44 protein-coding genes (2 of these 44 cut by a window edge) are annotated in these 57671 nt (G+C 32.0%); 13 read left to right on the plus strand and 31 right to left on the minus strand.

The genetic code is table 11. The annotated features are described in order from the left end of the window. The 14 genes from L3X39_RS05105 to L3X39_RS05170 all read right to left on the minus strand — a co-directional run. On the minus strand, positions 1 to 64 hold the 5' portion of the coding sequence (locus tag L3X39_RS05105; RefSeq protein WP_237230692.1) for a protein-disulfide reductase DsbD family protein. The gene continues 1940 nt to the left of window position 1, outside the view; only the first 64 of its 2004 coding nucleotides appear in the window; it begins with the start codon at positions 62 to 64; the stop codon falls past the left edge of the window. A 165-nt stretch (positions 65 to 229) separates the two neighbouring features. Beyond that, on the minus strand, positions 230 to 1204 hold the full coding sequence (locus L3X39_RS05110) for a PorP/SprF family type IX secretion system membrane protein (protein ID WP_237230693.1): 975 nt from the start codon (positions 1202 to 1204) through the stop codon (positions 230 to 232). Positions 1205 to 1242: 38 nt separating this feature from the next. Next, the gene (locus L3X39_RS05115) at positions 1243 to 9471 is read right to left on the minus strand and encodes a T9SS type B sorting domain-containing protein (protein ID WP_237230694.1); all 8229 of its coding nucleotides are present in this window, start codon (positions 9469 to 9471) and stop codon (positions 1243 to 1245) included. A 314-nt stretch (positions 9472 to 9785) separates the two neighbouring features. Further along, entirely contained in the window at positions 9786 to 12083 is a 2298-nt protein-coding gene (locus tag L3X39_RS05120; protein WP_237230695.1) for a PorP/SprF family type IX secretion system membrane protein, read from the minus strand. A gap of 1 nt (position 12084) precedes the next feature. Then, the gene (locus L3X39_RS05125; RefSeq protein WP_237230696.1) at positions 12085 to 13524 is read right to left on the minus strand and encodes a T9SS type B sorting domain-containing protein; all 1440 of its coding nucleotides are present in this window, start codon (positions 13522 to 13524) and stop codon (positions 12085 to 12087) included. A 176-nt stretch (positions 13525 to 13700) separates the two neighbouring features. Next, entirely contained in the window at positions 13701 to 15026 is a 1326-nt protein-coding gene (locus tag L3X39_RS05130; protein WP_237230697.1) for a beta-helix domain-containing protein, read from the minus strand. 257 nt (positions 15027 to 15283) lie between these two features. Beyond that, positions 15284 to 15730, minus strand: a complete 447-nt coding sequence (locus L3X39_RS05135) for a hypothetical protein (RefSeq protein ID WP_237230698.1) — start codon at positions 15728 to 15730, stop codon at positions 15284 to 15286. A 179-nt stretch (positions 15731 to 15909) separates the two neighbouring features. Continuing rightward, on the minus strand, positions 15910 to 16842 hold the full coding sequence (locus L3X39_RS05140) for a dienelactone hydrolase family protein (RefSeq protein ID WP_237230699.1): 933 nt from the start codon (positions 16840 to 16842) through the stop codon (positions 15910 to 15912). A 229-nt stretch (positions 16843 to 17071) separates the two neighbouring features. Then, positions 17072 to 18460: a tRNA uridine-5-carboxymethylaminomethyl(34) synthesis GTPase MnmE gene (mnmE, locus tag L3X39_RS05145; protein ID WP_237230700.1), complete on the minus strand. Its 1389-nt coding sequence runs from the start codon at positions 18458 to 18460 to the stop codon at positions 17072 to 17074. 12 nt (positions 18461 to 18472) lie between these two features. Next, complete coding sequence (locus L3X39_RS05150) at positions 18473 to 19303, minus strand: CvfB family protein (RefSeq protein WP_237230701.1); 831 nt, start codon at positions 19301 to 19303, stop codon at positions 18473 to 18475. A gap of 86 nt (positions 19304 to 19389) precedes the next feature. After that, a complete protein-coding gene (locus tag L3X39_RS05155) occupies positions 19390 to 19728 on the minus strand; it encodes a DUF2853 family protein (protein WP_237230702.1) in 339 nt (112 codons plus the stop codon). 99 nt (positions 19729 to 19827) lie between these two features. Beyond that, on the minus strand, positions 19828 to 21588 hold the full coding sequence (gene menD / locus L3X39_RS05160) for a 2-succinyl-5-enolpyruvyl-6-hydroxy-3-cyclohexene-1-carboxylic-acid synthase (protein ID WP_237230703.1): 1761 nt from the start codon (positions 21586 to 21588) through the stop codon (positions 19828 to 19830). A gap of 51 nt (positions 21589 to 21639) precedes the next feature. Next, a complete protein-coding gene (locus tag L3X39_RS05165; protein ID WP_237230704.1) occupies positions 21640 to 22755 on the minus strand; it encodes a chorismate-binding protein in 1116 nt (371 codons plus the stop codon). Between the two features lie 3 nt (positions 22756 to 22758). Continuing rightward, positions 22759 to 23184, minus strand: a complete 426-nt coding sequence (locus L3X39_RS05170; protein WP_237230705.1) for a PaaI family thioesterase — start codon at positions 23182 to 23184, stop codon at positions 22759 to 22761. Positions 23185 to 23406: 222 nt separating this feature from the next. Here L3X39_RS05170 and L3X39_RS05175 point away from each other — a divergent pair, with 222 nt between their 5' ends. Continuing rightward, positions 23407 to 23979, plus strand: coding sequence for a GNAT family N-acetyltransferase (locus tag L3X39_RS05175; RefSeq protein WP_237230706.1), 573 nt, complete (start codon positions 23407 to 23409; stop codon positions 23977 to 23979). A gap of 64 nt (positions 23980 to 24043) precedes the next feature. On the opposite strand, the gene L3X39_RS05180 is transcribed toward L3X39_RS05175, so the two are convergent. After that, positions 24044 to 24718 (minus strand): hypothetical protein, encoded by a 675-nt coding sequence (locus tag L3X39_RS05180; protein ID WP_237230707.1) that lies wholly within the window; start codon positions 24716 to 24718, stop codon positions 24044 to 24046. A gap of 227 nt (positions 24719 to 24945) precedes the next feature. Between L3X39_RS05180 and L3X39_RS05185 the strand changes: the two genes are divergently transcribed. Then, positions 24946 to 26295 (plus strand): hypothetical protein, encoded by a 1350-nt coding sequence (locus L3X39_RS05185; protein ID WP_237230708.1) that lies wholly within the window; start codon positions 24946 to 24948, stop codon positions 26293 to 26295. A 139-nt stretch (positions 26296 to 26434) separates the two neighbouring features. Here L3X39_RS05185 and L3X39_RS05190 read toward each other — a convergent pair whose 3' ends face one another. From L3X39_RS05190 to L3X39_RS05205, 4 genes are read right to left on the minus strand one after another with little or no spacing between them, the layout of a single operon-like run. Further along, complete coding sequence (locus tag L3X39_RS05190; protein ID WP_237230709.1) at positions 26435 to 27892, minus strand: lipopolysaccharide biosynthesis protein; 1458 nt, start codon at positions 27890 to 27892, stop codon at positions 26435 to 26437. After that, entirely contained in the window at positions 27892 to 29172 is a 1281-nt protein-coding gene (locus L3X39_RS05195) for a glycosyltransferase family 4 protein (protein ID WP_237230710.1), read from the minus strand. Before L3X39_RS05195 ends, L3X39_RS05190 begins: the two co-directional genes overlap by 1 nt. A 24-nt stretch (positions 29173 to 29196) precedes the next feature. After that, the gene (locus L3X39_RS05200; RefSeq protein ID WP_237230711.1) at positions 29197 to 31611 is read right to left on the minus strand and encodes a YfhO family protein; all 2415 of its coding nucleotides are present in this window, start codon (positions 31609 to 31611) and stop codon (positions 29197 to 29199) included. A gap of 30 nt (positions 31612 to 31641) precedes the next feature. After that, a complete protein-coding gene (locus L3X39_RS05205; RefSeq protein ID WP_237230712.1) occupies positions 31642 to 31923 on the minus strand; it encodes a DUF4834 family protein in 282 nt (93 codons plus the stop codon). A 134-nt stretch (positions 31924 to 32057) separates the two neighbouring features. Here L3X39_RS05205 and L3X39_RS05210 point away from each other — a divergent pair, with 134 nt between their 5' ends. Together L3X39_RS05210 and L3X39_RS05215 are read left to right on the plus strand one after the other, a co-directional pair. Next, positions 32058 to 33074: a transporter gene (locus L3X39_RS05210; RefSeq protein WP_237230713.1), complete on the plus strand. Its 1017-nt coding sequence runs from the start codon at positions 32058 to 32060 to the stop codon at positions 33072 to 33074. Positions 33075 to 33098: 24 nt separating this feature from the next. Further along, positions 33099 to 34220 carry a GNAT family N-acetyltransferase gene (locus L3X39_RS05215; protein WP_237230714.1) on the plus strand — a complete coding sequence of 374 codons (1122 nt, stop codon included), beginning with the start codon at positions 33099 to 33101 and terminating at the stop codon, positions 34218 to 34220. A 53-nt stretch (positions 34221 to 34273) separates the two neighbouring features. On the opposite strand, the gene capB is transcribed toward L3X39_RS05215, so the two are convergent. From capB to L3X39_RS05230, 3 genes are all read right to left on the minus strand, one after another. Continuing rightward, positions 34274 to 35533: a cysteate-C-fatty acyltransferase gene (capB, locus tag L3X39_RS05220; RefSeq protein WP_237230715.1), complete on the minus strand. Its 1260-nt coding sequence runs from the start codon at positions 35531 to 35533 to the stop codon at positions 34274 to 34276. Positions 35534 to 35781: 248 nt separating this feature from the next. After that, complete coding sequence (capA, locus tag L3X39_RS05225) at positions 35782 to 36822, minus strand: cysteate synthase (protein WP_237230716.1); 1041 nt, start codon at positions 36820 to 36822, stop codon at positions 35782 to 35784. 78 nt (positions 36823 to 36900) lie between these two features. Further along, on the minus strand, positions 36901 to 38961 hold the full coding sequence (locus L3X39_RS05230; protein ID WP_237230717.1) for a S9 family peptidase: 2061 nt from the start codon (positions 38959 to 38961) through the stop codon (positions 36901 to 36903). 86 nt (positions 38962 to 39047) lie between these two features. Here L3X39_RS05230 and L3X39_RS05235 point away from each other — a divergent pair, with 86 nt between their 5' ends. Further along, the gene (locus tag L3X39_RS05235; protein WP_237230718.1) at positions 39048 to 39371 is read left to right on the plus strand and encodes a YbaB/EbfC family nucleoid-associated protein; all 324 of its coding nucleotides are present in this window, start codon (positions 39048 to 39050) and stop codon (positions 39369 to 39371) included. A gap of 3 nt (positions 39372 to 39374) precedes the next feature. Here the strand turns inward: L3X39_RS05235 and L3X39_RS05240 are convergent, their stop codons facing one another. Further along, the gene (locus L3X39_RS05240; RefSeq protein WP_237230719.1) at positions 39375 to 40391 is read right to left on the minus strand and encodes a threonine aldolase family protein; all 1017 of its coding nucleotides are present in this window, start codon (positions 40389 to 40391) and stop codon (positions 39375 to 39377) included. Positions 40392 to 40569: 178 nt separating this feature from the next. Here L3X39_RS05240 and L3X39_RS05245 point away from each other — a divergent pair, with 178 nt between their 5' ends. Next, positions 40570 to 41250, plus strand: a complete 681-nt coding sequence (locus L3X39_RS05245) for a DUF8692 domain-containing protein (protein WP_237230720.1) — start codon at positions 40570 to 40572, stop codon at positions 41248 to 41250. On the opposite strand, the gene L3X39_RS05250 is transcribed toward L3X39_RS05245, so the two are convergent. Next, the gene (locus L3X39_RS05250) at positions 41247 to 41957 is read right to left on the minus strand and encodes a hypothetical protein (RefSeq protein WP_237230721.1); all 711 of its coding nucleotides are present in this window, start codon (positions 41955 to 41957) and stop codon (positions 41247 to 41249) included. The genes L3X39_RS05245 and L3X39_RS05250 overlap by 4 nt on opposite strands. 198 nt (positions 41958 to 42155) lie before the next feature. Between L3X39_RS05250 and L3X39_RS05255 the strand changes: the two genes are divergently transcribed. Beyond that, positions 42156 to 43085: a beta-1,6-N-acetylglucosaminyltransferase gene (locus tag L3X39_RS05255; RefSeq protein WP_237230722.1), complete on the plus strand. Its 930-nt coding sequence runs from the start codon at positions 42156 to 42158 to the stop codon at positions 43083 to 43085. 88 nt (positions 43086 to 43173) lie between these two features. Beyond that, positions 43174 to 44211, plus strand: a complete 1038-nt coding sequence (locus L3X39_RS05260) for a glycosyltransferase family 2 protein (RefSeq protein WP_237230723.1) — start codon at positions 43174 to 43176, stop codon at positions 44209 to 44211. A 4-nt stretch (positions 44212 to 44215) separates the two neighbouring features. On the opposite strand, the gene L3X39_RS05265 is transcribed toward L3X39_RS05260, so the two are convergent. Genes L3X39_RS05265 through L3X39_RS05285 form a run of 5 tightly spaced genes read right to left on the minus strand, consistent with a single transcriptional unit; the run spans position 44216 to position 49089 of the window. Continuing rightward, complete coding sequence (locus L3X39_RS05265; RefSeq protein WP_237230724.1) at positions 44216 to 45379, minus strand: acyltransferase family protein; 1164 nt, start codon at positions 45377 to 45379, stop codon at positions 44216 to 44218. Further along, positions 45380 to 46396 carry a glycosyltransferase family 2 protein gene (locus L3X39_RS05270; RefSeq protein ID WP_237230725.1) on the minus strand — a complete coding sequence of 339 codons (1017 nt, stop codon included), beginning with the start codon at positions 46394 to 46396 and terminating at the stop codon, positions 45380 to 45382. It lies immediately after the preceding gene. A 28-nt stretch (positions 46397 to 46424) separates the two neighbouring features. After that, positions 46425 to 47090 (minus strand): HAD family hydrolase, encoded by a 666-nt coding sequence (locus tag L3X39_RS05275; RefSeq protein WP_237230726.1) that lies wholly within the window; start codon positions 47088 to 47090, stop codon positions 46425 to 46427. Further along, positions 47080 to 48048 (minus strand): ATP-grasp domain-containing protein, encoded by a 969-nt coding sequence (locus L3X39_RS05280; RefSeq protein ID WP_237230727.1) that lies wholly within the window; start codon positions 48046 to 48048, stop codon positions 47080 to 47082. The genes L3X39_RS05275 and L3X39_RS05280 overlap by 11 nt, the downstream gene beginning before the upstream one ends. Before the next feature lie 24 nt (positions 48049 to 48072). Then, a complete protein-coding gene (locus L3X39_RS05285; protein ID WP_237230728.1) occupies positions 48073 to 49089 on the minus strand; it encodes a glycosyltransferase family 2 protein in 1017 nt (338 codons plus the stop codon). A 239-nt stretch (positions 49090 to 49328) separates the two neighbouring features. Between L3X39_RS05285 and prfB the strand changes: the two genes are divergently transcribed. The 4 genes from prfB to L3X39_RS05305 all read left to right on the plus strand — a co-directional run bounded on the left by prfB (position 49329) and on the right by L3X39_RS05305 (position 55995). Further along, a protein-coding gene (gene prfB, locus L3X39_RS05290) for a peptide chain release factor 2 (protein ID WP_237230729.1) occupies positions 49329 to 50439 on the plus strand; the annotation gives its coding sequence in 2 pieces (ribosomal slippage) (positions 49329 to 49391 and positions 49393 to 50439; 1110 coding nt in all). Beyond that, positions 50436 to 50777: an arsenate reductase (glutaredoxin) gene (arsC, locus tag L3X39_RS05295; RefSeq protein WP_237230730.1), complete on the plus strand. Its 342-nt coding sequence runs from the start codon at positions 50436 to 50438 to the stop codon at positions 50775 to 50777. Before prfB ends, arsC begins: the two co-directional genes overlap by 4 nt. Positions 50778 to 50885: 108 nt before the next feature. Beyond that, entirely contained in the window at positions 50886 to 53426 is a 2541-nt protein-coding gene (locus L3X39_RS05300) for a TonB-dependent receptor (RefSeq protein ID WP_237230731.1), read from the plus strand. A gap of 136 nt (positions 53427 to 53562) precedes the next feature. After that, entirely contained in the window at positions 53563 to 55995 is a 2433-nt protein-coding gene (locus tag L3X39_RS05305) for a TonB-dependent receptor (protein WP_237230732.1), read from the plus strand. A gap of 89 nt (positions 55996 to 56084) precedes the next feature. On the opposite strand, the gene L3X39_RS05310 is transcribed toward L3X39_RS05305, so the two are convergent. Together L3X39_RS05310 and L3X39_RS05315 are read right to left on the minus strand one after the other, a co-directional pair. Then, the gene (locus tag L3X39_RS05310) at positions 56085 to 56258 is read right to left on the minus strand and encodes a hypothetical protein (RefSeq protein WP_237230733.1); all 174 of its coding nucleotides are present in this window, start codon (positions 56256 to 56258) and stop codon (positions 56085 to 56087) included. Between the two features lie 92 nt (positions 56259 to 56350). Continuing rightward, the gene (locus L3X39_RS05315; protein ID WP_237230734.1) at positions 56351 to 56992 is read right to left on the minus strand and encodes a peroxiredoxin; all 642 of its coding nucleotides are present in this window, start codon (positions 56990 to 56992) and stop codon (positions 56351 to 56353) included. 175 nt (positions 56993 to 57167) lie between these two features. Here L3X39_RS05315 and fumC point away from each other — a divergent pair, with 175 nt between their 5' ends. Beyond that, a protein-coding gene (gene fumC / locus L3X39_RS05320; RefSeq protein WP_237230735.1) for a class II fumarate hydratase crosses the window boundary here: on the plus strand, positions 57168 to 57671 show its 5' portion. The gene runs 894 nt beyond the window's last position; only the first 504 of its 1398 coding nucleotides appear in the window; its start codon is at positions 57168 to 57170; the stop codon falls past the right edge of the window.

Here is a 57671-nt window from a genome sequence, read left to right on the forward strand (position 1 = left end):
CATATATTTGTGAATTTCCTATAGTTACAATGAACAGGGATAAAAGTAAGATTAGTTTTTTCATTCAATTTTATATTAACTATTTTGACGAAATAGTCGTTAACTAGTTGCTTGTTTTACTAAATACCTCAACCAATTTAAGGCATTGCAAAAATATACAAAAGAAGTGCTATTTACGAAAAGCTAAAAGTTATAATTTACTTAAAATAATAGTGAAGTAAATAATCAATTAATGAACCGGATCTTGTGTACAAGGACAGTTACTAATTCCCTGCAAGAAATCTAATCCAATAGTAACTACATGAGTACCAGAATTAAACCCAGATAAATCGTTCATTGTTACTTGATAGGCATATCCAAAATAGAAAATAGATTTTTTAAACCCTACCATTGGGCCAATATTAAGAGGTTTTAATATTTGATCATTTAGAAAACGGTATGAGATACCACCCCAATAATAATCGTCATTTCTATTATACTTTCTGAATTTAAAATTTAAATCTGTACTAGATCGCTTATCACTTGTAAACATTTGATAAAAAATAGAGGGTTCAAATTCCAGCCCGCTCTTCTTAGGTCCTCTAAACGTATAACCTGAGTATACTTGGTAATTTAGCAGTAAGTTAGGTTCTAGTTTTCTTAAAGAACTATCAAAATCTTTATCCAACATATTATTGAGGTTAAGACTTAAAAAGAAGCCTTTCAATCTATAAAGTGCACCAATATCAAAATTATGATTTGTAGTACGTCTATCATCTGTAACAAAAGGGTCTATCGTCGGATTTTCGTATGTAGTATTAAAATTATTAATGTCTATCCTAAAATTGTTTATGTTATATGAAATACCAAACGATAAATACATTTTCGTATAATAATCTAAAATAAGATGATGAGCAAAAGAGAATTTTGCTCCCGTTTGAATGGTATTACCATTTCTGTCATTATAAAATGAAAGTCCTATTCCTGAACGATCGGCAATTCTAAAATCCCCATAAATAGATTGGTTATCTGGCGCTCCTTTAATACCTACCCATTGTGTAAGTCCGTTTGCTCTAATTTTTAAATTATCACCAATACCTGCATATGTAGGAGAGATAACGAAGTTGTTATCTGCCAAATATTGGGTGAAAACTGGCAAATTCAACTCTTGTCCGTAGCTTTTAGCTAGAACAATAAAAAGAAGATATATAATTAATTTTCGCATTTGCTTAATTCTTTTTTAGAGGTTATCTCCGATTTTCATTATCTATATAGTGTAAAGTGACCAACAAACTCTCGATTATCCATTCTATCATTTAATCTTACAACATACCAATAATCACCCGTTGGAAGTTCTTTACCTTTATACATCCCATCCCATTTTTCATTAACTCTTAGAGTTGCTATTTTACGACCATATCTATCAAAAATATCGAAGGTCATCTCTCTATACTGTGATGTACAACCAGGTCCCCATTCATCCAAATTACCATCACCGTTTGGTGTGAAATAATTTGGTATACAAACATCTATATACTCAAAATATCTAGTTGCAGAAGCTATACATCCATTACTATCAGTTACCGTTACAGTATAATCACCAGATTCATAAATTAAGAATGTATTAGTGCTTCCTTTGGAGACACCATTTAATTCGTATTCATAATCACCAGAACCACCATCAGCAACCGCAACGATTTCATTTAAATTACCATCTTCGAGCACTAATGTTAATGGATCAAACTGCTCGATTTCAAAATCAATAATTTCTTCACACGTATTAGTATGTCTAATCGTTATATAGTGATTACCTGCTGCAAGGTTTGTAAATACATTACTTGTTTGGAAAGCACCACCATCTAAAGCATAGTCTAAATCAGATAAGTCAACCGAGCTATCATCAACATTTACAGTCACCATATTACTCGTAGCATCGACTGTATTAGTACAATACTCAATATCAAGCTCAGCTTGAATAAGTACAGATGGCGGGAATGTAATATTCCACTCTGTAGGACATCCTAAATTATCTAAAACATAAACAATATGATCTCCACCAGCTAAACCAGTGAAATCGAATTGAGTTTGTGTAGGACTTCCCGTGATGTAGGTTCCATTAATATCATCTAAAGCTACGCTATAGGGCATTTCACCTCCGCTAATATCAATACTAAACTCACCATCTAAATCACCACTACAAGCCTCAGGTATTATAGAGTTTGGAACAATAGTTAATGATACCGGTATTGGGTCTTCAATAATAAAATCGAAAAGTACAAAGCAACCCAATTCATCTTGAGCAATAGCTTGATAATTGCCCGCTGGAAGGTCTTGAAAAGTTGATGTCTCAAAAAACTGATCTAACCTAGGAGAGATTGCATATTTTATAACGCCAGTTCCTCCAGAGGCAGTAATTTCTAACATACCATTACTTGTTCCAGGACATGTAACGTTGCTAGCTACAAAACTAGCTGTTAAAGGTTGTGCTGGTTCAGTAATGGTTATTTGTGAACTTGTAGTTAAACAATCTCCACTATCAACCCTTACTTGATACGTGCCAACAGGAAGATTCGTAAATACTCCTGGACTATCTTGAGTTACTGGAGTTATTGGATTTCCTAACGTGTCTTCTAAGGTATAAATATAACTTCCTAAACCACCTTCGGCAGTTGCTACAATAACACCAGTAGTATCACCATTACAATTAATAGTTGCGTTACTTACATCTAAAATAATATTCAATGTTGGTAGTGGATCAATCGTAATTTCATTAGAAGCGTTTGATATACAACCATTAGCATCTCTTACATAGTAATCGTAAGTTCCAACTGGTACAGAAAACGTAGTAGATGTTATAAAGGAGCCCAAAACGGTCGAAAACGAAGCGGTATCGCTATACTCGTAGTTTCCTGTACCTCCTACTGCACTTAAAGTTAATGTTGAATTAGTTAAACACGTTTGTGATGTTTCTTTAACTAAACTCGCTTGTACTTGAGTTGGTTCTGCTATAACTATATCTGGTGAATTGAATGAACAATTATAACCATCGGTTACCACAATATTATAAGTTCCTGCTCCTAGGTTATTAAAAATAGGAGATGTTTGAGGTCCAGAAGAACTCACAGTTGGTGAGGTCATGTTCAGCGTGTATGTATAATTACTTCCTTGTCCTCCACTTACGGTACTTACTGTAATCGATGCATTAGCATCTCCAAAACAAGATAGCAACGAAGTACTTGCTGATACGGTTGCACTAATTGGTGGCGGAATAACAAGTGTAATATTATCCGAAGCAATACATCCACCTGCATCTCTAACATTTACTGTATAGGCTCCTGCCGATAGATTAGTAAACGTTCCGTTTGATGAATAAGCCACTGTAGCAGCTCCTGTTAACTCATATTCATAAGTTCCCCAACCACCACTTGCTGTTGCAGTAATGGTGCCTTTATCATCATCACAAGTAACATTAGATGTTTCGGTTGCAACAACGGTTAAGGCATCTACTGGAGATCCAACGAATATTGTATTTGATGTTGTTGAACAGAACGGACTTGCTGTCTCTGTAACGACAATGGTATAATTACCAGATAATAAGCCAGTAACTACCTCTGGATTTGTTGATGTATTAGCTGATATAACTCCGAAAACTGACGTAGACGTGCTATCAAATACTTCGTAATCATACGGTCCTGAATAATTTGTTATGTTAATCGAAATTGAGCCATCATTATCTCCTAAACATGTTACTGGTGAAGATGTTGTTGTAAATGTAACAGGTGTAGCTGCTGGCACAAAAATATCTATATTTTCTGAACAGGTTGTTATTACGTCTGTAATTGTAACTGTATACGTTCCTGATGGTACACCAGTAAATACATTTCCAACTATACTTATGGAAGCTGGATTTGGACTTATTGAATACGAATAAGTACCTGAACCACCAGAACCTGTTATCGTTATTTCACCATCATCATCATTACACGTTGGAATAGCAGTTACATCTGGTATTAAGTTAATAGGAGCTAATATATCTACTGTTACTAAATTACCACAACCATTAGCATCTTGTATCTCAACAGTATGTGTTCCTGATGATAAATTTGATATGGTAAAAGGTGCTGTTCTTGTTTGGAAAGCACCACCGTCAATACTAAAACTATATGGTGCAATTCCTGGGGTTACCAAAGTAACATCTATTTCAAAATTACCCTCAGTTACTGTACATTGATTACTCACAATAGCATCAATAACTGGTTCGGGATCAGAAGGTAATACTAGAACTGGAGTCGTTTTTATACAACCATAAGCATCAATAACATGTACATAATAACTACCTGCGTCCATATTAAATACGTTTGCAGAATTCCACGATGGATCCGTTGCTAACGGAGCAGCAGGTGTTGTCGTTATTTGATATAAATAAGGAGCTGTACCATTACTTGCGATAGCACTAATTACTCCAGAATTAGGGTTACAATTTGCGTTTTTATCAACCGTAGCCGAAATATCTAAATCTACAGCAGATTCGTTAATTTCAAAAATCACTGAAGCAGATTCACAACCGTTATACGATCCTGTTCCATTTTCAGTAAAACGAATATAATATTGTCCAGGAGCTAAAGTCCCCGGAGTTGGCGTTGTTACTGTTTCAGGCACTCCAAAAGTAACTGGTAAATTTGTTGGTCCATCAACAAGTACATGCGTAAATGCTGTAAATATTTCATAATCTACCGAAGTGGTAGTACTATCAAAATTATCAATAGTAAATGTAACACTACCATTATTTTCTCCTTGACAAATAACATTGTTTGGAACAACAGAAGATGTTAAAGGTGAAGCAGGTGCTATTGCTGAATCTGCTTGTTTAACATAATAACAGTCGGTAACTAAGTCGTGTACAACAAAAGTATAAACAACACCAGGTGTTAAATTTGTAAACGTTCTTGTGTCACCACCGGGTAAATCAGGTGGTAAAAAAGTAGATGTATATGGTGCAAAATTAAATTCTAAAATACCAAACTCGTAACTACCACTACCAACCGCTGATATAGCTTGTACAGTAGCAGTTCCTCCTGTGGTACAATCTGGTACTACAGTAGTAACATCAATCAATAAATCTGATGGTGGCGAAGCAATTACAATTTGTTGAGCTAAGCTACAACCATTTGCATCAACAACATTTACAGTATAAGTTCCGTAATTAATAATATTAAACGTATGGTCTTCATTGGTTGCTGCGGCATATGGGTTTCCAGGAATAACATCACCAAAATTATTTGTAATATAATATGTAAAAGGAATTGTGCCTCCTGTTACATTTTCAACCGTAATAGAACCTAAACTAGAACCTCCAGGATTACTACAAGTAATATCAACTTTTGATAAATCGAAAGCTATAGGGCTTGGTTCATTAATGGTTATTGTTTCTACATCCGTACAAGATTTTGAATCCGTTAAGGTAATAGTATAATTACCAGCAGGCAATCCTGATGTTTGAGTACCGTAATCTGTTGCTGTCGTATTGTTGAATACATTCAACACAAATGCAGGCGTTCCTACACTATTATTAATTGTAATTTGAATTGCCGCATTACTATCACCATTACATAAAATAGGTTGCGTTTGTACAACAGAAATTATTTCGGGTAATGTAATAGCGTTTATAGTTTGAACTCCGGATTCAACAGTACAACCATTGGCATCTGTTATTAAAAATTGATAGGTTCCATCTGCTGTCGCCGTATGAGTAAATGATGACCCTGTTACTGAAGTTGAACTTCCGTAGCCTCCGCCATTAAACGATACTTGATAATTAAAAGGAGCAGTTCCTCCAGTAATTATTGCTGAAATAGTCCCATCTGGTGATGCAGTACAATCTAAATCCTTTGTTATTACCATACTCACTCTTATAGGTGGTAATGGCGGAATAGTATAAGACTCAACATATGTACAATTGTTTGCATCTCGTACTTCAAACGTATAAGTGTTAGGTGATAAACCTGCAAAAATATTTGAGGTTTGATATGCTGTAGTTGACGGTGAAATAATTCGGTATTCTAAAGGTAATGTTCCTCCCGTTGTTGTAATAGTAACATCAGAAGTCAGTGCGGGACAAGTTACAGGTGTACTACTAAAATCTAAATCTGTTGGTGGATTTAACGGATCAATCGTTATTGGAGCTGTTAAAAATGTACAGATATTAGCATCTCTAATAGTTACCGTATATGTACCATCTGTTAATCCCGTAAAAGTTGTTCCTGTTTGAAAATTAACCCCATCAATACTATATTCATATGGAGGCGTTCCTCCTGAAACAGCAGAAACAGTTATAACACCATTTGTAGTACATGTATATGGTGTCGTTAAAGTTGCTGTACCATCAATTGCTGTTGCTGCTGTAATGGTAACAGGTTGAGGTGCTGTAGTACAAACATCTGTTCCGGCTGTATATCTTACTATAACATCATAGTTTCCAGCCGATAAGCCTGAAAATACAGGTGAACTTAAATACGTAACACCATTATCTATACTGTATTCTAAAGAATTTCCGTTTGGATTCGTTACGTTAATATTTATACTACCAGAATTCGTTTCATCAGAACATAATATGTTAGTTTGAGACACGTTAAAATCTGGTGGTAATGTTGCATCAACGTTAATAGAAACATCTACTGAACAGTTATTTGAATCAACAACTGTAATATTATAAACTCCAGCTGTTGGTACATTTACTATTGGTGTACCTTGGAAAACCGTTGTACTATTAACAAAATAATAATATGGTGGTGTTCCTCCTGAAGGATAAACCGTGATTTCCCCATCAGTACATGTTAATGGTTTTGTTAGTGCTGCTGTTGCTTCTAATAAAGGAGGATTGATAATCTCGATATCTCCTGAGTATACACAACCATCTTCTGTGGAAACATTAATAGTATAAGTCCCTGCATTTAAATTACTAAATGTATAGTTATTTGGTGTAATGGGACCTACACTATTTACAAGTGTTGCACCGTCATAAATTGAAAAGAAATACTGCGGACGAACATCATTTGCTGCAATTGAGACACTGCCCAATTCATCATGACATAGCGGTTGAGTAACAATCGTTGAAACCGTGAAATCCCTATCCCTTATTTGTACATCAGGAACACTGAAAATACATGGATTTGGTGAAACACCTATTTGTCTAATATAAACGTTATAGAGTCCTGCAGTTGTTACTGAAAACACATTACTAGTTTGATAGTTTGTACCATCAATACTATACTCATAGCCACTAGGTACACCACCAACAGTAATCTCACCTGGTGTAGTACAATAAATATCTCTTGAGGTTACCGTAGGAATTAATAAGTTAGTATAAACATTAAAATAAAACTGATTAAAACACCCACCAGTATAATTTAAAGTTAATCTATATTGTCCAGAAGTATCAATAGTAAAATCTGGACCTGTAGCAACTTGATTCCATGTACATGCTGAGTCTTCATTAGCACAATCTTGATTAGCGACTGCGGCACAACTCGATTCATCTAGTTTTTCCCATATTATTGATGTCGTGTCAGTTATTCCAGTTTGTATAAACCTTGAATCGTTAGCTCCACATAAATAAAAATTTGGCAACTCTTTTCCATCATTAGGGCAAATAACTACTTCATCTGCAAATGGAATTAATGGGTTCGTTACGCCTGCTCCAAAAGTAACAACATCGAATTGTTGATCTATGGATTGACACGGAGCTGTTGCTGTGTTATGCACATAATATGTTCCAGTACTCGAAACGGTAATAGATTGCGTTGTTCCTATTACAGGTGTTCCTGAAGGACTTGTAGACCATGAGTATGAATCATAACCATCACCAGCTGTTAATGTAACACTTGACCCACATAGTATAACTTCTTCAGTAAAATCACAATTTAGGTCTGCCAAAAAGTTAGTAGCGCCAGGGGTAAGTAAACATCCTGTATTAGTTGCAAAACTTGGGTCGTCTGATATCGTAAATGTAGGGTTTATTGTTCCTTGATAGGTTGCATATGCTTGATTATTTATAACATTTGAACAAGCGTCATTTAGCAAGCTACAAGACGATACTACAGTTACCATAAAACGAATTTCTGTAACGGGATCGTTTTCTTCAACAATTGACCTGTCGATACTAAAAATAATTTCTTTAGTAGTAGGATTATAACTCTGAACGGTTACTCCTGGTGGTAAAACACCTAAATCTGTAGGGTAGTTAAAAACAATGTTTTCCGGAAGAATATCTCTAATAGTTAAATTTGTAGCATCATCGTTACCTGTATTTTGAAAACCAATGGTGTAATAAAGTTCATCACCAAGATTTACTAATTGTCCTCCAATATCATTACCAAATTCATCTTCAACAATTTTGGTTAACACAATATTTGGTGCAATTATTTCAATAGCGAAGGCACTAAAATAATAGTAATAAATATCTAATGTACTTCCTAAACTAATGGTTGCCGAAGTAGCACCATTGGCTATTAGTGTATTGCCAGGATTAGGAATAGGTATAATACCTGCATCAAATCCAAGGGTATTAGATCCGTCAGGATTTCTTGTTGTAAACAACTCTGGTGTATTTGTTGCTGGGTCTATATAAGAAACCGTACTATTGAAGAAATTATTACCTGGTCTGATTACCGTTCCCGCATTATTAGTTGCATCAATGGTAGTACCATTCAAACGTAAATAATCACCTGTATATCTCCTATCACCTTCGATTGTACTAAACGCAAAATTAGCTCTTACGGGACCTGTTGGAATCGTAGTAAAGCCAGAAACTGGAAATGTTTCACTTATAGTACTTGTTATTTTTGTAAACCCATCAAAAGAGGTTATATATTTACTTGGTAAAAGAGGATCTTCATAAACTATAAAAAGCGACCAACCTGCTGAAAGTCCTTCAGAATTTGGTTTAGGTCCAACTAATGATGAGATATTAGCCACTGCATAAGTACCTTCAGGGTCTGCTAAAGCTGTAACCATACTGGTTACATCATGGTAATAAACATAAGTGTTGGAATTATTGTTATTTGCCGCATTTTGAAAATATACCTCAGTACCAGTTATATCAACATAATTCCCTCCAGGAACTTTAAATTTAATTTCCGAAATAGGGTCTGATCCGTTTACTACGGCGCTCCAGTATAATCCTGCATAAACTATTTGGTAACAGTTTACATCGTTTGGTACATCTAAATCTGCTGTACTAGAGTTAAACGTTGTAGCATCACTATCAACATCTACATATACGGCCGCATCAATTCTATCATTTGTATCCGTGCCATTATAAGGATCTGTGACGTGAAGTCCTACGTTACTGTTCCCTATCAAAAGGATATCTCCTTTAATTGCCTCGTCGTATCTAGGAGAAAATGGAACAAGGTTTTGCCCCATCATGCTGCCAAAGCATAATAAAAAAACTAAAACAACAAGCAATTTGTTAGCAAAAGTAGTTTTTTCCATAAGCAGGTTATTTTTTGTTTCTTCATAATTGGGGGATTAAGAAGAAAATATTTAGTTAGTTTAGTTACATTTAATTTGTAGTCATATCACTACAACGAATTTCCTTCGTCTAAATTTAATGTTTTTAAACGGGTTAAATATCGTGAAAATTTTTGTATAAATAATAAAGTGAAGGTATAAATTAAGCTGTTTATCGACGAAATGATACTTTAATCTTAATTTAAAAATATATTTGTAGTCATTTACATACGTTATTTGTAATAAATGCTTAAAATCTATCAAAAAATTAATTTATTTATAGCAGATAGCCAATATTAATTCTCTATTTTCACCATCGACATTTGACTATCTAATGGGTTATTGCTTTTAGATTGCAATGCTCTTGACGCACTTTCTACGTCATCAAATTTCTGATAATAGATATAATATTTGCTAGTTTTAACATCAAAGAAGAAATCAATGTTTGCTTTTCCTGATGCCACAGCTTTTGTTAAAAAGTCATCTCTTTTTGCAACGTCGCTATGAACTGCCAACACTAAATAGTAACCGCTATCTGCATTAGATACGTCGTTAACAATTTGAATATTATTAGTGTTTCGTTCTTCACCAAAATCAAAATCTTCAATTTCATAAGGCACTGATTGAACTGTTGTGTTTTGCTTTATAACGTTTAATGCCGCTCTATCTTTAGCATATCTTACTTCTTCATTATCGTAAGCCGCACGTTTTATTCTACGTTTTCTTTCAAATTCTGTTGCAACTTTAATGGTTTCCAACGTTGATAGTAAATTCTCTTTAGTTTGTAAAGCTTGTAGCTGTTCTGATTTTAAAGATTGTATTGCATTTAAGTAATACGCATTAACGTCATCTTCTTTATCTGAAACGTTTTTAAGTCTTTCATTATATAATCTTTCCAATTCTGTAATCTTGTCATTCTGTGATTTTATAACATCATCTATCTCGACTTTTAACGATTCTAAAATAGCATTTTCAGCAGTAACACTCTTAAAAGGTTTAGGCGCTTTGTAAATACCTTGTTCACTTAAATCATTTTCTTCTTTTAAGTCATTAAGATCTTGTTGTCTAATATCTACAGCATCTCTTAATCGGTTCAACAAGTTTTGTTGTTCAATTTTAGAATTATTCGTAAGCTTTGTTAGACTCTCCATTACCAATGCTTCACGATCTCTCGCTATTGGTACTAAAACGCCATCCAGTTGAACGGTATCAATACGCTTCTCAGCTTCTTCCCTAACCCTAGTTTCTTCTGCTAATCGTATAGCCTCAGCTTCTGCCTCTGCCTTCGCTTTATTTTCGGCTTCTAATTGTGCTTGAGCCGCTTCTTGTTGTTGCCTTGCTTGTTCTTCGGCTGCAGCTTTAGCTTGGGCTTCTTCTGCTAAACGCTGTGCTTCCGCCTCAGCCTTTTCTAAGTTTTCTCTTTCAATTCTAGCCTGTTCTTCAGCCGCTGCTTTTGCCTGCGTCTCTTCTTCTGCTAACAGTTTAGCAGCAGCTTCTTCTTTGGCTTTATTTTCTGCTTCAATTTTTGCTTGTTCATCTGCGCTCACTTCATTTAAAACAACATCGGCTTCTTTCTTATCTACAGTTGTTTTCGGTTTATTAATTGGTCTACGAGCTGAAACGGTAGGCCTTTTATCTTGAATAAGTAATGCTTGCTCGTCATCATCACCACTATAGTTATATCGATATCTATTTTTAAATTTATAAGCTAATGCAATTTCGTGCGAATTTCCAAAACTTGATAAATTACCTATTGCCTTTTCGTAATTATATTCTAAAGCTATTTGACTAGTAATATTTAACCCTAAACCTCCTGAGGCACCGTATAAAGTATTATAACCAACTTGTGCCCAAATACCTTTAGGTACTGTAACCATAATTAGTCCTGAAATAATGGTTTTATCTTTTTTAAATTCTGATTGTATTAATGTTGAAAACTTACTTTCATCAAAAAAACCTCGACTATTCATATAACCTGTATACATAACATGCCCTTGAATACCTTGCTCTGGATTTTCTTCAATCATTTTCGAATTGGTGAAGTTATAAGACACTACATTGTTTATTGAAATACCAAAATCGAAAAATTCTGTACCATAGTTAATTCCAGGATTTAAAGTAATTATGGTATTTGATGGTATATTTTGTAAAGATGGGTCTGGAAAATTTGTAATGACTTTGCCCTCGTTAATTCCGCTTTTATAAACACCTAAATTTGTTCCAAAGGTTAAATTTTGGTCGTTATCCAAAACTACATTGTATGCAAAATTAACTACACCTCCAAAGGTTGTTAATACGCCATAATTTTGCTGAAATAAGCCTAAGCCTATACCCATGTTTTCTTTAAACCTTCCTGAGTAACCAAACAAATATGTTTGAGGAGCATCATCAAACTGTACCCATTCTCTTTTATTAGTAAAACTAATGTATCTATTTTGCTCTCTAACAAAACTAAACGTTGGGTTTATAGCATATCTATTAAATTTTAAAGAATTCCTAACTGGTAAATCCAACGCAACTACCCCATTTTCTTGAGTATGGAATTGCTGTATTGTAATGAAAAATAAAACTATATATAGTAGATATTTCTTCATATTATTTAACCACAGTTATAGAACCTTTTCTAGTTTTATTATCCGCTGTTTTTATTATATAGTAGTAAACCGGGTTTACATCTTTAAAGTCTAATTGATTTTCTGGCCAATTATTAAGGTAATCGTTTGTTTTATGTACAATCTCTCCTTGGGATGAAATAATGCTAACCTCTGCATTAGCTCCATTAACATACTCTTGTGGAATAACCCAAGTATCATTTAATCCATCTCCATTAGGACTAATTAAATTGGGAATATTTGATACATTTGGAAAAGCTTCACGTACTATAAACATAAATTCGGTAGAGGCTATACAACCACTTGTTTGGGATATAACAACTTTGTAGTTTCCTGTTTGTGTTGCTTCATAACTGTTATTTATTTCACCAGAGATTAGTGTGCCATTTAAATACCATTCAAATTCAGGATTTATAGCATCGGTTGTTACTGTAGCGACAAGTGTTTCGCCTTCATCAATAGTGTTATTCTCTGGTACATCTATACTACTGGAAAAACCACTGTTTTCTAAATCTATAGAAGCACTTATTGAGCAACCTCCTAAATCTATAGTTACCGAGTATTTACCAGGTTCGTTTGTTTCATACATTTGACTAGTTGCTCCCGAAATAGCCACACCTTCTTTATACCATTGATAAGAATTACCATTAATTGCACTTAAGGTAGTCGCCCCTTCACTGGAACAATATGGATTCCCTAGACTAGAACTTATTTCTGATGAAGTACTAGATGTGGATTCACTAATCGTTACACGATTTGAGTACGAATTTGATGTACATGTACCATAATTAGTTTCTACAAAATAAGTTCCTGGTTGGTTTACTGATAAGCTCTCACCCGAGGCAATAAATACTGATGTTGTTTGACTTGTTTCTTTATACCAATTAAATGTTAAAGATGGATATTGTAAAGGCGAATCATTGTCTCCCGTTCCAGGATTATCAATAGTTAGCAAATAACTTCCGCCGGAACAATAAGCTGCTGTAGAAATTAAATTATTTATTGAAAATGGCGTGTCTTGAATTTTATAGTAAGCTGCGAAAGCATCAGATGGTGTGCTGGTTGCCACAGGCGAGGTGCTTTTTATTCTAATTTTATAAGCTTCTCCTGAGGTTGATATCGGTATTGAAAAACTTAATGTTGCTGGTGATGTTGTTACTGAACCTTGAGCTGAAGTATATAAAACTGTAGGTGTTGCAAAGCTTCCCGCATCGTCTGATAACTCAACTATAAATTGATTTGTTCCTGTAATTCCTGACTCTGGTGAAAACGAAAATGTTACGTTATACGTATTAAATGAAGGACTAGCACAAGCTTGTGTAAATCCTAAACTAGGTTTACTAATTACTATTTGCGCATTTGTATTTACAGTTACACAAAAAATAAAAAAAACAACAACTTTAGTAATAGTAAAGTTTCTCATACGGTATTATTTTTTAATAAATAAAACGACTAGAAACAATTATATTTTCACCTTATAAGTTGCTATTTTTCACCTATATAATAATTGTAGATTAAACACTAAAATTTCCACATTGACTTTACAATAAGGAAATTTTAGAGATTTGGGGCGCTTTATTTAACTAATAAAATTTTTATTTAATCAATTCTTATTTCTTCATCAACATCATTTGATGCAATTATTTTATTGATTCGTAATCTATAATCTGGTATTCTATCATTTTTAACATCAATAAATGTTTCAGCATTTTCGCTTTTAGAATACACATTAAAAAATGCACTGTTACCATACCAGTTCTCTAGGTCTTCATTATTTGAGTTGTTCTCAATAAAAATATTCCCATTACAATTATTAAAATACATCTCAGTAAGAACAATTTTTTCCAAATTGTCTTGGTTAATTTTAATACCATCGTCTAAAATAACCGCAGGGTTAAAGCCTGATACGACTGTTTTATCCATTTCTAATTTAGCATTTTCTCCAACATAAATAGCAGCTTTTACCAAGTTCATTTTAATATCAGATACTAAATTATCGCTATCATTTAACAATGTTAAATTCTTTGCTGTAACGTGCGTACTGTTCTTAGAAAAATCAAATTCTTGTTTTTTATCATATGATTTAACCTCCATACATCTAGAGCCTGAGCCGTTAGATAAATAAGGTGACCGAACCGCTAGTGAATTTGAAATGTCTGAACGTGTTCCGTAACTAAATTTATAGTCAGTACCACTAGATTTATAAGAAACTGCTTGTGACAATGACACTAATCCACCCCAAATTGCAAAAGAATCTCCACCAGAATGGCTAACCATTACATTTTCAATTTTCGTTTCTTTTCCCACACTTGCAAGCAATAATCCATTAAAATAAGTTTCTCTTGTAATTCTCTTTCCTGCATATTCTATTCTTACAAATTTTAAGATACCTGAACTGCAAACTTCATCATCGCCACCATAATTGGTGTTAGCATAGTCTGCTCCAGTAAGGTTTGGGTAGAATTGTGATACAGAGCCTGAACCAAATCTATTTATTGGGGCATTACCTAGTACAACGATTCCTCCCCAATCACCTGGTCTTTTTACACTTCTTTTAGAGGTGAAAATTATAGGGTCGGTAACAGTTCCCTCTGCTATTATTTTAGAACCTTTTGCTATTGTCAATGAAGCTTTAGTAGCAAAATCACCATATATAACCGTACCTGGTTCTATAGTAAGGGTTGCACCATTTGTTACAAATACACTTCCTAACAATAAGTAAACATCCCTTTTTAATAATCTCGTATCTTTTGTAATACTTCCACTTAATATTTGAGTAGGTTCTCCGTATTCGGTTTGATTAGGCTTAAATTCTGTCCAATTACGCAGCCAATTATTAGAGCCTATAATTCCTTTTTCTTGTTGTGAATATATATTTCCTATTATGAATAGAAATACCAACACAGTATGGATTAAGCGTTTCATAGTTATCTTTTTATAATTAAATGTCATACAAGATTTTCTTGAAATTATTATTCAAAAATAGAAAAAAATCTATGAAATACCAATTATTTCGACAAAATGCATAAAACAAACATTTTTTAAAGGAAATTTTATCGATGAACTACACTTTTTTAGACTAAAACTCTAGGGAAAGATTCTAATCAAATAAATAATTTCAATAAAAAAGAGCATGGAATTAATCATGCTCTTTTTTATTGTTTGTTATTTACAAAAACTAATTAATGAAATTCACTATACTCATGCAACGATTTCATTATTTCTTCATAAAATAAAATAGCCGCTATTAAATTACGAGTATCTGAATATGGTAAAATGGTATTTTGAAACTCCGTCGTGGCTTTAACATAATCTTCAGTCGCTTCAAATTGATTGTCCAATATTTTTCTATTATCGTTGGTGTTTGGTATACCTAAAGTAGTCATCGTTACTCCTGGTTTAGTAGCAAAAGCTATATATGGAAGTGTGTTGACTAAACTTTTAATACGCTCCATATAAAGGACTAATAACTGTCCTTTTTGCATATTCTCAAGCTCTTCCTTATTATGATACTTTTTAATAGACACTTTTTCGTTAATGATGCTTTTTGCCTCATTCTTTTTTTGTGCAAAACCAATACCTGCCATTAAAAAAAAGCTAAAACTGATTAAGATAATCTTCATTTTCATGTTTAAGATTTAAGGGATTAAAGCACAAATCTATGCAATTTATCGTAAAAAACAAGCGTTTTGTCGAATTTTTTATATTAATTATTAAAAAATAATCCATACAAACAGGAACTTGCTAGTCAAAAAAGAGACATTATTTCTTTTAATTTCTTATCTAAGTTTCAGTCAGGACTAAGGGGTTACTCGAAAATTGATTTCCATCCTTCAGCCGTTTCTTCGTTGTACAACCAACTTGCTGAACCTAAATCACCTTGGAATTCATTATACGTCATAATGTTAAATGTATCATGGTCTCCCAACCAGCCCGATTCCTTCATAATCTCTTTCAATACAGGAGTACTGTTTGACGTTATTGAATTCGGAATACGAGAAATAGCGGAAGCTTTCATCCAATCGGTTATAAATTCAAATGGTGGGTTAAATTCATGTGCAACACCCTTCTCTATTCCTGCTCCCCATAATGCACCTTCTTCACGATTTAATCCAAATTGATAAGGAATTGTACTGCCTACATTGGTATCAAGTTCGCCCATATGAAGAAAAGTAGGTATATTACGTATTATTTCCCAACTTTGGTCTGAAATGTTGGATATGTCTCCCTTGTATACATAAACTCCAACAGTACGCTCAGGATAATTAAAAGCAAAATTTAATGCAGCGCGTCCTCCAGTAGAATATCCGAAGGGTAGTAATGGAGCGAATGCCAACTCAGGATGGTCGCTAGCATTTGCAAAAGCTTGTAAAGCAGATAGCATGCTCTGATAAGGAGAGGCTTCTGAATAATGAGAACTTTCATTTCCAATTAAAACAAGGTTATAACTTTCCATAATTTGTACAATCTGCTGTCTTCCTAGTACTGCCTCAGGAGGGCTAGTAACATCTCCACGTACCCACGGTCTACTATCTCCGCTACCTCCAGTTAGAAAAAAGATTACACCTTTAACTTCATTAACGTTTTTAGGCAGATACATGGTAAAGAGATTGCTCTCGTAAATGGTTTGTTTTTCGGTTGGTTCCATTGGTTGGTCACCATTATCATTCCCACTACTACAAGCAAAGAGAATTAGGGCAAAGAAATAAAAGATTGTTAAAAACTTAAGAGCCGTTTTCATAATATTATTATTTAAGAATTAAAAAAACCGATTTAACATTAGAACCAGATTGGTTTAATGTTTAATATGCTATTATGAGGAGAAAATAATGGGTAAACCAATATACGACTTATGTTGACTTAACCTTCGAAACATATAAAGTTAAGAAATTATATTGACACAAAACACTAATTATTAATAAGTTACATTAAAAACAAAGAAAGAATACTGTTAAAGTTGAAAAAGATTGTTACTTTCCAATACAGAAGTTGGCAAATATATTTCCAAGCAAATCGTCATTGGTAATTTCGCCAGTAATTTCTCCGAAGTAATATAGAGCTTGACGAATATCTATGGCTAACAAATCTCCAGATAAACCACTTTCCAAGCCAGATTTCACCTTCTGAACTTCTTCAAAAGCCTTTAGTAAGGAATCGTAATGTCGTGTATTGGTAACTATAGTTTCGTTATTTCTGAGGGCTCCAGTATTTACAAATCCTATAAGTTTCTTTTTTAGGGTATCAACGCCTACCCCAGTTTTAGCAGATAGTAAATGGATATTTTCAAACTCCGAGTGCAATGCTTCTCGTTCTGAATCATTTAAAACATCTACTTTATTGGCAATAATTAATAATGGTTTAAGCGGAAACTTATTTTTAATTTTTTCTATTTCAACTTTAAGACGCTTGCTTTCGGTTTTAAATTCCTCTGCTGAAAATAATAACACAACAACTTGTGCTTTTTCCATCTTTTCAAAGGTCTTTTTAATGCCTATACTTTCAACAACATCTTTGGTTTCTCTAATGCCAGCTGTATCAATAAACCTAAATCCTATACCTTCAATTACTAATTCGTCTTCAATAGTATCTCGTGTTGTTCCAGCTATATCACTAACTATAGCGCGTTCTTCATTTAAAAGTGCATTAAGTAGTGTAGATTTCCCCACATTAGGTTCGCCAACAATAGCCACAGGAATACCATTTTTAATCACATTCCCCACAGCAAAAGAGTCTATTAAACGTTTTAAAACAAACGTAATACGCTCTATTAAATCTTTAAACTGACTTCTATCTGCAAATTCAACATCTTCTTCTGCAAAATCGAGTTCCAACTCTATTAAGGATGCAAAATTCAACAGTTCTTCACGAAGCTTCGCTATTTCACTTGAAAAGCCTCCTCGCATTTGTTGCATCGCAATTTGGTGTGAGGCTTCATTATCACTCGCAATTAAATCAGCCACAGCTTCGGCTTGACTCAAGTCTAACTTACCGTTTAAAAATGCACGTAATGTAAATTCGCCTGCATTTGCCATTCTACAACCATTTCTAAGGAATAACTGGATAATTTCCTGCTGAATATATATAGAGCCATGACAAGATAATTCAACAACATTTTCGCCTGTATACGAGTTGGGGTCTTTAAAAATAGATACTAATACTTCATCAATAACGCGCTTATCGTCTATAACATGACCTAAATGAATAGTATGCGTTTTTTGTTTTGATAGTTTTTTACCTGAAACTGACTTAAAGTGATTGTCGGCAAGTGTTATGGCTTCCTTACCAGATAATCTTATCACAGCAATGGCTCCCGCTCCAGAGGGTGTTGCTAATGCTACTATAGTATCTTCATTTATCATAATTATAAAAAACTAAACCAAATGAATACCATCGCCTTTTATTATAATTTGCTTTTGCTTGTATAAAGTTCCTATGGCTTTTTTAAAGTTCTTTTTACTCATTTGTAAAACCTCTTTAATAGCTTCAGGACTCGATTTGTCGGAAAGATTTAAATACCCACTATTATCCTGTAATTCTTCCATTATACGTTGAGCGTTAGGTTCTATATTCCTATATCCTATTTGCCCTAATGAAATATCTAATTTATTTCCCGGACGAATTTTTTTTACAATCCCTTTAAGTTTATCACCTACACTTAAATCTCTAAAAATGCTGTCTTTGTAGATTAAACCTGAGTGTACTTTATTCACGATAACGTTCATTCCGATATCTGATGGGTGTGAAACAATCAAATCTACCTCATCAAATTGGTTAACGCTAAGTACTTTATTATCTAAAAATCTATTGGTTTTACTTGAAGCCACTAACCTATCGGTTTTTTCATCCATATAGCAATGCACCAAATACCAACCACCGGGTTTCATTTTAAAAGCTTGTTCTTTAAATGGACAAAAAAGTTCTTTAACTAAGCCCCAATCTAAAAAAGCACCATAATCATTTACTTGATTGCATCGCAATAAAGCAAAATCATTTAGCATAATATATGGCATATCGGTGGTAGCTACCGGACGTTCTTCATTGTCCAAATACACAAAAACCTCAATCTTATCCCAAATTTTAAAACTTTCTGGAACGTATCTATTTGGTAGTAAAACTTCATTATCCTCGTCATCAATTAAATAAATACCGTGGTCTGTTTCACGTAATATTTCCAGTGTATTTTTTTGCCCTAATTGTATCATGCTGCAAAGGTAATGATATTAGTTTTTTGAAAATAAAAAAGCGCTACAATATTGTAACGCTTATAAACTTAAAATGAAAGTATATTTTAGTATACAGACTCTTTTTTGAAATGTTTAGTTAATAAATAATAAACTACGGCTCTATATTTATTACGATTAGATCTACCATATTTTTCCATAACAGCATCGATACCTTTATCTAAATCTGGACCATTTTTCAATCCTAATTTTTTAATAAGGAAATTATTTTTTACTGTAGCTAATTCTGACTCGTCTGAACCTGAAACTGTTGCAGCATCTGCATTGTAAATGGATGGACCGCAACCTATTGTTACTTTAGTCAACAAATCCATGTCAGCCTTAACACCGCATTTATCTTTTAAGTCTGCAGCATACTTTGCAATTAGTTCGTCTCTTTTACTCATAATTGATTTCTTTTAAATGTGTTAATAAAATATGTTAAATTGATAACTCACTAAATATAGTTAATTTTTACAAATTGTAAGCATCAGTCTACCAAGTATTTACTTAATAAATTTAAAATAATCCAAAAGCACTTCGTCGTTTACATTTTTCGGTGTAAATATTTCTAATAGTTTGGGTTGATTATCATCTAAATACAACCATTTTAAAGCAAGCTTTAACGTGCTATTATCCGTCGCTTTTTTATATCCAAAATCATACATCTTACATAAATGCTTCGCATTATAATTGTGAGTTGTTTCAAAAAAAGTATCGAAATTTTCAGTGTTTTTATGCCCTGGTAGAATCCTGAAAATACCACCACCTTGATTATTAATTACAACAACTTTAAAATCGCTGGGTATATAATCATTCCAAAGGGCGTTACTGTCATACAAAAAACTTAAATCGCCTGTTATTAAAAGTGTTGGTTTCTTGCTGACTACAGCACAACCAATGGCGGTAGAAGTACTTCCGTCTATACCACTAGTCCCACGATTGCAGTAAACTTCCAAGGTTTTATTTAAGCTAAATAATTGGGTATATCTAATGGCGGAACTATTACCCACCTGTAATATGTAATTATTTGGAATTGTATTTAAGACCGTATTAAAAGAGGTGAAATCTGAAAATGGAATTTGGTCTAAATATTCTTTATGCTTTTTTAAACGATTTTGCTTAACACGATTCCAAAAAGGCTTATAATCACTTTTTACATAATGTGTTACTTTGGGCAGAAAAGCCTCAAAAAACTCGTTTGGTGTGGCTTCAATATGGTTATTTAAAGAAAAAAACGTGTCATTGGCCATTTTTTCATCAATATGCCAATGCTGTTTTGGTTTAAACTTGCGTAGCAATTGTTTGATTTTCTTTGAAACAATCAATCCACCAAAAGTCACTAATATGTCTGGTTGAAGCTGGTTTTGTTCCTCGGGTGTTAAAGGAGCAATAATTTGATCAATACTATTAAAAAAACTAGGATGATGTAAGTTGGATGTTGTTTCGGTAAATACAATAACGCTATCATCTTTTGCGAGTTCGTCAAACCATTTTTTATCAACACTTCCTGGAGTATTCACCCCAACTAACATCATTTTTTTAGTAGCCGAATTCCAATCTTCAAGACATGATTTTAACACATAATCTTCAATGTCGTTCGGTTTTAATGCAATCTCTATGGTTTTGGGCTGAACACTTAGTTTTTTAACTGTTTCGTACAAAGGCTCATCAAAAGGAATATTAATATGTACAGGACCTTTCTTAAATATTGAATAATTAATGGCAACATTTATTTCTTCTTCATTATGCGTTTGAATATCTTTTTGTAAACCAAGTAAACGCTCGAACTTATCTTCTAAGTTCTTTAAAATTGGTAACTCTTCATGTACTGGTATATTTTTTTCATCCTTTAAATCCAACTTAAGATTAGCTGAATATAAAATATGATTTTTAAATACATTTTTTTGGTTGATGGTTTGCCCATCACCAATGCCAACTAAGTGTTTCGGACGGTCGGCAGATAACACCACCAACGGAATATTACTATAAAACGCTTCGGCAACTGCTGGATAATAGTTTAAAAGTGCACTCCCCGATGTACAAACCACCGCCGTAGGTTCTTTTAATTGTTGTGCTATTCCTAAAGCAAAAAAGGCTGCTGCACGTTCATCAACAATACTATAACATTTAAAATACGAATCATGAGTAAAGCCAATTGTTAAAGGTGCATTTCGGCTTCCTGGAGAAATTATAATGTGCTTTATGTTTTTTGCTTTACAAAGCTGAACTACGGTTTGCGCTAAGGGAATTTTCGGGTATGTCATTTACACTTTAATAATCGTGTAAAAATAATAAATAGGTAACCAATCGGGCAATTATAAAACACTTTTAATCACTAAAGATTTTGAAACTGTTTCCTCCCATTCACTTTCGGCATTCGAGCTTTTTGTAATACCACCACCAACATAAATAATAGCCTGTTGATTTTTAAGTTGCATACAGCGTAAATTCACATACAATTGCGTACTTTTTCGTGAGGTTGTGTATGCTCTGTTTTCTATGTTTCTTTTACCTGTTCTTGGAGCAACTACCGTATCGTAATTTAATTCGCCTAAAAAACCCGTATAAAACTCCCGGTTATACCCTTCATGTTCCAAAATAAATTGTTTTGCAGCAGCTTTCGGCAAACCACAAACGGCTGGTGTTGGGTGTAATGCTCTAATAACCTCTTTTAGTGTTGTGTTCGATTTTAACTGCGCCGAAATCATCGTTTTCAAATGCAGTAAATTACCTGCTTTAACCGTTTCTGGGTTTGATACGGTAAAGTTTTCTAAAGACGATTCTAAATTATCAACTATAAAATCGGTAACAAGCTGTTGCTCATGTTGCTCTTTACGTTGCCAATCAACATGTAAAGTGCCTTTATAATCCTGAGTACCAGCCAACGCCATGATAGAAAAACGTTTGCCTTCAATTTTAATTAAAGTTTCAGGTGTTGCACCAAGCCACAACCCTACTTTTGGATGATACCAACAATACACAAAAGCGTTGTTATAGGTGTTTAATAAACGCTTAAAAATAGATATTGCTTGTGCATTAGGTAAGTTTACAGTTTCTTGTCTGGATAACACCACTTTTTTGAATTGGGCATTTTCAATGGCTTCAACGCCCTTTTTAACAAGATTAACGTGATGTTGTTTGGTTTCCGATGCAACTGAATAAGTAAGGAATGATTTTCCTGAGTTATCGGAAATCACAGAAGATGTCGAGATGGTTTCAGACGTTTCAAAAGGTATTAATACAGTTTTTTGTATGTCGTCAAAAGGTGAAAACACGAACCCCTTTTCTATAAAATTATCCGTAAAATGTAAATGACTGTCTTCTTGTAATAAGCCAGAAACCATGTTGTGATTTGGCTTTCTGTACATTACAAAAGGTAATTGGTTTTGATATTGCGCTTCAATACGCGAGAAAAAATCTCCCGAAGTCATAAATTATTTGGTTCTTGGAAGTGAAATGGTCGTTAATTTACAAACAGCAATTAAATTGTCGGCTTCATCGGTAACTTTAATATCTAGTAACTGTGTGGTTCTGCCTTTATGCAAAAAGGTTGCTTTGGCATATACAAACCCTTCTTTTATACTTTTTAAATGGTTGGCTGTAATTTCTATACCTCTTACAAAAAACTTTTCCTGATCTGAAAAAATAACGGAAGCAAAACTACCTACACTTTCGGCTAATGCCACCGTAGCGCCACCATGTAATATGCCGTCTGGTTGATACACTCTAGAGTTAACGGGCATTCTAGCGGTTAAAAAATGGTCGCCATAATCAACCATTTCTATATTTAAGGTTTCCATTAAGGTGTTTTTTGAAACTTTATTAGCTGCTTCTAAAACTTTTTCTTTAGATAATTGCATGGAAATACAGTATTTTTATTTTCGATTGCAAAAGTACAAAATCTGACGTCATTGCGACGCGTTTTTGCAACAAAGCAATCTTATTAAATTGATAAATTATTTAATAACTACCTCTTCGAGTGGTTCCAAATTTTTTGGAAGTATATCGAGAAGCCTTATAATAAAGTTCTCGATACATTCCAATGTTATCGGAATACTCGAACTGACAACATTGTTTCGTATATGACTATACCAACTTTAGAAAACCAACGTGTACGCTTAGCGCCTTTAGAATTAAGTAATTACAAACATTTAATACCTATAGGCAAACAAGATAAATTGGTGCAATTTTCGCCTACAAAAATTGATACCCCCGAAGATTTAAAAGCGTATGTACAAACAGCCTTAGAACAACATAAGCAACAAACCGCTTTACCGTTTATAATTTTTGATAAACAGAAAAACGCTTTTGCGGGTTGTACACGTTATATGAATATTAATTGGACTAACAAGGTGTTAGAAATAGGCTCTACGTGGATTGGGAAAGAATTTCAGGGTACAGAACTTAATAAAAACATGAAGTTTTTAATGCTACGGTATGCTTTTGAAACCCTGGGCTTTGAAAAGGTAGAATTTAGAGTGGATGAACGGAACCTAGCCTCTAGAAAAGCAGTTGAAAAACTAGGTTGTAAACTTGAAGGTGTATTACGTAAAAACGTGTATTTGTTAGATGGTTTTAAACGTAACACCTGTTGTTATGGGTTACTGTTGGAAGAATGGAACGAGATTAAAGAAACTGTTTTTGAAGGGTTTTGAATCTTATAATTAATCTTGTTATCATATAATATTAGATTTTATTAAATTAATAACTACATATATTTTAATATAATTTGTTCACATCTTTATTTGATTCAGTTAAATATTTTAAAAAATCAACTCCCAAAATTGTTATATTTAATTCTCCATTATCTTCTCTTATTAAAGTGAAATGGAATAAAAAATTTAAATACTCATTATAAGAGTAATTTTCATAGTATTTTGAATGATTTTTAACCGCGGTATCATAGAAAAACTTAACCGATTCTTTTGTTTGTGCAGAATGTGAATTTACATATTCTAATATTCTTATTTGAGAGCCAAATATATTATTATATATAATATCAAAATGCCTCATTATATATAGCAAACACCCATAATTAATTAATCTTTCAATTTTCTCATCATTACTATCGAGGTTTTGATATTCTGATTCGTTTGAAACTGCTTCTTTAAACATTTCTATTGTTTCTGGTCTAAATAAACCAACAACTCTATCTATATGCGATATTTCTTCTGTTTTTGTCTCACTAACCGTTACTTGTTGTTTAGCTTCCAAAGATTTAGTCCCATAACCAACTTTTGTAATTCTATTAATTAAATCAACCAAAGGTTTTCTAAAAATGAGTAGCCCAATTAACACTACAAATGGCCACTTCAATGAATTCGCTAACTGAATCCAATCTAACGCAGCTTCAATATTTGTTTGAGTGGCATCAATGTTTGATTCTTGTTCCATATAGTTTTCTGGTTTAATATTAATAATTATAGCAAATATTCTGATAATTATTGAATCTATTAAAACGAAGTTCGATAATTTTTCCCACAATTTCAAATTATATATTTTCGACTTCAAAAAAGTTATGAACAATTAATCGCTTTATTCACAAGGGTTTAAGTCAAGCTTAGTTTTTTTGGCACGCTGTTTGTATTTAACCAAGCGTATCACATTTAAAACATACAATTATGAAAAAGTTTATATTTTTATTAGCAGGTTTATTCCTTACAGGATTTACTGTTAATGCAGACACAAGCAACACCACTACACACACTGCAACAACTTTATATGGAGGTTACGGAAACTCTTTCATATTTGTAGAAGATGGCATTGAATTTTCGGTGTTCCGTGATGGACAATTCGATTTTAATATTTTAAGAGGAAATTCTCGCTTAGGCGTTTCGGTAAACTCACCAAACGTAAGCATCAGTTTTAATTCTGGATACGATTATAATGCATACGTACAATACGACGAGTATGGTGCGGTAATTCAAGTTGAAAATACCCCAATATATTATGATTACTACGGACGTGTAAATCAAATTGGTAATGTAAATATTTACTATAACAACTTTGGTTACTTATCGCGTGTTGGTGGATTGTATGTACACTATAATAGATATAATGTGTTTTCGCACTATACAGGATACATAAATTATTATAACAGAGTTTATGTTTACAGACCTTGGCACCGTTATTACAGTATTCCTGCTTATGATTACTGTGTAGTATATAACAGACCTTACAGACAATTTTATAACCCTGTACGTTATGTGTATAACAGACCGTTTTATAACAATTACAGACCTAGAACTGCGATTGCTAGCAGACGTGGTAACACTATTGCAAGAAACAGAAGTTATGCAACAGCAAACAGAAGCTCTAGAAATGTAACTCGTGTGAATACGAATGCTAACTCTAGAAGAACAATGGCTCAGAATAATACACGTGTTAATAGAAATGATGCTAGAGTTAGAAATAACAGTAACAGAGAAACTACTGTAAGACGAAATACTAACTCTAATAGAGCCAATAGTAATAGAGAAGTAATTAGACGTGATAATAACTCAAACAGAACAAGTGGTAATAGAGAAGCTGTGAGACGTGATAATAACTCAAACAGAACGAGTGGCAATAGAGATGCTGTGAGACGAGATAACAATTCGAACAGAAACAATAGCGCTACTGCCAATAGAGAAAACACTGTAAGAAGAAATACTAATTCTAGAACAATAACTAGAAACAATGCAGAGTTAAATAATAGAAATACGAGAACTAATACAAGAACGAATGAAGTGAGACGTGAGCAAAAAAGAACTGTTGTTCAAAAACCAAATAATTCAAATTCTCGTACATATAATAGAAGCAATAATACAACTAGAAAGACACAAGTAGCAAAACGTACTGTAAGTAAGCCAAGAAGTACTTCACAACGTACTATTACACGATCTACACAAAGTAGCAGACCAAAAGCTACCACAAGTAGAAGTAATTCTAGTAACAATACAAGATCGACAACAAAAAGAAGACGATCATAAAAATTTTGGTTGGTTAGTTTGGAAAGCCCTGCGATACGTTTGCCTCAAAGCAACATCGTGGGGTTTTCTGTTTTTAATTCCTTCGGAAGCAGGAATCTTAATTATTATAAAAAGTGGCTATTGGACAAACATGAAATCCCTATTTCAACCTTAAATAGCGCTTTATAAGTATGCTAATATCTTCAGAAAAATTATACTTATATACTACAAATACATACAACCCAGATACTATGGTAGATTTTAATGCAATATTAATAAACGGGTTAAAAGGAAATTCCCAGAAATAAAATAACAAAGTACTGACCACTATCAACACCGCTATTTTAAGTGTATATATAGTAAACGGGAATATTTTGAATTTTTTGTAAACGAAAAACAACTTAATTGTGTTATAAATAAAAATAGCTAAAAACGTTGCAATAGCAGCACCATTTATTCCAAATAACGGAATAAATAGCATGTTTAGCAACACCATTAAAATTACTAAAATAACACCTAAAACCAGTACCATGCGGTAATAGTCGCTATTAAACAAAATAGCGTTATTACTCCCTAATACGGTATCGTAAAGTTTTGATAAGCTTATTATAAACACCACAAACAAGCCACCACTAAACTCTTCTGGAATGATATGGTAAAGTTGGTTAATATTTAATACAATTAATAAAAAAATAAGACCGCCAACAATAAACAAATTCAACGAGCTTTTTTTATATAAATCCTCCAGCGCATCGTGATCTTTATCGTTTAAGTATTTAGCCGACAATGGTAATAGTATTTGATGCATTGCTCTTTGTGGCACCGCAATAACAGCGGCAATAAAAATAGCCACATTGTAATAGGCAATTTCCTTAATATCAATATAACTACCAAGCATCACTTTGTCTACATCTAAAAGCACCGTAGCAATAGAACCCGCTATAATTATAAGGAAAGAGTACTTTAAAATTCTGCTTAAATTATTAACGCGTTTAAAAGTAATTACTGGTAATTTAATGTAAAATGCGTACCCGAGCATCACCAACATTCTTAACACATAAATAACCACCAATCCAATCATAAACTGCTCAATATCTATTACTTTGAAATGTAATAGAAACAACAACACCATCGTTAAAGCTCTATAAAAAACCTCCTTCATGAAATTTCCAAAAACTGTAAGCATTTGCACTTTTGCCCAAGCAAAAAATACCTCAAAATACGCGAGCGCAATAGCTATAATAACAGTATGCCAGATGTAACCTCTAATAATCTCATTTTTTACAGCAAGAAAATTGGCAATAGCTTCATAAAAGGTATGTGTAAATAGAATTAAAGGAATTATTAATAATGCTGGTAAAAACAGCATAAGCGTTAAAAAACTATGTAACGCATTACGCGTTTTATAGGTTGAATAGAATTTTACTAACGTATTATGTACCCCAAAGGCCATTAAAGGCATAATAACATAAGCTAAAGACAACATATACCCAACCATACCATAATACGCGTCGCTCATAAACTCAGTGTACAAAAACAACGTGTTAATGGCTCCAATAAAAAAGCCTAAATAGGTAGAAATAATGTTTTTGAAAGATTGCGAAGCTACTATCCCCATTATAGTAATTTTGAAAGCGATTCAGTTAATGCCTTTCTATGGTATTTTTGCAAGCCTATTGGTTGCGTTTTTAAACTATTGGTTTTATAACCCTTATAATGCTCTAAGATAGCTTTTTTTAGTGATTCATAATCATCATAGTAGAAGTACTTACCAGTGTTGGTTTCGGTTATAATTTTTTCCACATCCGATTCTTTAGGGCCTAAAGCAATAATGGGTCTGTTCGAAATCATATACTCAAACAACTTCCCTGGTATGATGCATTTCGTTTCTTCAGAATCTATCTCAATAAGTAGTAGTATTTGTGATTTTTTTTGATATTTAACAGCTTCATTATGCTTAACATAGCCTACATTATTAATATAGTTACTTAAACTATTATTTTTAATAGATTGTAACACTTCATCACTTACAGAGCCTATAAAGTTAAGCTGAAAATCATTTGAGAAGTCTGAATTTTGAGCTACCAAATCTTTTAAAACACTCCACAAAACTTCTGGATTTCGTTTTGACAATAAAGACCCAATATGAGACATGGTGAATTTTGAATCCATCTCAAAACTTGTATGTTTTTCGTTATCGTATCCGTTAGTAATAACGTCAATAGGTTGCTTTGTAATTTGCTCAAATTCCTTTTTTGTAGTGAAGCTAGTTACTATAAGTTGGTCTGCCTTATTTAAGACGGCTTTCTCTAAAGTCTTATGCTTTTTTTTAGATGCTTTAGTTAATTTGAGTTGTTTATGATAACCAATAGTCGTCCATGGGTCTCTAAAATCTGCTAACCACTTCACTCCAAGTTTTTCCTTAAGGTTTAGACCTATTAGGTGGACACTATGTGGCGGACCCGTAGTAATTATCACTTCTATTTGCTCTTTTTGAATGTAATCTTGTAAAAAAGCTGCTGATGGCTTTACCCAACCTACTCTAGCATCCGGAATAAAAAAATTACCTCGAATAAAAAGCATTAACTTTTCAACAATATTTTGCTTTTTATAGTCCGAAATAATGCCTTTACTGATTGTTTTTACTGATTTTTTAGAAAACATGCTAGCCCACCTGTAAGGCTCCTTAATTGGGTGTTTTATGATAGTGGCAGCATCTGTTACTTCTTCCTTTAAACTTTCATCAATAACAGGATAATTAGGGTTTTCAGGAATATAGACAACGGGGTGCACATCAAACTCTGGTAAATATTTCACAAATTTTAACCAACGCTGTACCCCAGGACCTCCTGCAGGTGGCCAATAATAGGTTATGATTAAAACTTTCTTCTTGTCCATTTTTGTCGTTCCAGTGAAGGCAGTCTATTTCTTTTTATATTCGTAAAAAAGGCCTCCTAGTAGCAATATCCCGAGCAGTATAGAACTAGCAAGTGCTATTTTACTACCCTTTTTAACAACATCTGGGTCAAATTTAAATTCAACCGTGTGTTTACCAGCCGGAATTGGCATTCCTCTTAAAATATAATCAACACGCATATGACTTGTCTCTTTACCATTTATAAAGGTTTTCCAGCCTTTTGGGTAATAGATTTCTGAGAATACCGCAAACCCATCGTTTGAATTGTTAGATTGATATTTTAAATAGTTAGGTTTTACTTCTAGTAATTTAATTGATGCCAGCGAGTCAACCACATATTCAGGTTTTATGCTTTCAATAGTTTTTTGAGAAGTATAAATAGCTTTCTTTTTATTGTTTAAAGAATCTAAAAGTTTTATTTCTTCATTTGCAGAATCAACTTTTTCTAACGATTCAATAAACCAAGCATTACCATTAGCATCTTCATTATTATAAGGAAACACATTACCTTGCTCATCTTGCGCAATAATGTACTTAGTATTTAGCATATTTAGAACGTTCAAGTTGTTTCTTGAAATATACCATTCAAAAACCTCGCTGTAACGCCTTAATTCAGCAGCATTATAACCATTTAAAGAATTATGGAAATAGGATGGCTTTGAAGGACCAGAAACTAAATCAAAAACCCTAAAATGTGATGTATCTTTGAGAATTTCTTTGTCAACTTCATTCGCTTGAAAAGGTTTGCTCATAGCAAGGCTAGAAACAAAATCATCGTTATTTACATAGCGTCTATCAACACCTACCAAATCAAAAAGGATTAAAACTGCAAATCCTGCTATTACCCATTTTTCTTTGAGCTTATCTCTCAAATACATGAAAATAGCACCCGCAGAAAGCAACACCAAAACCAAGGTCCGAAGGGTATCTTGAGTAAAAAGTGCTTTTCTATCTATTTTTAACGCCTCTACAAAATCTGGTCCATAATTCTGACGATAAAAACCATCATTTACACCAACAAAATCAAATATTGAGGATTTAAATAACAAGAAAACAAGTGCTAAACCACCTGTAATAATCGTAGAATATTTTAAAGCTTTAAGTTTATCTTCTTTCTTTTCAAAGTCGTTAAACAATTTGACTAAACCAAAAACAGCAAGTACAGGAATACATAGTTCCAAAATTACCTGTATAGATGTAACGGCTCTAAATTTGTTATAAAGCGGCACATAATCAATAAAGAAATCGGTTAAAAAACCTAAATTCTTTCCATAAGATAATAGTAGAGATAATACAGTTCCTCCTACTAACCACCATTTTAATCGCCCTTTGACTAAAAATAACGCAAACACAAAAAGAAATAAAATAACTGCTCCTACATATGCAGGGGCTTCTACTATAGGCTGTTTTCCCCAATACATGGGTGCTCTTTTCACTTCTTGTGCTGCCTGTGTGGTAGTGGCACCTAACTTCCTAAATGCTTCATACGTCGCTGAATCTTTTCCAATATCCTCACCATTTCCACCACCCATAAATCGTGGTATAAACAGGTTAAAAGTTTCCCAGAAACCATAGCTAAACTGGGTTATGTAGGCTCTATCCAAACCAGGAGTAACTTCTTTTGGCGAGCCATCAGATTTTATAGTTAATTCGCTTTTACTACGCTTACTTTCCTTTACATATTCACTGGTTGCCAAAATATTGGTAGCGTTTAAAGCAATTGAAAGCGCCACAGCACCAACAAGTATACCTACAGATTTAAAATAATGTGGTAGCATCTTCTTTTTAAAAGCATCAATTGAATACACTACACCTAATACAATGACTAAAAACATTAGGTAATAGGTCATTTGAAAATGATTTGCCACAAGCTCAAGCCCCATAGCAACAGCGGTTACCAAAAATCCTCCAACATATTTCTTTTGAAAAACCAACAAAATACCACTTAAAACCAGTGGCATATAGGCAATGGCATGCGCTTTACTATTGTGTCCAACACCTAAAATAATAATCAAGTAGGTTGAAAAACCAAATGCTATGGCTCCTAATGCTGCGAGTTTAAAATCGACTTTCAAAACTAATAATAGCACATAAAAGCTTAGCAAATACAGAAATAAATAATCAGCAGGACGTGGTAAGAACCGAAGTGTTAAATCGAGTTTTTTAATATAGCTATGCGGGTATTTTGCTCCTAACTGATAGGTTGGCATACCACCAAACGCACTGTTAGTCCAGTAGGTTTCTTCCCCTGTTTCAGCCTTAAAATCAGACTGCTGCTTACTCATCCCAATAAACTGAACTATATCATTCTGATAAATGGTTTTACCACTTAAAACAGGATTAAAATAAGCTAATGAAAGAATTATAAAACCAATTAAAACTAATAGGTGCGGAAGAAATTTTTTAATTGAAAATTGCATGAAATGGTTTTAAGAAAATGATTTTGAAAATTAATCAATTTCTTCGTAATCCACATAATCCCCAACGTCTTTATTTGAAGTTTTAGTTTTTGGGATTTTATCAATGGTAACTTCGCCTTCTTTTTTAGGTTTTTCTTGTTGCGTATGTTTTTGAAATTGACCAAATTGGTCGCCAAAGCGTTGCTCAGCTTTTTTAGCAACAAATTTTATTAGTAATGGCGCAAATAAACGAGCTAGTATTTTAACCCCGAAATAAATTAATAGAATGATGAGTATCATTCTAACAAAACCTGTAACAGATGCGTACTGCATAATCAATTATTTTGTGCAAAAATACAATTCTAAACATTTAAAAAACCGTGAAAAATGATAAAAAAATTATAAAATATCTATATTTGAAAAGCTTTTAGTAAATAATTCTAGAAGCCTAGTTAAACCAAATTACCATGAGCCCATTTAAATCTACCTTATTTTTTTTACTAGTCTTAACAGCTACTACTGGGTACAGCCAGTATACCGATGTAATAAATTCAAATAGACCAGGCGTTTCCAGAAGTGCTTTTTCAGTTGGCACCAACGTTGCACAAATTGAAGTTGGCCCTTATATGATAAATGAAAAAAGAACACCTGTGCCAACCTATGAAGTTGATGGTTTAGGAATTGATTTTGCAGTGCGTTATGGTTTGCTTTTCGAAGAATTAGAATTAAATATAGAAGGGACTTTTCAAAGTGATAAGAAAACATATACTTCGAGTTTTTCTGTAGAAAACAAACGTGCCAATTTTAAATTTTTAACAGTTGGTGCAAAATATTTGATTTTTGACCCTTACAAAAATGCTGAAGAAGATAAACCTAATCTATATAGTTGGAAAGCTAATCAAGGTTTTAAATGGAAAACCTTAATCCCAGCTGTCTCGGTTTATGTAGGAGCAAATTATGATACGGAAAACAATCCATATATTGCTCCAGGAGTTGAAGGCTTTAGCCCGAAAGTTATGATAGCAACCCAAAATAACTTTGCTGGTGGTTGGGTATTTGTTTTGAATTTAATAAAAGACCGAATCGGAACTGATCAATCTGATTTTCAATACATATTAACGCTTACGCATTCTTTCAACCCAAAATGGGTTATATTTGGCGAAGCACAAGGTATTCAGAGTGATTTTTATGCCGACAATCTTTTTAGGTTTGGAGGCGCTTATTTAGCTGGAAAAGATTTTCAGTTAGATACCGCTTTAACCTTTAATACAAAGGATACACCAGCAGTTTTTGGTGTTACTGTTGGGGCATCATACAGATTAGATTTCCATAAGGATAAAGAAATAGATAACGGTACTTCGGCTAAACAAGAAGGTGAAAGGCGTTCCAACCGAAAAGGTAAAAAAAGAAAAAATAAAGGTGATGAAAACACCGATGATGTCATTAAAAAAAGAAAGAAGAAGGAAACCGACTTTGGCAGCTAGCATGGATTGAAGCTTAGATTTAATATGATTACAATAAAAGAAGTAAAAACTAAAAAAGATTTAAAGGCCTTTGTAAAGTTCCCTTTTAAATTATATAAAGATTCTAAGTATTGGGTACCACCAATAATTAGCCAAGAAATTAAAACTTTTAATAAAAAAGAAAACCCTGTTTTCAATGACGCTAATGCTTCGTTATTTCTTGCCTATAAAAATAATGAGATTGTTGGTAGAATTGCAGCAATCATCAATTGGTTAGAAGTTAAAAACCAAAATCAAAGAAAAATGCGTTTTGGTTGGTTTGATTTTATTGATGATTTAGATGTTTCAAAAGCACTTTTAAATGAAGTAGAAAAAATTGGTAAATCTAATGGTCTTGAATATACCGAAGGTCCAGTAGGTTTTTCAAATTTAGATAAGGTTGGTGTGATGACTGAAGGGTTCGATTCTCTTGCGCCTATGATTACTTGGTACAATCACCCCTACTACGTAAAACATTACGAAGCTGCAAATTATGAAGTTGAAAAGTCGTACTCAGAAAGCAAATTTCCTTTTAGCAATGTAAAACCTGAGTTTTTCTTAAAAGCACAAGAACTTATTAAAAAGCGCTATCAACTTAAGGCTCTAAAGTTTACAAAAACCTCAGAAGTAATGCCTTATGCTGATAAAATGTTCGACTTGTTTAATGAAAGTTATGCATCATTAGCTTCCTTTGTAGCTATAAATGATGTACAAAAGGCCTATTTTAAGAAGAAGTTTATAAGTTTTGTAAACCCCGAGTACATCAAATTTGTTGTTGACAAAGATGATAAACTAATTGGTTTTGCCATTGTTATGCCTGCTTTTGCAAAAGCCTTACAAAAAGCAAAAGGCAGGTTATTCCCTTTTGGATTTAAGTATATTTTAGATGCTAAAAAAAATAGTAAAGACGTTATTTTTTATTTAATTGGTATTCATCCGGATTATCAAAACAAAGGAGTTCATGCCGTAATTTTTAATGAATATTATGACATATTTAAACAAAAAGGTATTCAAACCTGCTTTAGAACACCAGAATTAGAAGACAACATTGCTATTCATCAAATATGGAAGCATTTTGATCCTGTAGTATATAAACGAAGAAAAACTTTTAGAAAAACGATTTCATAAAAAAAGTCCGATTCAATTGAATCGGACTTTTTATTTTACTTTAATTTAAAAAATTACTCTCCCATGGCAGCCATTACTGCTGCAGAAAGTCGTTTATATGTTCCGTTGTCTAAACGTTCTCTAATAGCATCAAAAGCATCTAATGTTTCTTCTACATCTTGTAATGTATGCGTTGCTGTCGGAATCATTCTTAGTAATATTAACCCTTTTGGTATTACAGGATATACCACAATAGAGCAGAAGATACCATAATTTTCGCGTAAATCTCTTACTAATGCCATGGCTTCAGGGATACTCCCTTTTAAATACACAGGAGTTACACAACTTTGCGTCGTACCAATATCAAAACCTCTTGATTTAAGTCCTGATTGTAGAGCATCAACTATTTTCCATAGGTTTTGTTTTAACTCAGGCATCGTTTTAAGCATATCTAAACGCTTTAATGCTCCAACCACCAATTGCATTTGCAATGATTTAGCAAACATTTGTGAACGTAAATTATACTTTAAATAATCAATGATTTCTTGGTCAGCGGCTATAAATGCCCCTGTACTTGCCATGGATTTTGCAAATGTTGCAAAATAAACATCAATTCCATCTTGCACACCTTGCTCTTCTCCAGCTCCTGCTCCTGTAGCTCCTAAGGTTCCGAAACCATGAGCATCGTCAACAAAAAATCTGAAATTAAATTTCTTCTTAAGTTCTACAATTTCCTTCAAACGTCCTTGTTCTCCTCTCATACCAAACACTCCTTCAGAAATAACTAATATACCTCCTCCAGTTTGTTCAGCCATTTTAGTAGCTCTTTCTAGGTTTTTTTCTAAACTTTCTACATCATTATGCTTATATGTAAAACGCTTACCCATATGCAAACGAACACCATCAATAATACAAGCATGTGCATCAACATCGTAAACAATGATATCGTCCTTACTTACTAAGGCATCAATAGTAGAAACCATGCCTTGATAACCAAAATTTAAAAGATAAGCAGCTTCCTTTTTAACAAAGGCTGCCAACTCATTTTGAAGTTTTTCGTGTAAATTGGTATGCCCAGACATCATTCTTGCACCCATTGGATATGCAGAGCCATATTGAGCTGCTGCTTCAGCATCTACTTTTCTAACTTCTGGATGATTGGCTAAACCTAAATAATCATTTATACTCCATGTAATTACATCTTTTCCCTGAAACTTCATACGATTTGAAATTTCTCCTTCTAATTTAGGAAATACAAAGTACCCTTCTGCTTGAGAAGCCCATTTTCCTAATGGCCCTTTGTCCTTATAAATCTTTTCAAATAAATCTTTCATCTACTATAAATCTAATTGCTACTAATTTTAAGACATAACTACCACCAAGTAATTACTTAAATACAGCGCAAAAAAAATATGCGAATTTAAATTTAAGAAAAGCTTTAGCCTTAGTTAGTTCCTGCAAAATTAAATATTTAAATGGATTGAACATAATTTTTAATGCCCAATTATTAACAAAGTAATTAAAACAAATGGTGTTTTGCTTGCAAGCAAAACACCATTTGTTTTATAAGTGTTATTTATTTTTATTTTATATACTGAATATTCTGTGCAGCCGCTTCATTAATACTATCAAAAAAGCCTTGATCATTCATCCATTTATCACTATACACTTTACTCATGTAACGTGAACCATGGTCAGGAAAAATAACAACTACATTATCATCTTTTTTAAATCTTCCTTCTTCCCCTAATTGTTTAATAGCTTGCATTGCTGCCCCTGAGGTATAACCCACAAACAAACCTTCAGATTTCGCTACAGCTCTCGCCATATGTGCACTTTCTTCGTCTGTTACTTTAACAAACTCATCAATCATGTCAAAATCTGTAGCAGTAGGTATTAAATTTTTACCTAATCCTTCAATTCTATATGGATAAATTTCTTTTTCATCAAACTCTCTAGTTTCATGATATTTCTTAATTACCGAACCAAAAGCATCAACTCCAATAACTTTTATATCAGGATTTTGCTCTTTTAGATATTTAGCTGTACCAGAAATAGTTCCACCTGTACCACTACATGCGACTAAATGTGTTATTTTGCCTTCCGTTTGGTTCCAAATTTCTGGACCTGTTGATTTATAATGAGCATCAATATTTAACTCGTTAAAATACTGATTGATATAAACCGACCCTTTAATTTCTTCATGTAAACGCTTAGCCACTTGATAGTAAGATCTAGGATCATCAGCACTTACATGTGCAGGACAAACATAAACCTTAGCACCCATAGTTTTTAGCATATCTATTTTATCTGCTGAAGATTTAGAACTTACTGCTAAAACACAATCGTAACCTTTAATGATACTCACCATGGCAATACTAAAACCTGTATTACCAGAAGTAGTTTCAATTATAGTATCACCTGGAGAAAGGATGCCTTTCTTTTCAGCTTGCTCTATAATGTAAAGTGCTATTCTGTCTTTTGAAGAGTGTCCTGGATTAAAAGATTCTACTTTTGCGAAAAAGTTACCTTTAAATTTGGAAGCTATTTTATTAAGTTTAACAAGCGGTGTATTGCCTACTAAATCTAATACATTATCAAAAACTTGATTTCTGTGTTTCATAAATGCTTTTTATAAACCGACTTACTTTCAAAAATAAATACAGTCTAAAATCGGTCAAAAATAAAACATTTTTTTTTATTAACCATAAATTCCTTCTAAATCTAGCAAAAAGGCATATTCTAAAGCTACTTCTTTTAAGCTTTCAAATCGTCCGGAAGCCCCACCATGACCCGAATCCATATCGGTGTGTAACAGCAATTTATTGCTGTCGGTTTTAAGCTCTCTAAGTTTTGCTACCCATTTAGCAGGTTCCCAATACTGCACTTGCGAGTCATGCAAACCCGTAGTTACCAACATATTTGGATATGCTTTAGATTCTATATTATCGTAAGGCGAATACGATTTCATGTAATGATAATACTTTTCATCATTAGGATTGCCCCATTCGTCATACTCACCCGTTGTGAGTGGTATAGAATCATCCAACATAGTTGTAACTACGTCAACAAAAGGTACCGCAGCAATAATCCCGTTGTAAAGTTCAGGATTCATATTTATAATAGCTCCCATAAGTAAACCACCTGCAGAACCTCCGTATGCATATAAGTGTTTAGTCGAAGTATAGTTTTGTTCAATTAAATGTTTTGAGCAATCAATAAAATCGGTAAACGTATTTTGTTTGGTTAGTAATTTTCCATTTTCGTACCAATTTCTTCCTAAATATTCGCTACCTCTAATATGGGCAATGGCATAAATAAACCCTCTGTCTAAAAGACTTAATCGAATTGAAGAAAATGATGGATCAATGGTTGAACCGTATGAACCATAGGCGTATTGGAGTAACGGATTGGTACCATCGAATTTAACACCTTTTTTATAAACTATTGACATAGGTATTTTTACACCATCACGAGCTGTTGCCCAAATGCGCTCTGATATATAATTTTCCTTTTTGAACTTACCCCCTAATATATCTTGCTCCTTTTTAATTTCACTTTTTTTAGTTTTGAAATTATAATCAATTATAGAACTGGGATGTGTTAATGAATTGAAACCATAGCGTAAAACATCACTATCAAAGTCTGGGTTATTACCAATATAAGTTGTATAAGTCTCTGAATTAAAGGGTAAATAATAATCTTCGTTACCATCCCAACTTATTATCCGTAAATTATTGAGTCCGTTTTCACGTTCATTTACAACTAAATAGTCTTTAAAAATTTCAATATCTTCAATTAAAACATCTTTTCTATGTGGAATAAGGTCTTTCCAATACTTTAATTCAGTCGAATTTTCGTTAGCTTTTGAGATTTTAAAATTGGTAGCACCATCAACATTCGAAATAATATAAAACGAATCATTAAAATGAGCTATACTATACTCCAATTCCTTTTTTCTTTTCTGAAACACCTTAAATTCGTCATCTGGTGTGTTTGCATTTAAAATTCTATATTCAGATGATAAAGTACTTGAAGCCCCAATAACAATATACTTTTTAGACTTTGTTTTATATACAAATGTGTTAAAAGTTTCATCGGCTTCATAATAAACAACTGTATCTTCACTTGTATTAGTATGCAGTTTATGTTTAAGAATTTTATTAGACCTTAAAGTAACCTCATCTTTCATAGTGTAAAACAAGGTTTTGTTATCGTTTGCCCATGTAGCTCTACCAGTGGTATTCAAAATTTTATCGTCTAAAATTTCATTAGTTTCAAGGTTTTTTATTTGAATTGTATATTGCCTTCTACTGACGGTATCGGTTGAAAAAGCAGCGAGTTTATTATCAGGGCTAATGGCAATGCCTCCTAAGTTAAAATATGAATGCCCTTCAGCCATTTTATTACAATCAAACAGTACCTCCTCTTCTGCTTCTAAAGTTTCTTTCTTACGCACATAAACTGGATAATCCTTACCTGTTTCGTAACGTGTTATATACCAATAACCATTTAATTTATAAGGAACTGTGGTGTCGTCTTCTTTAATGCGACTTTTCATTTCTTCAAACAAATCCTTTTGAAGCGTTTCGGTATGCTTCATCATCGCTTTGGTATAAGCGTTTTCAGCATTTAAATAAGCTAAAACCTCTGGGTCTTCTCTATCATTTAACCAATAATAGTTATCTATTCTGATATCATTGTGAATTTTTAATTCTTTTGATATTTTTTTGGCTATCGGAGCTTGAATTTCTTTTTTCAAAAAAAGGGATTTTAATTCTTAAAATTTAAGTCCTCAAAAATAGAAAAATTAAATAGTTTTGTAATGTAATACAAAAATTATAAGTTATGTTTGGAGATATGATGAATATGATGGGTAAACTTAAGGAAACCCAGAAAAAAGTTGAAGAAACTAAAAAACGTTTAGATACCGTTTTAATTGACGAAGCAAGTAATGATGATAAGCTTAAAGTTACTATTACCGCTAATAGAACCATAAAATCTATTGAAATTGACAATAATTTACTTGAAGATAAAGAACAACTTGAAGATTACTTAATACTTACCTTAAATAAAGCTATTGAAAAAGCGACCAATGTAAACGAAACAGAACTTGCCGCGGTTGCCAAAGAAGGAATGCCAAATATTCCTGGAATGGATTTGTTTAAATAACCTTTAAAGATTTTTTATACATTTTAAAAATGTTTCATGCATCGCATCAGTATAATCTAAATGCGTGACCATTCTTAACTTTCCGCTACCCATTCCAATAATACGAATGTTTTTATCGGCTAGTTTTTGTACAAAGGCTTTTTCACTAACATCGTTATTTAATTCAAAAATTATAATATTAGTTTCAACAGGTTCTACATATTTAATGATTGATAATTTGCCAAAAGCATTTCCAATATCTTTTGCTTTGTCATGGTCTTCCTTTAAGCGTTCCATATTATTATCCAGCGCATACAGGCCAGCAGCAGCTAAATAACCTGCTTGACGCATATTACCTCCAAATATTTTTCTAATCCTAATAGCGTTTTCCATTATATCAGAATCTCCAATTAATAAAGACCCTATAGGACACCCCAAGCCTTTACTTAAACAAACCGAAATAGTATCGAACACGTCTCCATATTGTTTAGGTGTTTCATTTTTTGCAACCAAAGCATTCCAAATTCTTGCGCCATCTAAATGAAAACCTAGCTTATGCTCATCGCAAACACGTTTAATTTTTAAAATTTCATCAAAACCCCAACACGTTCCTCCTCGCCTATTGGATGTGTTTTCTATTTCTACTAAACTTGTTTTGCTATAATAATAAGCATCAGGGTTAATGGCATCTTTTACTTGTTTTGCAGTAAACATGCCGTTTTTACCGTCAATTAATTTGCATGAAACCCCACTGTTAAACGAAGCTCCACCCGATTCGTAATTATAAATATGGGCGTATGCGTCACAAATTACCTGATCTCCTGGATTGGTATGCAATTTAAGTGCCGTTTGATTTGCCATTGTACCGCTTGGAAAAAATAGTGCTTCTTGCTTACCAAACATATTAGCAATACGGGTTTCCAATTTATTTACGGTTGGGTCTTCTCTAAACACATCATCACCAACTGGAGCACTCATCATGGCTTCCAACATAGGTTTTGAAGGTATTGTTACGGTATCGCTTCTAAGGTCTATTATCATACTATTTATTTAAAAAAACTAAAATAAATAATTAAAAATTCATTTAAGCTATTAAGCGCTATCTGTTTAAAAACTATGCTTTTAATTATTAATCGAATTTAAAAGTAATTCAGCTAATAAATGAGTTACATTCACTTTCTAAATTTACATTTAGACACTAAAATATTCATTCAATATAATGATGTTTAAAAATCTAAAACTCTTCTTTACAAGTTTAATCGACTCAAAAAATTATCATACCCTTTTACTTATTCTATTGCTTTCGGCAGATTTTATTTTCATCGCTGTTCATTGTTTAAACATCTATGGGGTTATTGGTCGGAATAATCTCTATTCTATTGTTAATGAAAATGGGTATTCTGAGATTTTTCAGTACTTAAAAGAATTTTGGGTTTTTATTATTATGTTTCACTTATTTATTAAAAAAAAGAGTATCTCTTTTTTAATATGGTCACTTCTATTTTTATATGTCCTACTAGATGATTCTTTAACAATTCACGAAACTTTTGGTGAATATTTGGCAAAATATTTTGACTTAAAACCTAGGTTTAGATTACGTGGAGAAGATTATGGTGAATTAATCGTTTCCTTTACAGTTGGAGGTTGTTTTATTGCGGCTCTTATTTTAGCATATTTAAAATCAAAAACTAATATTCAGAAAATTTCGCAGCATCTCTTTATCTTTTTACTTGTTTTAGCCTTTTTTGGAATATTCCTAGATATGGTACATGTTTTTTATAATGACAGTCATAAACTTGGGCTTTTAGAAGATGGTGGCGAAATGTTAGTAATGAGTTTCATCATGGCTTATGCGTTTAATCTATTGAATATCATAGTTGTCTCAAAACAGGTGAGTTAAACTCCTTTTACAAACAAAATCTTTTTATTTAACCATAAATACAGAAAAGAGCTAATTGCTATTAATAATTCAATAAGCTCAGAAAACTTACTAAGAACAAAATCTATATTTACATTCAATTTTAAAAAATCACTTGAAAAATCTAAAATAGAATGAAAAACAATAATCAAAAACCATATTAATAAAAAAGTAGGAGGGGCAATTTTGAAAAACATAAATTTATTTTTTAAAAGAATTCCTATTATCCCACCAAAACCATAAGAAAATCTCAAAATTTCAGTATTTCCTTGAATACCATTTAGGTTATGTAACGTTGTTTCTCCCTGCATATTTATTTCTTTCCAATATTCAGGTGTGTCAAATTGCAAAAACCATTGTCCCCACGCTATTTCTTCCATAGCAATAAAAATTAAACATATAGAAAATAAGCCATAAAATATTGATATAAACATTTTTTCTTTAGGAAAAATTCTAAGAGCAAAAAATACTCCGAAAATTCCTGCAAGCATAAAAGTAATAAAAGTCAATAATTCGACAGGATGATTTTCTTCTAGCAACCATAATCCAAAACTTCTTGTAATAGGAATAACTAATATTAAAGCCATGACCAATGTCAATATCACTGGGGCTATAAAAATAATTAAGGCTGTTTTATAACTTATATTATTTGACTCGTCAAAAAAATATTTTCTAAACAATTTATTCATTTCTTTATTTGAAAAATTTCTTAGGACTAATATAGCAATATTTCTAAGCTACTTAAATTAATTTTTAAATTTTGAAACACAAAAATAAAACAACCTATTTTATATTATCCTGTCAACAATAAGATGTAATGCTTGTTTTTCAGATTGAAAGTTTTTTGAACAAGTAATTTTCATATTTTTAAATGCTTTTAAAATACTATGAATCTAAACTACCTTATTCTAGCACATAAAAATACAACACAGGTTGAGAGACTCATAAAAAAACTATATACAGAAAAAACACAATTTTATGTGCATATAGATAAAGCTGCGAACATTGGTTTATTTAAAAAAGAGCTTTCAAGTTTTAGCAATATTAAATTTGTTGATGATGAAAACCGAATCAATATTATTTGGGGCAATATAAGTATTGTAAAAGCTACGTTACAATTAATTAAAATGGTGATTTTGGATGAAAGACAAGGCCATTGCATACTATTGAGCGGCCAGGATTACCCACTAAAAAGTAATGAATTTATTAACCATTTTTTTGAAAAGCACAAAGACGTCAATTTTATTTCAAGCGAAAGGATAACGTCTGAATCATTTGACAATAGAGGATTGTCAAGAATTAATCATTATAATTTTCACCCTTACAAACATTCAACAAATAATATAGAAATACCTCCCGTTTATCTTAGACTTTTTTATCGAAAAAGAACTTTTAAGCAGGTTTTTAGATTACTTTTTAGTAACAAGTGGTATAAACTATATATGATTTTTTTAAATCGCACATTTCCTGATAAAATCACGCCTTATGGAGGCTCGCAATGGTGGGCATTACCAATGAAAAGTATAAAACTTATACATTCATTTTTAATCAATAACCCTGATTATTTAAAATATCACGAATACACTCAGGTTCCCGATGAAATCTTTTTCCACAGCATCCTTCATACAAAGATTTCTAATGACTTAATAAAACCTAACATAACTTATGTGAAATGGCCAAAAACTGAAACACCATCACCAATAACTTTTACTATAAATGATTTTGAAGAACTCCATAATTCAAAAGCCATATTTGCAAGAAAGTTTGATATTAATTTGGATAAGCAAATCATGGATAAACTTGATTCACAAGAATAAATTATACATCGCATTTTAATGCATTTTATCTTAAATATTAAATTAATTACTGCCATCTGCTTAGTTTAGCGAAAAACTATTGAAACTAATGAAATTAAGCATCATTGTACCATGCTATAATGTTGAAGATCACATCATAAGATGTCTTAACAGTTTAGTTAATCAAAATTTAAATCCTTCAGATTTTGAGATTATAGTTATTGACGATGGTTCGTCGGATACAAGTATCTCTTTGGTTAAAGAGTTTATTTCTAAACATAAAAACATCATTCTATATACTCAAGAAAACAGAGGACTCGGTGCTGTACGAAATAGGGGTATAAAATTGGCAAAGGGTGAATATATATATTTTATCGATTCGGATGACTACCTTGCTTATAATACCATGAATATTATTTTGGAATCCGCTATAAACAATGACGTCGAGATCTTGGGTTTTCAAACAATTCTAACAGATGATTTAAGTTTATTTAAATCTGAAACTGTTAACGAATTTAATGAAACATCTGTTTCAACAGGTGTAGAATATATGCTTAAAAGTAAATTACACCGTTCTGAAGCTTGGTGGTACATATTAAAACGAGAATTTTTAATAGATACTGGTCATACTTTCGAAGAAGGGAAATTTATGGAAGATATTGTGTTTACATTTAGAATTCTTACAGATGCTAAAAGATTTTTATTCCTTCCCATTGATGCGCATAGATATGTTAAAAATCCTGATTCGATTATGAACAATGAATCTCAAAAGCATCTTACTAAATTAATAGAAGGTTATATAAGCATGATATTCAGATTACATGCACTTGCTGAAGAGTTTAAATCGAAAAAACAAAATGACATCCAAAAAGTAATACATAAGATAAAATACACTTCTAATTTGAATACCTTTTTTATGTTTTTTAAAATAATTCGATCTAACATATCAATAAAAAATATCAATATTATTTTAAATAAACTAAAAAAAATAGGCGCTTACCCTTATAATAGAAGGCAGGTTACTGAAGAATATAGCCATATTAAAATAAAGGTAATAGCTTTTATTTTTAACAATAAGTTTGTTTTCTATACGCTACTTTATCCTCTAAGGGTTCTTTATAAAATGAAGTTAATAAAGCTTCCATAAGCAATTACTTTACCTTATTCGGTCTTAATAGGATATATATATGTTTCAAAATATATTTTTTAAAATTCTTTGGCCAATTTATGTTCATGCAGGGTTTCTCAATTAACAAATAGTAAATTGAACAAACTATTAATATTATAGGCAATAAAATTAAAATTTGTACTAAAATATTAATTGTATAATCTGTTGAAAAACTAAATAGTGAAGTTCTTTTAATGATAACAGAAATTAAAACATAATGCAATAAGTAAATGCTATAACACATGCCGCCAATTATTGATATCCATTTAATTCTAAAAACATTTTGCCAAAATTGAGTGTTCAAAACAATATAATAGAACATGAAAATTAAAAAAGGATAAATAACTTTTGCCCAAAAGCCATATGAATCACTTAACAAAAGGGAGAATAAAAGAATTAAACCTAGAACAAGAGCCAATCCTTTATTAATGCTTATTTGGCTTTTAGTGACATATAAATCACATAATAACATGCCTACTAAAAAATAATGAACATATCTAAAAAATGAAAAAAAACTGATGTCTATAAAGTTTCTTAGAAAAGGAATGATGAATATGGCTAATAAAAATATGAATCTACGTCTTTTAAGCCCAAGGCGATATATTAATGCAATAATAGGGGCCACAACATAAAACTGTATTTCAATTTCTAAAGACCAAGCAATCGGAGTTATTTTACTTGCAGAATGATAAATAAAGTTATGTAAATAAAGAAGGCTTGCTCCTAGATTTGGTAAAAGCTCCAAAAAAACGCTCTTGTTTAAAACGACTTTTATAAGAAAAATTGAAGATAATGCAATAATATATGGAGGTTCTAACCTTGTAATGCGTTTCCAAAAATATTTTCTAAGTGACACTTTTTTTACACCAACTAGATGGTGTTTAGCAAATGGAAGCCCTAATATAAATCCACTAATCGCAAAGAATAAAGGAACTCCCATATGCCCATTATTAATTATATACCACAATAGTTTTTCAAAACCATGGTCTGAAATTGTTGGATTAATTTGAATTTGATATAAAACTTGAATATGTAATAAAACGACCCATAGAATCGCTAAAAATCTAAGCCCGTCAAGTTCTGGAATATACTTTTGGCTAGTTTCCCTTTTAAAAAGATTATATATATTTTGAGTAAGGATTCTCAACTACTTAATTAATTTATCTTTAACTGAAAACATAGTCATCAAAATAAATTCACTATTTACAAAACAATTTAAAAATATATATTTTAAAGACTTGTAATGATCTTGCGTAAAATTCTTTATCGGGTATGCATAAACCCCTTTTAGTTGTTTTAATCTGTTTTCCACTTCATTTTTACTATATTTTTCTCGAATCATATTTATAATATTGAAAAAAGTAAAAACATCTCTTCTAAATTTAAGATTATCAATTATAGTTTTTTTATACTTTATAGTTTCTCTCTCAGTTTCATTAATTAAATTACTATAACTAATTATCATACTAAACATAGAATCAATTAATTTTCTTTTTTTATCTGCGCTTTCGCCTCTCATAACTGAGGATGTTGTTTGCACATATCTATGAATAGGTAATGGATAAAAAACTAAATTTTTTGCTCTTAAAATGGATTTTACAGTAAAAATAACATCAGAGTTATTCCCGTTTGAATCAAAACATATACCATTAGATAATATTAAATCTCTTTTTATCAAATACCACCAAACCTCATGTCTTAAACCTTTATTTTCTTCAAGATATTTCAAACCCGTTATAATTGAGAGCTCAGAAGGATTATCAACACAATTTTTTAAATCATACTCATCTAATTTTTTTGTTAGCACAGTATCAAAACCAATAAAGTCCAATTCGTTTTTCTCAGCGTACTCTAAGATACTTTTTAAAGAATTATATGCTATATAATCATCTGCATCTAAAAAATAGATATAATCCCCTTTTGCATATTTTAAAAGTTTATTTCTAGTTGAATCTGATCCTGAATTACTTTCTTGATGTAAAAGAATATTGTTATAAGATTTTTGATAGTCTTTAACAATCTTGACACTATTGTCGGATGAACCATCATCCATTATAATGATTTCATAATCATTGGCCTCTATGTCCTGATTTACTAAACTTTCCAAGCAGTTAGCAATATAAGACTCTGCATTATACATTGGAATTAAAACACTTAACTTCATATTTATAACTTAAACTGCTTAATCTTTACTAAAAAACTATCTTCATCAGTTCAGAGAATTCATCAATCTTATATTGCGCTAAATACTCTTTTTGAACCATCGATGTGGTTTGTTTATGAATGTTTAAACCATTATCATTTAAACATATGGTTGTCCAACCAAGCTTGTTAGGGGTTACAAAATCTTTTTTAATATTATCTCCTATATAAGAATATTGAGCTTCACCAAAAACGTTTTCAAAATACTTATAATTATTTACATCAGGTTTTTCGCTACCAAACTCTTCTGAAATTACTATCTCCGAAATCCAATTGTTTAATTTTAAAGCTTCTATTTTACTTCTTTGTTGATGGCTTCTGCCATCGGTTAAAAGCCCCATAAATACACCACGTTTTTTTAAATCATTTAATACGCCTACTTTGCTTTTTTCTAATTGTAAATTCGGCCTATGAGTTCGGTAAATATTAAGTAATTCTTCAACATTAAGTGATGAGTTATACGCTTTGATAACCCTTTCAAATACATTATGATTATTATAAAACCACTCAAGCATTTGATTGTAGATAATTAGTGATTTTACTGAAACCTCCTTACTTATTTTTACAGAGATTTCTTTGTAGGCAGATTTTAAAAAATCTATTTCATTGTAGAGTGTATCGTCTAAATCAAAAACAACAACATTCTTAATTCTCATAGTTTTTTATTAAAACTTCATCATCATATCTTAACATCAACAGGTTGTCTTCCCAACCATCAAAATATTCTATCTTTTCATTTAGCATAAATTCTTGAATAATCCATTTTGGATAATTGCCTCCCGCTAAATATGATAATGGGAAACCACCTCCAAACCTCGGATTAATCTCTATACCTTTTATCTCATTAGTTGCTTTATGCAAAAAAAACTGAATTGTAATACATCCAATAGCTCCTTTTAATAACGATAAGTTTTTATCGATATATGTTTTTAATAAATTTCTTTTCGTAACCCCTTTACTTACTTCACCAGCTCGGGTTTCAATTCGTTTTCTTGGTATAACACATTTTAAATTGCTATTAACATCATAATACAAATCACAGGTATATTCATCGTATATGGCTTTATCAAAATACTCAAAAAATCTAAGTGATTTTTTATTTAAAAGATGTTTAGATATTTGTGATTCTTTTCTTATTATAAAATTGTTGTTACTACCACTCCCTTTTAACGGTTTAACAAACATCGGGAGTTTATAGTCCTGCTTAGAATATTCTTCAGCTACACTAATATTTAGATCTCTAAATAAGCTGTGCGTCTTAATTTTATTATTACATGATTTTATTAAACCTTTGTCAGATATTACTATAGTTATATTGTGATTTAAAAACTTTTCTTTGTTTTTCGATAATATCAGTAGCTCTGTATCTATTGTTGGTATAACTAGTTTTATATTTTTTTCAAGACAAACTTTCAACAAACATTCAGCATAATCATCATCATCAACTTTACAGATTTTTATAAAATTATCAGCCACTTGAGCAGCCGGAGAAAGACTCGGGTTAAAATCTGCAACAAATACTTTTCCTTGCGGAAAAATAGCTTTTAATTCTTTCTTAAAAGCTTTAACTAATGAAACTCTCCTACCACCAGATGTAATTAATACGTTGTTCATGTAATACTTATATTCAATTAGTTTTTACCTTTTCAATTTTAAAATAGGGTTAGATATTAAAAATAGCATATAATAAATCCTTTTTATATTGAACAGCTTTACCAGCAATGTATAAACAAACCCATTGTAATCTTTTCCGATAAATGCGTTTAATGGATATGCCCCTATGTTATTCATATTTGTAATTGTTTTTTTAACCTTGTCAAACTTTATGGTTGATTTTAGCATCCGTATCATTAAAAAAAAAACAAAGGATTGCTGACGTGCCTTTAAGCGTTCAATACATACTTTGTTCTCTTCATTCTTTTCTAAACCCTCAATAAGCGGTTTATACATTAAGGCGGCATTTGCATTATCATTAATAACTTTTAAATAATGACTAGGTTCTTTACTTGTCATTGCCGACCCTTCAACTTTCACATGTCTGTGAGCATCAATATCCAACTTTGAAATACGCTCTGCTTTCAATAATATATTGCCTGTAAAAATTGCATCTTCCATCCATCTGTCTTCAATAAATCTTAGGGGAATTTCGTTTAGAAAATCTCGATTTATGATATACCACCAAATTTCATTCTTGAAACTAAAAGAAGCTATATATTCTCTACCGTTAAATATTTGTATCGGAAGGCTTTTGGCATTACTTGTTTGAGATTTATTTATATCCGTTTTAGTAGTGCCAAGAGACGAAAATGCTAATATTTGTAAATTATTTTTTTCGGCATAATATAAAATTATCTCTAATACATTATCTGCCAAATAATCATCTGGATCTATAAAATATATATATTGCCCTTTTGCTAAATCAATCCCTTTATTTCTTGCACTTCCAACACCCCCATTTTTTTTGCTATATACATGAATATGAGAATACTTTTGTTCAAAGTTTTCAACAATTTCTAAACTGTTATCTGTCGAGCCATCATTGATAATCAGTATTTCATACTCCTTTTCATTTAAACCTTGATTTAAGATACTATCAAGACAAGTACTTACGTACTTTTCAACATTATATAAAGGAATGATTATACTTAACCTCAATCGATTTAAAATTTATTATAGCATTAATAATTAAATCAAATAATTAATCAACTAGTCAGTCAATAAAATTAAAAGTTAGGGAAAAGTGTAAAATTATTTGTTAATTAATAGCATTCAAATATATATTATTAAAATCTGACTGGTACAAAAAGTCGATTAAAAGTAGAAATTTCCTATTAACTAAAATTTGTGTTTCTATATAAATTATTAATTCTATTTTTGCGCAAAATAAAGTATACATGATTACATCCGATCAAATTAAAAACCTCAATACCCGCCTTGACAAACTAAGGCACTATCTTTGACATAGATGCCAAACTTATAGAAATACAAAACGAAGAGGAACAAACCTTCGACCCTAATTTTTGGAACGATTCAAAGGTTGCCGAAGCCATAATGAAATCGATAAGAGTGAAAAAAAAATGGGTACAAGATTACCAAACTTTAAAAACTCTAATTGAAGATCTCGAAGTTATTTATGAGTTTTTCAAAGAAGGCGAATCCACAGTTAAAGATTTAGAAAACAGCTATAATAAAGCGTCCATTTTACTGGAAGATATTGAGTTTAGAAACATGCTTTCTGAAGAAGGTGATAGTTTAAGTGCGGTACTCCAAATTACAGCTGGGGCTGGTGGGACAGAAAGTTGCGATTGGGCTAGTATGCTAATGCGTATGTACTTAATGTATGCCGAAAAAAGTGGCTTTAAAGTTAAAGAGCTCAACTTTCAAGAAGGTGATGTTGCAGGTATAAAAACGGTGACCTTAGAAATTGATGGCGATTTTGCTTTTGGCTGGCTAAAAGGTGAAAATGGAGTGCATCGATTGGTTCGTATCTCTCCGTTTGATAGTAATGCAAAACGACACACCAGTTTTGCTTCGGTTTATGTGTATCCTCTTGTTGATGATTCCATAGAAATTGAAATAAACCCCGCCGATATTGAAATAACCACTGCACGCTCTAGTGGAGCGGGCGGACAAAATGTTAATAAAGTAGAAACCAAAGTACAGCTGACTCATAAACCAACAGGAATTCAAATTTCATGTTCTGAAACTCGTTCTCAACATGATAATAGAGCTAGAGCCTTGCAAATGCTTAAATCGCAGTTATATGAAATTGAACTACAAAAACAACTAGCACAACGTGACGACATTGAAGCAGGTAAAATGAAAATTGAATGGGGAAGCCAAATTAGAAATTATGTAATGCACCCATACAAACTTGTTAAAGATGTTAGAACAAACCATGAAACCGGAAATGTTGATGCGGTTATGGATGGTAATATTGATACCTTTTTAAAGGCATATTTAATGATGATGGGACAAAAAACAGAAGACAACAATACCTTATGATTAAAATTTATCACAACAATAGATGTAGTAAATCAAGATGTGGATTAGAAATTCTTGAAAAATCTAGAAAAGACTTTCAAATTGTAAATTACCTTGTAGATGTTCCAACAAAGCAAGAGTTAAAAAACATAATAAAGCTACTTAATATAAAGCCAATAGATTTAGTTAGAAAAAGTGAAGCTATTTGGAAAGAAGAATATAAAAATAAAAACTTAACTGATGCCCAAATTATTTCCGCCATGGCTAAAAACCCTAAGTTAATTGAGCGCCCGATAGTAATAAATGGTAATAAGGCTGTTGTTGGTAGACCTCCTGAATCAATTTTAAATATTATTTGATAATTTTGTTTAACGTTTTTGTATTTTTTTTAAACAATTAACAAAACATTAACCTTTCTTGGTTAAACTTTCAAATAAATTTGCTGTCTAAGAAAGAAAAATCTAACCATGTCGAAAACATTATTTAATGTAATTGCGCTAATATTTTGCGTAACAATTTTAAATGCACAACCTAAAGAACCCACAATTCCAATAGACAAAAATGTTACCATAACTGGTAAAGTTATTGATAAAGACACGCAAATTCCTTTAGAATATGCCACGGTGGCGTTTTTTAGTAAAACTGAAAATAAAATCGTTGATGGGGGTATAAGTGACATAAATGGTGAATTTAAAATTACCGTTAAAGATGGGGTTTACGATATCTCAATAGAATATATCTCTTATAAAAAAGTTACACTATCCGATAAAAACTTGACTCAAGACGAGGATTTAGGCAATATTTTTTTAGAAATAAATTATGGAGAACTGGATGCAGTTGAAGTTATTGCAGAACGTACTACCGTAGAAATTAAATTAGACAAAAAAATATATAATATTGGTAAAGACCTTACCACAGCTGGCGGAACTGTAAGCGACGCCCTTAATAATGTACCCTCTGTTTCTGTAGATATTGAAGGAGCCATAAGCTTAAGAGGAAACGAAAACGTTAGAATATTAATAAATGGTAAACCATCTGCACTAGCAGGTTTTGGTGATACTAATGTTTTGAGTCAATTACCAGCTGAAGCCATAGAGCGTGTTGAAGTTATAACTTCCCCTTCTGCGCGTTATGATGCCGAGGGTACTGCAGGAATTTTAAATATTATTCTTAGACAAAAAGAAACTTTAGGTTTTAACGGTTCTCTAAATTTTACTGTTGGTAATCCGGATAATGCAGGACTTTCTGCTAATATCAATTATAGAACTGAAAAATTTAACTTGTTTTCTAATATTGGCTTTAGATATTTTGACGCACCAAGAAACAGCTTTAGTGATACCAGATATTTTGATAGAATTGAAAATAATGCGACCGTCTTTCCAGAATATGAAAGAATAATTGAAGATGAAGAAGTTGAACGCTTAAACAGAAACTATAATGCTAGTTTGGGTATGGAATATTTTTTATCTAAAAAAACATCTTTAACTGGTAGCATTTTCTATAGATATGGTCAAGATAGAGATAAATCGCTTAACAATAGTGATCGTTTTAATAACGGAAGTATTGTTGAAAAAACCTTAAGAGCTGAAAGACAAAGTGAAGATGGAAACAATTTCCAATTTGCATTAAACTATATAACAAAGTTTGATAACAAAGGGCATGAACTAACGGCCGATATTCAATTGGAAAAAGGCAATGAAGAACAACTTACCTTTATTGATGAAAATTATTTAGTTACAAACCAAACTAATCCTGAAGCTTTTCAACAAGAAAACGTAATTCAAGATGAGGATGAAAAAGAATCATTATTTCAAATAGATTACGTGTTACCAATTGGTGATAATTCAAGATTTGAAGCTGGTTACAGAGGTAATTTTGAAAATACTATTACCGACTATACACTTGAGCAAGAAGATATAAGTACTAATACTTTTTTTGTTAATGATACCATATCAAATATTTTTGACTACACTGAAAATGTAAATGCCTTTTACGCACAATATGGATCTAAATTTGGACAATTTTCATTTTTACTAGGTTTACGTTTAGAAAACACACAACTTAAGGGAAAAATAGACTCTAGATTAACCGATCAGGAATTGGAAGAATCTTTTGGTTTTCCAATTGATATAGATTTTGATAATAATTATTTAGGACTCTTCCCTACTCTAAACTTAATTTATGACTTAGGAAAAAACAGCGATTCTGAAGAAAGTATTACATTTGGTTACAATAGAAGAATTAACAGGCCACGGGGATGGTTTATCAATCCATTTCCTTCACGTTCTAGTAGAACCAATGTTTTTCAAGGCAATCCCAATCTAAGACCCGCATTTGCAAGTGCTTTTGATTTAGGCTACTTAAAACGTTGGGATAAACTTACTTTAACAACGTCTGTTTACTACCAGTATGAAACCGATTCTTTTGAACGTATTCAGGAAAATACAGGCAACCAAACATCTGATGGGATAGATATTATAAGAACGGTTCCTGTAAATTTATCAACAAATAAAAGAACTGGTGCTGAATTTGGAATTCTTTACAATCCTGAAAAATGGTTGCGTTTAAATACTAGTTTTAACTTCTTTGAATTTGAAACTGATGGCGAATTTAATGGTGTAGATTATAGTGCTAAAAATACTAGTTGGTTTGCTCGTATTAGTAGCAAAGTAACGCTACCTTCAAAAATAGATTGGCAAACAAATATGTTTTATAGAGCAGCGAGACAAGATGCCCAAAGCGAAAACAAAGGTATATTTTCTATAGATTTAGCGTTTAGTAAAGATATTTTTAATGATAATGCCACAATATCATTAAATGTAAGGGATTTGCTAAATTCAAATAAAAGAAAATCTTTAACGACCACTGAGTTTTTCTCTAGAGATAGTGAATCGCAATGGAGACAGCGCCAAGTTAATGCATCATTCATATATCGTTTTAATCAGCAAAAGAAACAACGTGAAAGGCGAGAAAATAATGGTGATGATGACGGAGAATTTGAAGGCTAGTTTTAAACTCTATAAATTAATACTAAGGAAGCATGCTTAAGCTTCCTTTTCTTTTCTAATTTCTTTTAAGAAAACATTAACCTTTATCCATTAAACTTTAAGATAAATTTGCCGTCCAACAAAGTAAAATCTAATCATGACCAAAGTTTTAACTTCAATTGTTACCTCCCTATTTTTTGTGTCTTTTTTTTACGCTCAACCTAAAGAACCAAATGTTGTATTTGATAAAAATATAACAGTTAAGGGAAAAGTAGTAGATAAAGAAACCCAATTACCTTTAGAATATGCCTCCATTGCTTTTTTTAGTAAAAAAGAAAATAAAATTGTTGACGGTGGTATTACTGACGTAAATGGAGAGTTTAGCATCATAGTTAATGATGGCATATACGATATTTCAATTGAGTATATTTCTTATAAAAAGGTGTCTTTTTTAAATAAAAAACTTGAAACAGATGAGGATTTAGGCATTATAACTCTTGAGATAGATTATGGCACATTAGATGCCGTAGAAATTATAGCTGAACGTACAACTGTTGAAATAAAATTAGACAAGAAAATATATAACGTGGGTAAAGACTTAACTGTAAGTGGAGGAACCGTTAGTGATGTACTTGATAATATACCATCAGTAACAGTAGATGTAGAAGGAAATGTTGCTTTGCGCGGAAACGACAATGTTCGGATTTTAATTAACGGCAAACCTTCTGGACTTGTAGGTTTAAACTCAACGGAGGCTTTGCGACAACTTCCTGCCGAATCCATTGAAAGGGTTGAAGTAATTACATCACCTTCTGCTAGGTACGAATCTGAGGGAACCGCAGGAATTTTAAATATTATTTTAAGACGAAGTAAATTACAAGGATTTAATGGTGCTTTAACCACCAATGTTGGATATCCTGATGCTGCTGGTATTTCTGGAAATGTTAATTACAGAACTGGTGATGTTAACTTTTTTAATACAACAGGCTATAACTATCGTGAAACACTAGGAAATTCCTATACATTTACCCAATATAAAGAGAATGGTAACTATTTAGATGAAAAACAAGATTGGGTAAATACAAGAAAAGGATTAACCTCAAATATTGGTGTAGAATGGTATATAAATGATTCTGCCTCATTAACAACTTCTTTGGTTTACAGTGATAATGATTCAGAGCAAGATTCAAAAAACAGACTATTGCAATATGATAATAATTTTAATTTAACAGGAGAAACGAATCGATTAGACCCAGAAGTTGGCAACTCAAAAACCATTCAATACGCTACAAATTTTACCAAAAATTTTAATACAAGTGGGCATAAACTTTCATTCGATTTTCAGTATGAAGAAAGTAATCAAAATGAAAACTCTTTAATTATAACTAACGGTGTTGCTACCGATAAAGTTGATAGATTAGATTCGCAAACTGATATTTTATTACAAACTGATTATGTGTTACCAATAGGTGATAATAGCCAATTTGAATTGGGTTATAGAGGTGGTTTTAATACTCGAAAAACAGATTTTCGTGTTGAGCTTTTAAATACAGATACTAACGAATTTGAAGTTGATAACGATTTATCAAACTTATTTAACTTTAAATTATATATAAACGCGCTATACACACAATTCGGTAGTAAAATAGATAAATTTTCTTATTTATTTGGTCTTCGTTTAGAGGACACACAAATTACAATAGATCAACCAACCTCAGGTGATTTTGAGAAGAAACGGTTTACTGGGTTATTCCCTACCATTAATTTCAGCTATGAATTAAGTGACTCACAAAGTATTACACTTGGATATAGCAGACGAATACAAAGACCACGTAGTTTTTACCTAAATCCATTTCCGTCTAGAACGAGTTTAACTAATATTTTTCAAGGAAACCCTGATTTAGACCCAAGTTATTCTGGGCTTTATGATTTAGGTTATCTAAATAGATTTGAAAAAGTGACCATAAGTTCGTCTATTTATTATCAACATGAAACTAACGATAGTAACTGGGTAAGTTCAGAAACTGGTGAAACTGTTGTTGTAAATGGCACTACATTGCCTGTAATTAGAAGAACGCCTGTAAATTTAGCTACCAATGACCGTTATGGTTTTGAATTCAATGTTAATTACAGTCCTTCAAGAAAATGGCGTGTAAATACAGATTTCAATCTTTTTAAATCTGTTACAAGAGGTGATTATGAAGGTGTGAGTTTTGATGCTGAAAACATCAGTTGGAATATTCGATTGAGTAATAAATACACACTTCCTGGTAAAATAGATTGGCAAACAAATATAGATTATAGGGGACCAAGTGAGGATGCCCAAAATACAAGAAAAGCCATAGCTTCAGCTAATATGGCTTTAAGTAAAGACTTATTTAACGAAAAAGCATCCATTGCATTCAATATAAGCGATATTTTTAATAGTAGAAGATATAAAGGAGATATAAACACCCCTACTTTTACTAGTACAAGAGATTTACAATTTAGAGGAGGACAAACAGTAAATTTATCATTTACTTACAGGTTCAATCAGAAAAAGAAACCAGAACGCCAAAGAGGTGGTGAAAGTTTTGAAATTGAAGGATAATTAAAAATAAATAATTATTTACTGATAAAATAAGTCATAAAAAAAGGAAGCTAAATTAGCTTCCTTTTTTTATTATATGTTATTTGAGATTAAGCTTTGCGCTTAGCCTTTTTTTCTTCTCTTATTTCTTTTAATCTTTCAATTAAAGAACCACCTATCCAATATGGGATAACAAAGGTTAATAAAAATATCATTAACCAAAAGCCAATAGTTAATATGGTTAAAAATGCTAAAAATCCTAAATATTGGTCAAATTCAAACATAGTGTATGTGTCAATTAATAATCTGACGCAAAGATAATGCAAAGTGATTTGTTACACAATATCAAATTAAAATTTATTAACAGAGTTTTACACTAATTCAAATTGGGTTGCGGGGTCATTCTTAAATAAGGCTTAATTTCTTTAAAGCCTTTTGTAAAATGCTTAGGTATATCAGCCGTTGCTATTGAAGGTGATACTACACAATCATCTCCATTGTTCCAATTTGCCGGTGTTGCAACTTTATGATAAGCTGTTAATTGTAAACTGTCAATAACACGTAATAATTCATCAAAATTTCTTCCAGTAGAAGCTGGGTATGTAATTATAAGCTTCACTTTTTTATCATCCCCAATCACAAAAACCGATCTAACCGTTGCTTTTTCATCAGCATTAGGATGAATCATATCATATAGTTCGGAAACCTTTCTGTCTTCATCGGCTATAATTGGAAAGTTCACAGTTGTATTTTGAGTTTCGTTTATATCTTTAACCCAATCATGATGGGACTCTAGTCCATCAACACTTAACGCTACAACTTTCACGTTACGCTTTTCAAATTCTGATTTATATTTTGCTACAGTTCCTAGTTCTGTAGTACAAACCGGCGTATAATCAGCTGGATGCGAAAATAGTATGCCCCAGTTATTTCCTAACCATTCATGAAAATTGATATTACCTTCTGTTGACTTTGCAGTAAAATTCGGGGCTATATCCCCTAATCTAATTGTTGCCATATTATTATTTTGTTTATATTAAATTTATAATCCTACTAAATTAGTATATTTAATGGGATTAATAAAAATAATACTGTTATTTCTCTGTTAAAAAAAACTTGTAAAACTAGCAAATATCATACTAATAAAAGCTTTAAAACAATTAACTTTGTATCATACATTAAATCATTTTATAATGGGCTTTAGAATAGAAAAAGATACGATGGGTGAGGTAAAAGTACCTGCCGATAAACTTTGGGGAGCACAAACAGAACGCTCAAGAAATAATTTTAAAATAGGACCAGCTGCATCTATGCCTTTAGAAATTGTTTATGGATTTGCATATCTTAAAAAAGCAGCGGCATATACAAATTGTGAACTAGGAGTTTTACCAATTGAAAAACGCGATTTAATTGCTGCTGTATGTGATGAAATACTAGAAGGTAAGCATGATGACCAATTTCCTTTAGTTATATGGCAAACAGGTTCTGGCACACAGAGCAATATGAATGTAAATGAGGTTATAGCTAACAGAGCGCATCAATTGGCTGGAAAAGTTATAGGAGAAGGCGACAAAACGATTCAACCTAATGATGATGTAAATAAATCACAATCCTCAAATGACACTTTCCCAACTGGGATGCATATTGCGGCTTACAAGAAAATTGTAGATGTTACTATTCCCGGAGTAAAACAATTA

The sequence above is a fragment of the Flaviramulus multivorans genome (assembly GCF_021728415.1).
GTDB lineage: Bacteria > Bacteroidota > Bacteroidia > Flavobacteriales > Flavobacteriaceae > Sabulilitoribacter > Sabulilitoribacter multivorans.

Coding starts and splice junctions, on each gene's coding strand:
- L3X39_RS05110 (WP_237230693.1), bottom strand. CDS start 1,204: ATGCGAAAATTAATTATATATCTTCTTTTTATTGTTCTAGCTAAAAGC.
- L3X39_RS05115 (WP_237230694.1), bottom strand. CDS start 9,471: ATGGAAAAAACTACTTTTGCTAACAAATTGCTTGTTGTTTTAGTTTTT.
- L3X39_RS05120 (WP_237230695.1), bottom strand. CDS start 12,083: ATGAAGAAATATCTACTATATATAGTTTTATTTTTCATTACAATACAG.
- L3X39_RS05125 (WP_237230696.1), bottom strand. CDS start 13,524: ATGAGAAACTTTACTATTACTAAAGTTGTTGTTTTTTTTATTTTTTGT.
- L3X39_RS05130 (WP_237230697.1), bottom strand. CDS start 15,026: ATGAAACGCTTAATCCATACTGTGTTGGTATTTCTATTCATAATAGGA.
- L3X39_RS05135 (WP_237230698.1), bottom strand. CDS start 15,730: ATGAAAATGAAGATTATCTTAATCAGTTTTAGCTTTTTTTTAATGGCA.
- L3X39_RS05140 (WP_237230699.1), bottom strand. CDS start 16,842: ATGAAAACGGCTCTTAAGTTTTTAACAATCTTTTATTTCTTTGCCCTA.
- mnmE (WP_237230700.1), bottom strand. CDS start 18,460: ATGATAAATGAAGATACTATAGTAGCATTAGCAACACCCTCTGGAGCG.
- L3X39_RS05150 (WP_237230701.1), bottom strand. CDS start 19,303: ATGATACAATTAGGGCAAAAAAATACACTGGAAATATTACGTGAAACA.
- L3X39_RS05155 (WP_237230702.1), bottom strand. CDS start 19,728: ATGAGTAAAAGAGACGAACTAATTGCAAAGTATGCTGCAGACTTAAAA.
- menD (WP_237230703.1), bottom strand. CDS start 21,588: ATGACATACCCGAAAATTCCCTTAGCGCAAACCGTAGTTCAGCTTTGT.
- L3X39_RS05165 (WP_237230704.1), bottom strand. CDS start 22,755: ATGACTTCGGGAGATTTTTTCTCGCGTATTGAAGCGCAATATCAAAAC.
- L3X39_RS05170 (WP_237230705.1), bottom strand. CDS start 23,184: ATGCAATTATCTAAAGAAAAAGTTTTAGAAGCAGCTAATAAAGTTTCA.
- L3X39_RS05175 (WP_237230706.1), top strand. CDS start 23,407: ATGACTATACCAACTTTAGAAAACCAACGTGTACGCTTAGCGCCTTTA.
- L3X39_RS05180 (WP_237230707.1), bottom strand. CDS start 24,718: ATGGAACAAGAATCAAACATTGATGCCACTCAAACAAATATTGAAGCT.
- L3X39_RS05185 (WP_237230708.1), top strand. CDS start 24,946: ATGAAAAAGTTTATATTTTTATTAGCAGGTTTATTCCTTACAGGATTT.
- L3X39_RS05190 (WP_237230709.1), bottom strand. CDS start 27,892: ATGGGGATAGTAGCTTCGCAATCTTTCAAAAACATTATTTCTACCTAT.
- L3X39_RS05195 (WP_237230710.1), bottom strand. CDS start 29,172: ATGGACAAGAAGAAAGTTTTAATCATAACCTATTATTGGCCACCTGCA.
- L3X39_RS05200 (WP_237230711.1), bottom strand. CDS start 31,611: ATGCAATTTTCAATTAAAAAATTTCTTCCGCACCTATTAGTTTTAATT.
- L3X39_RS05205 (WP_237230712.1), bottom strand. CDS start 31,923: ATGCAGTACGCATCTGTTACAGGTTTTGTTAGAATGATACTCATCATT.
- L3X39_RS05210 (WP_237230713.1), top strand. CDS start 32,058: ATGAGCCCATTTAAATCTACCTTATTTTTTTTACTAGTCTTAACAGCT.
- L3X39_RS05215 (WP_237230714.1), top strand. CDS start 33,099: ATGATTACAATAAAAGAAGTAAAAACTAAAAAAGATTTAAAGGCCTTT.
- capB (WP_237230715.1), bottom strand. CDS start 35,533: ATGAAAGATTTATTTGAAAAGATTTATAAGGACAAAGGGCCATTAGGA.
- capA (WP_237230716.1), bottom strand. CDS start 36,822: ATGAAACACAGAAATCAAGTTTTTGATAATGTATTAGATTTAGTAGGC.
- L3X39_RS05235 (WP_237230718.1), top strand. CDS start 39,048: ATGTTTGGAGATATGATGAATATGATGGGTAAACTTAAGGAAACCCAG.
- L3X39_RS05240 (WP_237230719.1), bottom strand. CDS start 40,391: ATGATAATAGACCTTAGAAGCGATACCGTAACAATACCTTCAAAACCT.
- L3X39_RS05245 (WP_237230720.1), top strand. CDS start 40,570: ATGATGTTTAAAAATCTAAAACTCTTCTTTACAAGTTTAATCGACTCA.
- L3X39_RS05250 (WP_237230721.1), bottom strand. CDS start 41,957: ATGAATAAATTGTTTAGAAAATATTTTTTTGACGAGTCAAATAATATA.
- L3X39_RS05255 (WP_237230722.1), top strand. CDS start 42,156: ATGAATCTAAACTACCTTATTCTAGCACATAAAAATACAACACAGGTT.
- L3X39_RS05260 (WP_237230723.1), top strand. CDS start 43,174: ATGAAATTAAGCATCATTGTACCATGCTATAATGTTGAAGATCACATC.
- L3X39_RS05270 (WP_237230725.1), bottom strand. CDS start 46,396: ATGAAGTTAAGTGTTTTAATTCCAATGTATAATGCAGAGTCTTATATT.
- L3X39_RS05275 (WP_237230726.1), bottom strand. CDS start 47,090: ATGAGAATTAAGAATGTTGTTGTTTTTGATTTAGACGATACACTCTAC.
- L3X39_RS05280 (WP_237230727.1), bottom strand. CDS start 48,048: ATGAACAACGTATTAATTACATCTGGTGGTAGGAGAGTTTCATTAGTT.
- arsC (WP_237230730.1), top strand. CDS start 50,436: ATGATTAAAATTTATCACAACAATAGATGTAGTAAATCAAGATGTGGA.
- L3X39_RS05300 (WP_237230731.1), top strand. CDS start 50,886: ATGTCGAAAACATTATTTAATGTAATTGCGCTAATATTTTGCGTAACA.
- L3X39_RS05305 (WP_237230732.1), top strand. CDS start 53,563: ATGACCAAAGTTTTAACTTCAATTGTTACCTCCCTATTTTTTGTGTCT.
- L3X39_RS05310 (WP_237230733.1), bottom strand. CDS start 56,258: ATGTTTGAATTTGACCAATATTTAGGATTTTTAGCATTTTTAACCATA.
- L3X39_RS05315 (WP_237230734.1), bottom strand. CDS start 56,992: ATGGCAACAATTAGATTAGGGGATATAGCCCCGAATTTTACTGCAAAG.